Consider the following 56,132-nt stretch of genomic DNA (forward strand, 5'->3'; position numbering starts at 1 on the left):
GCGCCGCCAACGCGAGACGCCTCCAGCTGGCCGCCGCGCCGCCGCCGCACGCAGCCCCGCACCACGCCGCGCCGCACCACGCGGCCCCCCATCACGCCGCTCCGCCGCACGCCGTCGCGCACCACGCGGCACCGCACGCGGGCCCGTACACCGCGCACCCGGCCGGGCCGCCCGCCGTTCCGCCGACCCAGCCCTTCGGGGCCCCCGCGGGCCCCGGCGGTCCCGCGGGCCCGGTCTGGGGCGACCCCGTGCCGGCCCCCGCGGCGCCGCGCAAGCGCGGCAACGGCGGGCTGATCGCCGCGGTCCTGGTCGCCGCGCTGGTCGCCGGCGGTATCGGCGGCGGTATCGGCTTCTGGGCCGCCGACCGCAACGACGGCAGCGGGTCCACCACGATCTCCGCCGCGGGCAACCCCAAGGACCTCAGCCGGGCCGCCGACTCCGTCGCCGGCATCGCCAGGCAGTCCCTTCCCAGCGTCGTCACCATCGAGGCCAGCGGCAGCCAGGAGAGCGGCACCGGCACCGGCTTCGTGTACGACAAGGAAGGCCACATCCTCACCAACAACCACGTGGTCGCCCCCGCGGCGGACGGCGGCAAGCTCACCGCCACGTTCTCCAACGGCAAGAAGTACGAGGCCGAGGTCGTCGGCCGCGCCCAGGGCTACGACGTCGCCGTCATCAAGCTCAAGGGGGTCAGCCCCGACGAGCTCACCCCGCTCGCGGTCGGTGACTCCGACAAGGTCGCCGTCGGCGACTCCACCATCGCCATCGGCGCCCCCTTCGGCCTTTCCGGCACCGTCACCACCGGCATCGTCAGCGCGCTGCACCGCCCCATCGCCTCCAGCGACGGCGAGGGCTCCAACGCGTCCTACATGAGCGCCATACAGACCGATGCCTCGATCAACCCCGGCAACTCCGGCGGCCCCCTCCTCAACTCCGAGGGCGCCGTCATCGGCATCAACTCCGCGATCCAGTCGACCGGCAGCAACGACGGCACCTCCCAGTCCGGCAGCGTCGGCCTCGGCTTCGCGATCCCGATCGACCAGGCGCGCCGCGTCGCGCAGGACCTGATCAAGACCGGCCAGCCGATCTACCCGGTCATCGGCGTCAGCGTCGACTCCAGCTACAACGGCGAGGGCGCCAAGATCGCCACCGGCCCCAGCGCGGTCACCGCCGGCGGCCCCGCGGAGAAGGCCGGACTGCGCTCCGGCGACATCATCACCAAGTTCGACGACACCGTCGTCGACTCCTCGCCCACCCTCATCGGCGAGATCTGGCAGCACCAGCCGGGCGAGAAGGTCGACGTCACGTACACCCGTGACGGACAGACCCGCACCGCCACCCTGACCCTCGGCGAACGCAAGGGCGACAGCGCCAGCTGACCCGACCCGTTAGGCTGTCCCCGCGCCGCCGCCCCAGGTCCGGGGAGCGGCGCGGGGAGAGTTGCCCGAGCGGCCTAAGGGAACGGTCTTGAAAACCGTCGTGGCAGCGATGTCACCGTGGGTTCAAATCCCACACTCTCCGCAACAGGCCGGCGAAGGCGCTGGACAGAAGGGGTGCCCCAAGACACGGGGGCGCCCCTTCTTCGTGTCGCGAGGGTACCCAGGCTCCCCCACGGTTCCCCGTCAGATCGCGCACGCAAGGCGCACGGCGCCCTTGTGAGGTCAGCCGGCCCCGGTGGCCCGCCAAGCATCCGTGATGCAGCCTTCCTCCATGTCCCACCACTCCTGATCAACGCCGTGTTGAAGGAGCCGCTTGATCTTGGCGAGATTCGCCTCCGGCGGGATGTCGAGGGCGACCATGCGGAACTGCTCGATACCCTCGCCGCCGGCGCCCAGCTTGTGGAAGGCGTTGAGCACACTCTGTCGGGCCGCCGCTGAGCCGCTGTCGCGGAACACGATCAAGCGGATGGTGCAGTTGTCCGAGGGCTGGACCACCCTGCCTGCCCACCTGACTCCCTCGTCGTCCAGGGACGTCTCAACGACGTCGCCGATGGCGACACCCCGGATGAAGAAGGGTGTGTTGACCAGCTCGACCTTCCCGTTACCGCGGTCGATGGCCCAGAGGCTCTCCACCCCGGCCGGGGGCCAGTCGTCCTCGATATCAAGGCGAAAGTGCACCTTCACGTGCTCAGGACCAAGCGCAGTCATGCCGACAGCATGCACGGACGCGGTGACGTCCCAGCAGAGGGGTCCGCAGCTCCCCGTTGTTCCCCGCCCAATCTGGCACGGGTATGGCAGGGAACGCCTTCCATCGACCGGGGAATGGTGCGGGCTCCGCAGATGGGGAGCACGAGGGCGGCTCTGATCGTCTTCCAGAGCTCTGCCGGACGGCTGGTCGCCGACGGCATCCTGCCCTCGGGGTCTGTTGGCACCACTGATGGTGTCTGGCCGGGCTCTGACCCCAGGTCCTGCCGGTCCATGCGCTCCGGGCCGGGGCGCCCGCGGCGGGGGGCGGCTGACGTCAGTGTGCGGGTGCCGCCCCGTCGAAGCCGGACCGGTTCGCGCAGATCTCGTCGTGGTGGGTGCCAGCCCAGTCGATCAGTATGGTGACGGCGTCGAGCAGCGTGGTGCCCAGATCGGTCAGGGCGTACTCCACCCGCTGGGGCACCTCGGGGTAGGCGGTCCGGGTGACGAGACCGTCGCGGCGCAGCTGGCGCAAGGTGTGCGAGGCAGTCAGCGGACGCCAATTCCCTGGACGCACCCACACCTTTCGGAAGGACGATCATGCTCATGTGTGCTGCGACCGTCGGCCGCTTCGGCGGGCCCGACGCAGTGGAGATCACCGAACATCCGACGCCCGTGCCGGGTGCGGATCAAGGTGACGGCGCCCGCCTTGAATCCCGTCGACGCGGCCATGCGGTCCGGTGTCTCGGCGGCGGGGAGCGCATCGGTCTGGGCTTCGACGCCGTCGGCCCTGGCGCCCCCTGGTCGATCGGCGACCGCGTCATCGCCCTGGCCACGGGCCATCACAAGCCGCCCGGCGTGGTCCTGGACGCCGCCGTCCTCGCACCGGCCCCCACGACCCTCGACGACATCCACGCGGCGACGCTCCCCCTCAACGCGACGACCGCAGCCCAGGTGCTGCGCCTTCTCGCCCTGGCTCCGGGCAGAGCCTGCTGGTCACCGGAGCGGCAGGAGGCGTCGGCGTCCACGCCGTGGAACTCGCCCACCGCCAGGGGCTGAAGGTCACCGGGCTCGACGCCGCCGCCTCCGAGGGATTCCTCGTCTCCCGCGGTGCGGACCACTTCCTGGCCCGTGGACAGACCCCCACGGCGGGCGGCTTCGACGGCGTGCTCGACGCGGCACGGCTGGGCCCCGACGCGCTCGCCGCCGTCCGTGACGGCGACGCCTACGCCGGCCTGTGGCCCGGACAGGAACCCGGTCCCGAACGCGGTATCCGCGTCGACGCGTTGAGCGTGCGGGCCGACGGCGCCCTGCTCACCGAACTGTCCCGACTCGCCGACGAGGGAGTGCTGCTGGCCCGCGTCGCCCGGACGTATCCGCTGCACGCCGCGGCCGAAGCCCATGCCCTGCTGGCCGAAGGCGGCCTGCCCGGACGGATCGTGCTCGTGCCGTGAAACCGGGCGACCGGTCACCGCCGAGGGGAGGGCGGCGGCCCGGGACCGGCAGGACATCCCGGGGTGCTAGGTTCTCGAACGCTCTGGCGAAATCTGGTGGGGAGTCCGAATGGTGCGAGGAGCGGTGCGTGCCGTGCTCGGCGGCGCCGGTGCTTTGCTGCTGCTGGGCTGTCAGGCCCAGGCGTCGCCGGGTCCCGCAGCCCGGGCGGACCCCCTGGAGGTGGGGTGCGCGCCGGTCGCGGTGTTCACGTCGGGGGAGGGCGGTTACCACACCTTCCGGATACCGGCGCTGGTCAGGACGGCCGCACCGGGTTCCGGGAGGTCCGTGCTGATCGCCCTCGCGGAAGGCCGTCGCCACTCGGAGGCGGACTACGGCGACGTGGACGTCGTCGAGCGCCGGTCCACGGACGGCGGATGCACCTGGTCGCCGTTGGAGCGGGTCTCCGACGCGGGGACCGACACGGTGGGCAATCCCACGCCGATCGTCGACGGCCGCCGGGGCCGTGTGGTGCTGCTCACCACGCGCAACGCGGGCACGACAGCGGAGCGGCAGATCATGGCCGGCACGGCGGCCCCGCGGGACAGCCGGAGGGTGTACGTCCAGAGCAGCGCGGACGCCGGTGCCACCTGGTCGCGGCCGCGCGAGATCACGGACCAGGTGAAGCTTCCCGGCTGGCGGTGGTATGCCACCGGCCCGGGCCACGGCGTCGCGCTCACGAAGGGGCCGCACGAGGGCCGGCTGGTCGCCGGTGCGGACCACTCGGTCGCGCCCCCGGCCGGCAGCCGCGACACCGGCGTGGAGTGGCGCTACTGCGCCGGGAACTCCCTGCTCAGCGACGACGGCGGCGTCACGTGGCGGATCGGCTACGTCGATTCCGCAGGGGACGACCGGATCAACGTCAACGAGACCGCGGTCGCCCAGCTCCCGGACGGCCGGCTGTACTTCGGGGCCAGGGACCAGAACGGCAAGGCGCCCGGCAACCAGGCGCACGCCTGGAGCTCCGACGGCGGCGCGTCGGTCGAGGCGCCGTTCAGCGGGAGCGCGGGGGTCACCGCGCCCATGGTCGAGGCCTCCCTGCTGCAGACCGACGACGGCCGCGGAACGGGGCCGCTGCTGATGGCCGCGCCGTCGGACGCCCGGGATCGGGTGGGCATGGGAGTGCGGGTCAGCCGCGACGGGGGCGCCACCTGGTCCGCCGCCCGCCGGCTGTCCTCCGCCCCGGCGGCCTACTCCGACCTCGCGCAACTGGACCGGGACCGGGTCGGCCTGCTCTACGAGACCGGGGCCCACTCCCCCTACGAGAGCGTCGTCTTCACCCGGCTGTCCCTGCCGGTGCTCGGCGGCTGACGGTCCCGGTCACGAAGCGCGGCGGGCCGGGTCCGCACGTGGCGGGACCCGGCCCTCGGCGATGGTGAGCGATCACTGACCGGGGATCAGTGGTCGACGTAGACGGTGTCGAATCCGGACAGAGTGTCGAGGTAGGCACCGCTGGGCGTCCGGAACACGGCGCGCCAGGCGCCGTCCCACTGCGCGGTGAACCGCTTGCTGAAGTGCCCGCGGGAGTCGGTGTAGGCGTAGCCCATGGGGGCGAGCCTGCTGCTTCCGTACACCCGGAAGTAGATGCCGACCTTCTGGTTGGCGAAGGCGGCCCACTTGCTGCCGGACTGCCGCTGGAGGTTGCCGCTGACCGTGATCGGCCGGCCGGCGACCACCGGCTCCGGGGCCGCGTTGAACGTGGTGATGCGGGTGGCGGTGCGCACCAGGTGCTTCACCGGGCTGGTGGCTGCGGTGAAGATAGTGTCCCCCGCGTAGTGGACACGCCAGTAGCCGCGCGGGGTGGCGTGGACCTTGCGGTAGGTGAAGTTCCCGTTGATCGGGGCGTAGAAGGCGCCGGCGTTCGTCCAGGTCCGGTTGTCGGCGGAGTACTGGACCGCCAGCTTCGGCCCCTGGCCGCCACTCAGGGTCTTGGCGGTGCCCTTCAGGGTGAGGAGCCCGTCGGCTCCGATCGAGGCGCCGGTGAGGCCGATCGTCACCCTGTCGTGAACGTCGACGGTGTACCTGGCCGTGCTGCTGTTGAGGTACCACCCGATCGGGGCAGGGGCGTTGTAGCCGGCGACCTGCACCGATCCTCCGCGCACGTCGGTCGGAGGACTGACCTTGATCGAGAAGTGCCCCTTGGCGTCGGTGTGTGCGGTGAGCCGGGAATCGTGGACCGTGGTGTTCACGGGGACGTCGGCCAGCGGCTTCCAGGCCCGCTCGGTGAAGTCGAAGTAGTCGGCCCGTCCTGACACCGCCACGGACTTGCCCTGCACCTCCGAGAGTGCGCTCTCGTCCATCGTTATCCGGGTGTTGCTCACCACGGCGTCCGCGTTGTGCAGCTGCTCGCAGTCGGTGAAGCCCACCCCGTCCTCATAGATGCAGGGCTGGACGGTGGTGTACCACTGGCCGCTCGGGGGGATGGTGATGCGGTAGGTGCCGTCCTCGGCGACGATGGTCCCGGCGTCACCGATGGAGCCGGAATTCGTTCTGGCGAAGATGCGCTTCCCGGCGAGGGGCTCGACCAGGGTGCCGTCGGGATGGATCCGGGTCACCTTGCCGGACACGGTGACCGACTGGTGGCGCCAGTCGCGGGGGTTCGGTTCGATCACCTTGTCGTCGAACCAGACATGGTCGGTGTAGGGGAAGGCGGTGGTCTCCGTCGTGTGGTTGCCCTGGGCGTCGACTGCGTCCGTCCTGAAGAAGTACATCGGGGCGGAGGCCAGGCCGCTGGGCGTCCCCAGCCACAGGACATTGCCCCGCGCATCCGTGCCCACCTGGTGGAACGCCTCGGCCGGGATGGTTCCCACGGCTGTGCCGTCCTGCAGGGTGATGGTCGCGGTGAGCGACTGGACGGGCGTGGACGGGGCCACGGCCACCTCGAGGGCGATCGCGTCGTTCGCGTCGTGCGTGCTGGTGGTGTAGGCGATGGTCGGCCCGGCAGCCGGGCTCTGCGCGCTCGCGGCGGCGGGCACCATGCTCAGCATTGCCGCGGCGGTGGCGGTGGATGCTGCCAGCAGGGCACGCCTGCTTCTGGAAGATGCATTCACGTGGGGTGAGACACGCGGGGGTGTGGCTCCGTTGTGCTGGTGCATGCTGGCGGTTCGGTGGCGTGTACAGCACATCTCGGTGAACAGGCCCGCACGGCGCGCCGGTCCGGGGACGAGTCGGCCGTGGATGCCCGTACCGGGCACGTCGGCCCGCGGTGAGGGGCGCCGGCGCCTGCGGCGGTGCGGTCCCTGACGGGAGCGAACGGTTCCGTCCCGTCCTTTCGGCGGCGACGCCGCCTGGGCCGGATCCGGTCAGGACGGGCGGGACGGCAGGGGCTGCTCCGTCCAGATGGTCTTGCCCTCCGCGTCGTAGCGGGTGCCCCAGACCTGGGCCAGCTGCGCGGTGATGAACAGGCCGCGGCCGCCCTCGTCGACGGTGCGGGCGTGGCGGAGGCGCGGGGCGGCGGGGCCGGCGTCGCGGACCTCGCAGGTGAGGGTGCGGTCGTTGATGAGGCGCAGCGCGAGCGGCGGGGCGCCGTGGCGGATGGCGTTGGTGACGAGCTCGCTGACGATCAGTTCGGTACTGAAGACGGTGTCCCCCTCGATCCCCCAGGCCGCGAGCTGTTCGCCGGCGAGGTGGCGCGCGGCGGCGACCGCGGCGGGGTCGGCCTGGAGCTCCCAGGAGGCCACCCGGTCGGCGGGGAAGGGCCGGGTGCGGGCGAGGAGGAGGGCACCGGCCCGCCCGGCCAGGTCCACGGGGAGGGAGTAGAGGACGTCGTCGCAGAGGTCCGCGAGGGGCCGCTCGCCGTCCGCGCGGGGGCCGGCGGTCCCGGCGGGTCCGCAGATCAGCCCGGGGCATCCCGCGAGGTGGGCCGCGACGACGGGCGAGCTGGACAGGGCCAGGACGCTGCCCTCCTCCAGCGCCACGTCGCCCGCGGTGAACGGCGAGCCGCTGGTGACGCCCAGCGGCGGGCCGACCGGGATGTCGGGGATCTCCACGGTGCCGTCGGGCCGTGCGACGACCGGGGCGAGGTGACCGGCGCGGGCGACGGTGCACATCCGGGTCAGCGGGTCGTAGACGGCGTACACGCAGGCGGCGCTCAGCGCCTCGCGGTGCAGGGGGTCGCCGGACGGCAGGGACGCGCGCTCGGCGGCCAGCAGAGTGGCCGTGTCGTTGAGACGGGCGAGGAGTTCGTCGGGCGGCAGGTCGAAGGCGGCCAGCGACCTGATGACGGTGCGCAGTTGGCCCATCGTGGCGGTGGCGTGGATGCCGTGCCCGGCGACGTTGCCGATGACCAGGGCGGTGCGCGCGGCGGACAGCGAGATGGTGTCGTACCAGGAGCCCGCGCCGTTCGTGGCGGTCGGAACGTACGCCGTCTCCAGGGCGGTGTGCGTGGCGGGCCGGTGCGGCATCAGATGGCGCTGGACGGTGGAGGCGATGGTGTGCTCGCGGGTGAAGCGCCGCGCGTTGTCGATGCACAGGGCGGTGTGGTCGGCCAGTTGGAGGGCGAGTTCGATGTCGTCCTCGTCGTACGGCTCGACGTCCTGTTCGCGGTAGAGGCTGACGAGGCCGAGGACCCTGCCGTGCAGTGCCAGCGGGACGACCATGAGCGAGCACGCCCCGCCCGCGAGGACGGCTTCGGCACGGGCGGGGTCGGTGGTCAGCCACGGGGGCTCGGAGTCCAGGGTGATCACCCGGGGCCGCAGGTCGGCCAGGGCCCGGGTGAACGGCGTCGGCCCGGGCAGGGTGAGCACGGCGCCCACCGGATGCGCCTGCACCTGGTCGGGCCCGCGGCTGTTGCGGTAGGCGGCCCGCAGCAGGGGCACGCCCGTGGGGAACGGGGAGAGCGGGGGATCGTCGCCGCGGAGCACGGCGTCCACCAGCTCCACGACGGCCACCTCGGCGTACTCCGGGACGAGGGTGCCGACCAGCTCGTCGCAGGTCACCACGGAGTCCATGGTGCGGCCCACCCGTTCGCGCACCGCGTCCAGGACCCGCAGCCGTTCGATCGCCCGTTCCCGGCGGGTGACGTCGACGACCGACACGGCGAGTCCCAGCACCTGGCCGCCCGGGTTGGCCAGCCGGAACACCGACATCGCGTAGTACCCGGGCGACGCCGTGCCGCCCTTGCGGCGGGCCCGCACCAGGCGCTCGCGCAGCGGCGTGCCGGTCTCCAGCACCTCGCGGACCGCGGCCTCGTGCCGTTCCGCGTCGATGATGTCGTAGGAGTCGGCGAACCGGTGGCCGATCAGGGACGTGGGCGGCACGCCCCGCATGGCGGTGGTCGCCGTGTTGACCCGCACCACGCGCAGGTCGGTGTCGAGCAGGTGCAGCCCCACCGGCGACTGGGTGAAGAGGGCGTTGACCATCGCCTCCTCCGCCTCGCCCATCGGCGGGGCCGGGTCGCCGGGTGCCACGTGGTCGTCCTTCCCGCCGGAGCCGGGCACTACTTGCCCCGCGACTCGCCCCGGCTCCGGCCTGAGGGGCGGACGATGTCGAGGACGGCCATCATGCCCATGTCCTCATGGTTCAGGATGTGGCAGTGCAGGACGGTTCGCCCGGTGAAGTCCTGGAAGGCGATGCGTACCACGACGCTGCCGCGGGCGGGCACGTTGACCGTGTCGAACCAGCGGCGTGACGGCGGGTGGGGCCTGCCGTTGGTGCTCATCAGCTGGAACTGGTTGGTGTGGACGTGGAACGAGTGCTCCTCGTCGCTGTCGTTGCGGACCGTCCACTCCTCGACGGTGCCGAGCACGGAGGTGAAGTCGTTGCGCCTCGGGTCGTAGGTCCGCCCGTTGATGTAGAAGACGGTGCCCGCCGTGTTCTCGGTGAAGACCACGGTCTTGCGGGCTGCGATCGTGGTGTGGGACAGGTCCTCGTTCGGGGCGAAGGCGCTCGGGAGCGCGGCCGGCCTGACAGGGGTGCCGGCGGTGACGAGGGTGGCCAGATCGGCGCGCGGGAACCGGTTCCCGGCCTTGCCGGTGTCGTACGCCAGGGTCTCCAGGCGGGTGGTGCCGGGAGAACCGCCCCGGACCAGGACGTCGTAGCGCGCGCCGGCGGCGATGACCAGGGTGTCCGCGGCCCAGACCCGCCGGACGGGGTGGCCGTCCTGGGCGATCACGTGGAAGCGGTGCCCGGGCAGGTGCAGCTTGTAGTAGATGTTGGCGCCGATGTTGGCCAGGCGCCACAGGTGGGTCTCGCCGGGCCGGATGCCGATGACGGGGTTCTCCTGGCCGTTGACCGTGCGGTTGGTGACGGCTCCGATGCTCAGCGGGTGGGTCTTGATCGCGTCGCCCTCGACCTGGAAGTCCTTGAGCGCGATCGTGTGCTCGGTGATGCCGCGCAGGGACGGCGGCAGGTACTGCCGCAGGCCTTCGACGACGATGACGCCCGACTCGCCGCCGGCGACCTGGGCGGCGGACATCATGTCGGCGTGCGAGTGGTACCAGTAGGTGCCGGTGGGATGGTTCCGCGGCAGCCGGTACACGTAGTGGTACGAGCGGTTGTCCTTGATGGCGAGGAAGATGTCGTCCGACGGACTGCGCGGTGAGACGTGGAGCCCGTGGACGTGCAGGTTGGTGTCCTCGTCGATCCGGTTGATCATGGTGAGGTCGATGCGGTCGCCGGGCCGCACCCGCAGCGTCGGAGGCATGTACATGCCGTTGTATGTGGTCGCCCACAGCCGGCGGTCGCCGACCCGGACCTTGCGCCGCTCCACGATGACGGTGGCCCTGAGGAGTCCGTCGTGGCTCACCAGTTCGGGCGGGTCCTGCAGGCGCGGGCCCGCGACGGCCGGGGAGGCGGGACCACCCTGCGGGCCGGTTCCGGACAGGCCGTGGCCGCACCCGGCGAGCCAGGCGAGGGCGAGTGCCAGGCCGGTGGCGAGCCGGGCCGCGGCGGATCGGGACCGAGTCACATCTCTCCCTGGGGAAGCCGTGCGGCGCAGCGGGCCCACGCGCGGATCGTCAGACGGAGCCTAAGGAGGGCCGCCTGCGGCTCCCCGGCGCGCCACGCCCCCCGGCGCGCCATCCGCCCCAACGGCAGCACTCCCGGCCCTCGCGGAAGCCGCCGCCCCGGGGCCGGCCGCCGGGGCCGGCCGCAGGTTGGCCGAAAGTCGTGGATGAACGTTTCGTCACCTGCCGGGTCCGGGCAGTACGCCCTCTCATGGGGCCGATGCAGTGAATGAGGATGACCTTGGAGGTTTGTCGATAGATCGTCACGCTTGCGAGCGAAATGGACCGGAGGGCCTGGTTGGCGGCTCGGGCGCTGGGCAACTCTGGTTGCGGCGACGTCGCACAGCCGGCGGAGCGGTCGGCCAACCGCCCCGCACACCCCACATCCAGTCCTCTGGAGGGAAAAGACATGGCAAGCACCCGTACCGCCCGAGTCCTGGCCGCGATGGCCTCGCTGCCGCTGGCCGCGGCACTGTTCGCCGGGACGGCAGTGGCCGACAACGGCGCCCTGTCGGGCGGCGGTTCCAACGCGACCGTGGTGAGCAACAGCGGTGGCAGCGTGGGGCGTGACAACTTCGGGAGCGTGACCACGACGCAGCAGGCCGCCACCGGGGCGGGCGCGTCCAACCAGAACAACAACGCGAGCGTGGTCGGCTCGGCGTTCACCGAGATCCACCAGTCGAACGTGAACATCCACTTCGGTCCGCTGTGGTGACCGGGGCCCCTGGGGCTCGCTGACAAGGGGCGACTGCGCGACGGCAACCTCACTGCCGTCGCGCAGTCGCGTTCGGGTGTCCACAGGTTGTGGACAACGCGGCGGCCGCGAGACGCGCCGCGGCTCCGACGCCGGGGACACCGTACCGGCCGGAGCGGGGCCCGGAGCGGGGTGGACACCACGACAGGGCCTAGCGGTGAACCCTGGCGGCGGCCAGTCCGTCAGCTGCGCCCGCACGGTGTGCACGGCGACGCCGCACGACTGCGCGGACCGCGGGGCAGTCGTGGCGGCCAGCCCCTCGGTGCGGTGAATGTCCCGGTCAGGGCAGGTGCGAGGGAGCCGGCCGGGAGGATGCCGCCCGGTGCGGCGGACCGGTCGGGCGGCCCTGCGGCCGTCCCGGAGATCACGGCGCCCGCGTTGCTGCGTACGGCTGACTCCCGGGCGTGGCGCACCGTCCCGCGGGGTGCCGCGCCCTTTCACTCGACCCATGCACGAACACAAGCCGATCATCCGATATGTGACGATCGTGGGGCTGGTGCTCGCCTGTCTGCTGACCGGACCGGTCTCCGCGGAGGGCGCCGTCCCCCGGCTCGCCGCTTCCCGCCCCGCCTCGCTCACGCCCGCCGCGGCGTCGGCACTGGCACCGGGCGGCGACACGGATCCCGGCGACGCACTGAGCGGGTACGACCTCGGCCCGGATCTGTCCGGACTGCTCATGCCGTACGACGCCTACGGCGGCGAGGAGGCCGAGGGAGCCGCGCCCGAGCGGCGGAACTTCAAGGGCTACGGCTTCGACACCTGCCGCGCCCCCTCCCTGGCCACGATGCGTGCCTGGCTGAAGTCGAAGTACCGCGCCATCGGCGTGTACTTCGGCGGCCGCGCCCGCGCCTGCAGCCAGCGCAACCTCAACCGCAACTGGGTCCGTTCCGTGCACCGGATGGGCTGGCGCATCATGCCGATCTACGTCGGTTCGCAGTCGCCCTGCGTGCGGGGCAAGCACCTGCGCAACTACCGGATCGACCCGGACGACCCCGAGGGCCAGGGCGACAGCGAGGGCTGGGACGCCGTGCGCGCCGCCTCCGACCTCGGCTTCGAACCCGGCAGCGCGCTGTACCTCGACATGGAGGCGTACCGCGCGGGCAAGGCCCGCTGCGCCGACCAGACCCTGGACTTCATCCGGGCCTGGGACCGCCAGGTCAGCGACAACGGCTACCTGCCCGGCCTGTACAGCAGTTCGGAGTCCGGCATCCGGCACATCGAGCGGGCCCGCCGGCAGGGCGTCGACGACCTGCCCGAAGCCGTGTGGTTCGCCCGCTGGAAGGGCAAGCCGGCCCTCCGCAGCGAACCGGTGCTGCGCCCCGACGCCTGGGACGGCAACCGCATCCACCAGTACTCGGGAGCCGTCCGCGAGAAGCACGGCGGCAAGCGGCTGGCGATCGACCGCAACCGCCTGGACGGTCCCGTGGCCGTCGTCAGATGACGCGCCGCACGGGACGCCGCGGCTGACGTGCCGCGGAGGACGCGCCATGCCGCCCCTGCGGGGTGACCCCGTAGGGGCGGCGGCGCCGTTCTCCGTCCTCCGGAGGTGGGGCGGACCCCCCTCGTACGACTTCAGGGTGATCCCGCTCCGGCACCTGCGGCGGATCCGCGGGACCGGGCCGCGCTCCTAGCGTGGAGTCATGACCACGCCCGTGTGCACCAGCGCCTCGCAGGCACAGTTCACCCGCTACGTGCGGGCCAGGGGCCCGGCCCTGCTGCGGACCGCGCGCTCGCTCACCGCCAACCCGAGCGACGCCGAGGACCTGCTGCAGACCGCCCTGACCAAGACGTACCTGGCGTGGGACCGGATCGACGACCACCGCGCGGTCGACGGCTACGTCCGCCGCACCCTGGTCAACACCCGTACCTCGCAGTGGCGCAAGCGCCGCGTCGAGGAGTACGCCACCGACGACCTGCCCGAGCCGTACGGCCCGGCGGCGCTGCCCGGCCACGACGAGGCCGAGCAGCAGGCCCAGCGCGACGCCATGCTGCGCGCGATATCCCGCCTCCCGGCACGCCAGCGGGTCATGGTCGTGCTGCGGTACTACGAGGACATGAGCGAGGTCCAGACCGCCGAGGCACTCGGCGTCTCGGTCGGCACCGTCAAGAGCGCCGTCTCCCGCGCCCTGGGCAAATTGCGGCAGGACCCCGAATTGCTCCCGGGGTAGTGACATACCGCGCGGTATGACACCAGAATCGCAGCACCCACCTACCCTCGCGTAGCCGCTTCGATGAGGAGGCGCCCGGTGCTGAGCACAATGCAGGACGTGCCCTTGCTGGTCTCACGGATCCTGACCCACGGCACGACCGTGCACGGCAGGTCGCGGGTCACCACCTGGACCGGCGAAGGCGAGCCGCACCGCCGCTCGTTCGCCGAGATCGGGGCCCGCGCCGCCCGCCTGGCCGGGGCGCTGCGCGACGAGCTCGGGGTGGGCCGTGACGAGCGGGTCGCCACCCTCATGTGGAACAACGCCGAGCACGTCGAGGCCTACCTCGCCATCCCCTCCATGGGCGCGATCCTGCACACGCTCAACCTGCGGCTGCCCGCCGACCAGTTGGTCTTCATCGCCAACCACGCCGCCGACCGCGTCATCCTCGTCAACGGCACGCTGATCCCGCTGCTCGCCCCGCTGCTCCCGGCGATGGAGTCGGTCGAGCACGTCGTGGTGGTCGGTCCCGGCGACACCGCTCCGCTGGAGGGCTGCCGCCCCGCCCTGCACGCGTACGAGTCCCTCCTCGAGGGCCGTCCCGACACCTACGACTGGCCCGAGCTGGACGAGCGTTCGGCCGCGGCCATGTGCTACACCTCCGGGACCACCGGCGACCCCAAGGGCGTCCTGTTCTCGCACCGCTCGATCTACCTGCACTCCATGCAGGTCAACATGACCGAGTCGATGGGCCTGACCGACCGTGACACCACCCTGGTCGTCGTCCCGCAGTTCCACGTCAACGCCTGGGGCCTGCCGCACGCCACCTTCATGACCGGCATCAACATGCTGATGCCCGACCGCTTCCTGCAGCCCGGCCCGCTCGCCGAGATGATCGCCACCGAGCGCCCCACCCACGCCGCCGCCGTACCGACCATCTGGCAGGGCCTGCTGGCCGAACTCGCCGTCAACCCGCGGGACATCAGCAGCATGCGGCAGGTCACCATCGGCGGCTCCGCCTGCCCGCCCTCCCTGATGGAGGCGTACGACAAGCTGGGCGTCCGGCTCCGCCACGCCTGGGGCATGACCGAGACCTCGCCGCTGGGCACCATGGCCCACCCGCCGGCCGGCCTCACCGCAGAGGAGGAGTGGCCGTACCGCATCACCCAGGGCCGCTTCCCCGCCTCCGTCGAGGCCCGCCTGGTCGGCCCCGCCGGGGAGGTCCTGCCCTGGGACGGGGAGTCCGCGGGCGAGCTGGAGGTGCGCGGGCCGTGGGTCGCCGCGGCGTACTACGGCGGCGCCGGCGCCGAACCGCTGCGCCCCGAGGACAAGTTCAGCGAGGACGGGTGGCTGCGCACCGGCGACGTCGGCACGATCACGTACGACGGCTATCTGACCCTCACCGACCGCGCCAAGGACGTCATCAAGTCCGGCGGCGAGTGGATCTCCTCCGTCGAGCTGGAGAACGTGCTCATGGCGCACCCGGCCGTCGCGGAGGCGGCCGTCGTCGCGGTGCCCGACGACCGGTGGGGCGAGCGCCCGCTGGCCACCGTCGTGCTCAAGGACGGCTTCCAGATCGGCTACGAGGAACTGCGCGCGTTCCTCGGCGAGCACATCGCGCGCTGGCAGCTGCCGGAGCGGTGGGCGGTCATCTCGGCCGTGCCGAAGACCTCGGTCGGCAAGTTCGACAAGAAGGTGCTGCGCAAGCAGTACGCGGCCGGCGAGCTGGACGTCACCCGGCTCGGCTGACAGTCCGTATCCCAGGAGGCCCCCGGTCGCGTGCCGGGGGCCTTGCGGTGCGCGGACGCACGAGGCCCCCGGTCCCGCGTCAGGAACCGATCTTGCCGAGCAGGTCGACGATGCGGGACTGCACGTCCGTGCTCGTGGAGCGCTCCGCGAGGAAGAGCACCGTCTCGCCGGACGCCAGGCGCGGCAGCTCCGCCGGGTCGATGTCCACGGCGGTGTAGACGACCAGCGGGGTGCGCTCCATCCGGCCGTTGGCGTGCAGCCAGTCGACGATGCCCTGCCGCCGGCGGCGCACCAGCATGAGGTCCATGACCACCAGGTTCGGGTGGAACTGCGCCGCCACGTTCATCGCGTCGGCCTCCGAGGAGGCGTGCGCCACCTGCATCCCGCGCCGCTCCAGCGTGCCGGTGAAGGCCTGGGCGATCGGCAGGTGCTCCTCTATCAGCAGCACGCGTGGCGGGTGCTGGTCGCTGTCGCGCGGGGCGAGCGCTTTCAGCAGCACGGCGGGGTCCGCGCCGTACGCCGCCTCCCGGGTCGCCTGGCCCAGCCCCGCCGTGACCAGCACCGGCACCTCCGCCTGCGCGGCGGCCTGGCGCAGCGACTGGAGCGCGGTCCGGGTGATGGGCCCGGTGAGCGGGTCCACGAACAGTGCCGCGGGCGGCTCGGCGACCTGGGCGTCGACCTCCTCGCGGGAGCGCACGATGACCGGGCGGTAGCCGCGGTCGGTCAGCGCCTGCCGGGTGGAGACGTCGGGCTCCGGCCACACCAGCAGGCGGCGCGGCTCGTCGAAGGCGGCCTCCGGCTCGCGAGGCGACTCGTCGGTCACGTCGACCGCGCCGTTCGGGCCGTCGAGCGGCTCGGGGCCCTCGGTGTCCTCGGTCGGGGCGCCTATGGCGTACGCGCGGCCGGGGGTGTCGGCACCCCTCGGGGGGTTCTGGGGGGCGCTCTGGCCGTTCGGGGACGGCGCGGGTGCCGGGGCCGGGGCGGCGGGGGTGGCCGGGCGGGCCTCGGACTCACCGGGATTGGCCAGCTTCCGGCGGCGGCCGGTCGGCGTCACCGGGTGGGCGGTCTGCTCGCTGATCTGCTGGGCGAAGGGCACGCCCTGACCGAGGGTGCGCACGCTGATGGCGCGGCCCTGGGTCGTCGACGCCTGGGGGTGCGCCGGCGGCGGGGACGGCTGCACGGGGGCGGGGACGGGGGCCGGCGGTTCCGGCTGCGGGGCCGGGGGCTCGGGACTGCGCTGCGTCTGCTCCGGGATCACCGGCGCGGCGGGGGCGGGCGGCGGCTCCGGCGTGGGCAGCACGACCGGTGCGGGCGCCGGGGTGGGGGCGGGCAGCCGGCGCGGGTCGACGATCGCCGACGGGCGCGGAGTGCTCTCGATGACGCCGCGCGACCGGGGCGCGGAGCCCACGGCCTCCGGCCACTCGGGGGCGGCGGTTCCGTGCCCGGGGCCGCTGCCGTTCGGCCCCGGGGCGTTCCGGCCGTTCGGGGACGGCGCCGGCGGGAGGGCGGGCAGCAGATCCGCCTGCGGCTCCTGCGGGGCGGATGCCGCCGCGCGGCGGGCCCGGCGGCCCGTGGGCTGCTCGGCGCCCTGCTGCTGGACCTGCTGCGGTGGGGCCGGCGCGGGGGGCTGTGGCGCGGGTGCCGGGACGGGGATCTGCGGGGGCGGGGCCGGGACGGGGATCGCGACGGGGCGGACTTCCTGTGCCGGCAGTGCCGGTGGCCCAGGTTGCACCGGCTGTGCCGGTTGCTGTTGCGCCGCATCGGGACGCCGCAGCGCCCGGCGGCGGCCGGTCGGGGTCGCGGAGTCCGTGGTGGGCGCCGCGGGCAGCGCCAGCGCGGAACCGCCGGCGGGCAGTGCGGGCGCCGCGATGCCGTCGCCCGGCCGGGGCGGCGCCAGGGCCGGGGGAGCCGGCGCCGGGACCGCGGGGGCCGCGGGCGCCGTACCGCGCACCGGCTCGGACGGCACCGGCATCACAGTCGTCTCGGACTCCCGCCGGGGCTCCTTCGCCGCCGTCTTGCCGCCGGCCGTGCCCACCGGCACCTCGACCACGTACGCGCTGCCCTGCCCGGGCACGTCGTGCGTCTGGAGCACCCCGCCGTGGCGCTCGACGATGCCGCGCGCGATCGGCAGGTGCACCGGGTTGGCGCCGGCGTGCGGCCCGCGCACCTCGATGCGCACGGAGTCGCCGCGCTGCGCCGCCGCGACCACGATCGTCGAGTCGCCGCTGTTCGCCACGACCGGGACGTTGCCGGCCGCGTCCACGCCCGCCACGTCCGCGATCAGGTGGGACAGCGCCTGCGCCATGCGCTCGGGGTCCACCGTCGCCTCGATCGGCGGGGAGTGCACCGCGTACTGGGCCCGGCCGGGCCCGATCAGCTCGATGGCCGCCTCGACGCCGGACGCGACGACCTTGTCCATGGACGTGGTCTCGCGCTGCAGCTTCTCCTCGCCGCGGTCCAGCCGCTGGAAGGTCAGCACGCTGTCGATCAGCGTGGTGATCCGCGCGTAGCCCGCCGTGAGGTGGTGCAGGATCTGGTTGGCCTCCGGCCACAGCTGTCCGGCCGGGTCGTTGGCCAGCCCGGCGAGCTCGCCGCGCAGTTCGTCCAGCGGGCCGCGCAGCGTGTCGCCGAGCAGCGACCGCAGCTGCTCGTTGCGGGCCGCGACCGCGTCGAAGCGCGAGCGGTCGGTGAAGGTCATCACCGCGCCGACGAGCTGGTCGCCCTCCCGCACCGGCGCCGTGATCAGGTCCACCGGCACCGAGCGCCCGTCCTTGCGCCACAGCACCTGGCCGCGGGCGCGGTGCTTCAGCCCGGAGCGCAGAGTGCCGGCGAGCGGGGTCTCCTCGTACGGCAGCGGGGTGCCGTCCGGGCGGGAGTGGTGGACCAGCGGGTGCATCTCCTGGCCGCCGAGGTCGGTGGCACGGAACCCGAGGATCTGCGCGGCCGCGGGATTGACCAGGACGATCTTGCCGTCGGTGTCGACGCCGATGACGCCCTCGCTGGCCGCGCGCAGGATCATCTCGGTCTGGCGCTGCTGGCGGGCGAGTTCGGTCTCGGTGTCGAGGGTGCCGGTCAGGTCGCGGACGACCAGCATCAGCAGCTCGTCACCGGTGTAGCTGTAGGTCTCGGCGAACGGTGTGCGGGCGTCGTCGAGGTTGGCGCTCGTAACCTCCACCGGAATTTCACTGCCGTCGGTCCGCCGGGCGATCATGCGGGTGGGTTTCGTCCGGCCCACGTCGTCGTCGGGGCGGCGCATGGAGCCGGGGATGCGACGGGCGTCGAACGACGGCAGCAGGTCCAGCAGACCGCGGCCCACGAGCGCCGTTCCGGGGGACTCGAAGGTCTCCAGGGCGATGGAATTCGCGTTGACGACCGTGCCGTTGGCATTGACCAGCAGCAACGCGTCCGGGAGCGCGTCGAGTATTGCCGCGAGGCGAGCAGCGCCTCGGGATGGCCTGCTGCTCACGAGACGCGTCCTCCCTGGAAACCGCACTTGCCGCCGCGCCACCACCCACCAAGGGGCTTCTACCGGTGGCGGCCCATCTTGCCGCCGACCGGAGGGCATGTCACTAGAGCGAGTGTACGGGCAGCCGTTGGACGGGAGGCTCGGGATGCCCATGTCCCGTACGTGTGGGTATCGTTCACCGCCGGGCGGCGCGGATGTGGCATCGGTCACGCCCGCGGGTCGCGACGCGGAGGTTCGGTGAAGGCCCCGTCGGGGGCCGCGCCGGGCGTCGCGGGGAGCACCGGGGCCATCCGCCGCCACCGGTCGGCCTCGCAGCCGTTCGTGCGGTCGTAGCGGTCGTCCACCGGCCTGCCGTCCCAGGTGCCGCGCACCCGAGCACGCTGCGGGCCGCTGTAGATCATCGGGCACAGCGTGCCCTTCGGGGCCGGCCCCACCGGGCCGCCCAGCCGCCGCAGCCGGTCGCAGGCCTCCCGCGCGTCGGGGTGCGTCCCCCTTCCGCCGCCCGGGCCGCATCGGAGGTCGTACGAGGACAGGCCGCCGTTCCCGTCGTCCACGATCACCGTCAGCCGGTCCCCGGCCCGGTCCGGCGGGCAGGCGACGGCAGGTGCGGCGGCGGTCAGCGACAGGCCGAGCGCGAGCGCGGCGGTCAAGGGCATCCGAGCCATTCGCATGCCTCGTCCCTACCTCCCCGCACCCGCCGCGGCCCGGCAACTCACCCGATCGTGGGCGCGCCGCCGCGACGCCCGCCGCAACGCCTTTGCCCTGCCCATGGGCGGCCTAGTAATCTGGTCAGCGATTGGTCCCAGCCCAGTGGGCTGTGTCATCATCTGCGTGCACCCGCTCGCGCGGGACACCTGGAGGCGTCGCCTAGTCCGGTCTATGGCGCCGCACTGCTAATGCGGTTTGGGCTTTACCGTCCATCGAGGGTTCAAATCCCTCCGCCTCCGCTCTCCGGAAGCCCCGGCCACTCGGCCGGGGCTTCTGCCGTTCCGGGGCGGACTCATGACCCCTCCGCTGGCGCGTTTTCGCAGGTCACGCGGGGTGCGGCTAATGGATTTCACCTCACGGCGCAGGTCATGTAATGTTGTTCCCGCAACGCCGACCGGCAAGAAAACGCCGGGAAGCACAAGCACTCGTAGCTCAACGGATAGAGCATCTGACTACGGATCAGAAGGTTGCAGGTTCGAATCCTGCCGAGTGCACACAGCTCAGAAGGCCCCCGGGATCATCCCGGGGGCCTTCTGACATCAACGGCTGACATCAACGCGGTTCGACCGTCGTCTCAGCCGGCCGCGATACTCACCGCGTCGCCGTCGTCACCTTCCCCCTCGTCGTCCAGTCCGAGGGCATCGTCCATGCGGTCGGCCGCGGCCCGCAGGGTCGTCCGCATGACGTGCGCGTAGGTGTCGAGCGTCATGGTGATCGTGCTGTGCCCCAGCGTCTCCATGATGGTCCGGGCGTCGACCCCCTGAGTCAGCAGCAGCGACGCGCGCGTGTGCCGGAGGTCGTGCACCCGGACCCTGCGGATCTGTTCGGTGGCCGCACCCGACCGGGTGCGGTCTCGGTGGGGCGCAGGAACGTCCAGGCGACCGCCCCGGCCCATGGTCGGGGCGGTCGCGCGTCTCCGTCGCTCCGAATGTGATGAACTGTCACAATGCATCCTATTTTGTCATCCCGGTCGAGGGGATTGCTGTGACTGTCTGTCAAGCCGTGAGGGGGGTGGGCGCGCAGGAGATCCTCCCGTCGTCGGCGCCGCCTGATCCTCGAGTGCGTCGCTCGTGGTGGGGTGGGTTGCTGCGGGCGCTGGTGGCGGGTCTCGTGCTAGTGACCGGCCTGGCCATGCCCATGGCGGCCCCGCAGCCCGCCCAGGCCGTGCCGCCCGGCACCTACGCTTACGTCGCCAACTTCAACGCCAACACGGTGTCGGTGATCAACACCGCGACGAACACGGTGGCGGTCACGGTTCCCGTCGGCGCTGCGCCGTGGGGAGTGGCGGTGTCGCCGGACGGCACCCGCGCCTACGTCACCAACCGCGCCGATGGCACGGTGTCCGTGATCAACACCGCGACCGACACGGTCGTCGCCACCGTCCCCGTCGGCCTTGAGCCCCTAGGGGTGGCGGTGTCGCCGGACGGTACCCGTGCCTACGTCACCAACTTCAGCGCCGACACGGTGTCCGTGATCAAGACGAACACGAACACGGTCGTCGCCACCGTCCCCGTCGGCGATGCTCCCATCGGGGTGGCGGTGTCGCCGGACGGTACCCGCGCCTACGTCACCAACGCCAACGCCGACACGGTGTCCGTGATCAAAACGGCGACGAACACGGTCGTCGCCACCGTCCCCGTCGGCGCCTTCCCGTTCGGGGTGGCGGTGTCGCCGAACGGCACCCGCGCCTACATCACCAATTTGAACGACGACACGGCGTCCGTGATCAACACGAACACCAACACGATCGTGGCCACCGTCCCCGTCGGCGATGCGCCCCAGGGGGTGGCGGTGTCGCCGGACGGCGCCCGCGCCTACGTCATCAACGCCGACGCCGACACGGTGTCCGTGATCAAAACGGCGACGAACACGGTCGTGGCCACCATCCCCGTCGGCGATGCGCCTCGAGAGGTGGCGGTGTCGCCGGACGGCACCCGCGCCTACGTCACCAACGCCAACGCCGACACGGTGTCCGTGATCAACACCGCCACCAACACCGTCGTGGCCACCATCCCCGTCGACGACCTCCCGTTCGGGGTGGCGATCGGGGTTGTGACCTGCCCAGGCCCCGGCAAGCCGGGTCACGGGAAGCCAGACCACGGCAAGCCGGGTCACGGAAAGCCAGGCCACGACCGGCCAACCACGGCCACCGTCCCGGCCCCCTGTAACCGCACACCGGCATGACGAACGCCCCGGCGCCGACCGCCCACCCTCGGACCGCCGACGCCGGGGCACCCCGTGACCACGCAACCCCACACCCCACACCACGGCCCCCGCCCAAAGCCTCCGCCGACCCTTCGCACCCGACCGGACCACCGATCAGACCGCGCTACGTGACTCACTTGCCCTGTACGGCCGAACTCGCGCCGACCTGTGCCTGCACGTCTACGTCGCCAACTTCGCGGGCAGTACGGTGCCGGTGATCAACACCGCCACCAGCACCATCACCGCGACCGCCCCAGTCGGCGGCCAGCCGGTCGGTGTCGCGATCACCCCGGCCCGGCGAACCACACCGGGCACTTCGTGCAAGGACGGGACGGCCGCTACACCATCGCCGTGGGCAACGCCGCCGGGGCGGGCTCGACCGACGCCCACCAAGATCAAGCGCGACCAGCACGGCAAGCACTGTGACCACCACGGCCACTGGTGGGGCGCCCCCCTTGCGGAGCCGCAAGTCAGTGCCTGTTGCGTGACATCAGTAGCTGACATCAACGAGGCGTACAACCGCGCACGCCGGCAGGCCCGCAATCGGCGGACGAACCAACGGATCCCTGCGGGCGAACGGTTCGTGATGGTGCTGCACGCGCCTACGGATCAGAAGGTTGCAGGTACGAATCCTGCCGAGTGCACAGCAGGCCAAAGGCCCCCGGAGACGATCCGGGGGCCTTTCGCGTCGGGGCGTACGTCCCGCCGGGACGGCGCGCACCTCAGCAGCACCGCCGCGGTTCTCCAACCCCGCCCGCGCTGCGAGTGTTTGATCATGCGTGACTCCCCTCCACCCGGGCGTGCCTGGTGCGTGCCCGCGTCGCGGCGGCAGATTGCAGGGGTCCCGGGTTCACGCGGAGTTGCCGCTCGGCAGCTCCTGACGGGGATCGTGGGTGACGAATTCCATCCACACGGTTTTCCCTCGCCCGTTCGGTGAAGTGCCCCACGATCCTGAAATATTCTCGACGATGACCATCCCGCGTCCGTTCTCGGCCTTTGACCTGCCCTCTTCCGAAACGGAGAACGGAGAGGGAACCGGGGGCGCGGAATCCGAGTCCCGCACTTCGAGACGCACGCGGTCGGGGTATCGGTAGAGCCGCATGTCCACATCGCTCCCCGCATGGATCAATGCATTGGTCACCGCTTCCGAGACCGTGATCTCCACGTCGTCGGTGATGTCGTCCACGTGCCATCCGCGGAGACTGTCCCGGGCGAACCTGCGGGCGGTGGAGACGTTTCTCAGGTCTCGTGACTGAAGCTCCAGGCGCGCCATTTCACAACCGGTGCGGCCGTCTTTCGTGTCGGCTCTGACCAGCAGCAGTGCCGCGTCGTCGTATCGTCGGGACGGGTCGGGAACTCCGGAGATCAGCCGGTCCGCCACGTCCTCCACGTTGTCCTGCCCGTCGGCCGCGCACTTGGCGAAAAGGCGGAGCGCGAATTCCTCGGTGTCGCACTGACGGTTCTGGATCAATCCGTCCGAGTACAGGAGAATGAGACTGCCAGGGGACACGGAGAACGTGTAGGATTCCGGCGGCGGCAGCGACGAGGGAACGCCCAGTGGAATTCCCGGAGGCGTGTCCAGCTTGCAGACGCTCCCATCCCTGTCCCTGATCAAAGGTGCCGGATGGCCGGCTGATGCCACTTCCAGGAAGCCGCCCGCGACGTCGACGCACACGATGCAGCACGTGGCGATGAGGTCGGAACCGAAAGTCAGGAAGAGTTCACTGGTTCGCTCGATGATCGCCGAGGGGCCGTGACCCTCGGACGCGAAGGCGAATACTGCGCTCCGCACCTGTCCCATGACCGCCGCACTGTCGATTCCGTGGCCTTCGACGTCGCCGATGGCGAGTACCACCCGCCCGTTCGAAGCGGCGATCACGTCGTACCAGTCCCCACCCACCTCGGACGATGTGCAAGCGGGAGCGTAGCGGGCGGTGCTGACCATACCGGGGATATCGGGAAGCGACCGGGGAAGCATTTTTCTTTGGAGACTCGAAGCGATTTCGAACTTCCCCTCGGTCAGTTGTATGCGCTCCAGCGCAGATCCCAGGAGGCCGGCCATCATCATGAGCAGTGATTTCTCCTCGGGCGCGAACGTCCTTTCGTCGGAGAAGCCCAGATGGCAGACGCCGGCGATCCCGTTGCTGCCCGGAAGGGGCAGGAAGACCTGGGCGTCGCCGGAAGGCGCGGCGGAGTCGGGACGGGTTGCGTGGACAGGGGTTCCGTTCTCGAGGAAGAGAGGTTTCCCGCTCATGGCCTCGGCCAGCGGGCTCCGCGACTGGATGCTCGCACCGTGGAACAGTCTCACCGTTTCGTGCGAAGCGCCGGTGTGGCCCACCACCCAGGTCCGCCCCTCGACGAATCGTGACAGGACCACCGCACGGCAGCCGAACGGCAGGGAGATCCGGCGATGTGCGGCCGCCACGACGTCCTTCATTCCCGTGGCGGAGTTCAGCTCGCTGGAGAGGCGTCGAAGTTGGTACATGCACGTCATCCCCGTGGAGTCGGGGAGTTCGGGGATGCCCCAGCGTGACGGCGTCGGACCCCGGGTCTCCGCCGGGCCCCCCACCGGGACGATGACGGGGGCCGGCCCGGGGGAGCTCGTCTCCGGGTGTGCCGACAGCTCATCGGCCAGGCGGGCTCCGGCCTTCTTGAGCCACTCCTCTATCCGTGCCTTCGTCTCGCCGTCCGGAATCGGGTCGCGCAGTATCGTGACAGTTCCCAGCACGCGGTCATGGGACATCAGGGGAACGGAAGCCGCGGCATAGGGGAACATGGAGATGTGCTGGTGCTGCTGGTAGAGGTCGGACGAATCCTCGCTTTCGGCAAAAGATATGGATTTCGTACGGAACGTGCGAGCCGAAACGTAGGGCGAGTCGATCGGTATTCGTTCCGGAATGGCGAACACCGCTGGTTGCCGCCCTCCTATCATCGAAGCGCGCAAGTGGCTTCCACCTGCTTCGACCAGGTACACCGTCGCAGCCACCGCATCGAGTGACTTCACGGCATTGCGAACGGTGGCGAGGAGCAATGAAGTGAATTCGTCCACGGATCTGCCATTCGGTAATTCGGCGTTTTGCCGTATATCAGGATAACCCCGACTCCGCAACCCCACCACCGGTGGCTATTTACGCGATCCTGTCACCTCTCTTCGTGTCAATTCCCGCATCGTCCCGGGTGCCGGCGGAGGTGCCGCTGGTGCCGGAAGGACGATCCGTGCCTGTGTTCGAATTGGGGTCCAGATCTCGTTGCTCCTGGCGAGGCGTTGGGGCTAGGTTCCAAGTGGATAGAACGTTCTATCCATCGCCTGGAGCGCGTGACACCGCGCCCCTGGCGCCCTCTCGACCCGCCAGGAGACAAAAGGTGTTCAAGCACCGTCGTACCAAGAACCGCCGTGTGGGCATTGCCGTCGTGGGAGCGGCGGGCGTCGCCCTTGCAGCCGGCCTGGCCGCGACCGCCACGGCCGCCCCCGGGGACAAGGCCGGTACGGCCGAGCCGGCCGCCGCGAAGCCGACCGTCGTACTGGTCCACGGTGCCTGGGCCGACTCCTCCAGTTGGAGCGGCGTGATCAAGCGCCTCCAGGCCGACGGCTATCCGGTCGTCGCCCCCGCGAATCCCCTGCGCGGCCTGACCAGCGACTCCGCCTACCTGGCCGACTACCTGAAGACCGTCCACGGACCGGTCGTCCTGGTGGGCCACTCCTACGGCGGCAGCGTCATCACCAACGCCGCCACGGGCAACACCCACGTCAAGGCGCTCGTGTACATCGCCGCCTTCGCGCCCGACAAGGACGAGACCCTCGCGTCCATCACCGCCAAGTTCCCCGGCAGCCACCTCAGCGACGACCCCGCCGCGCCGGTGCCCACCGCTCTCAACGCCGTCCCGTTCGCCCAGCCCGACGGCGGCACCGGCATCGACCTGACCATCAAGCCCGACAAGTACCGCGACGTGTTCCTCAGCAACCGCCTCAGCCGCACCACCGCCGCGCAACTCGCGGTCAGCCAGCGCCCGATCGCCGCCCAGGCCTTCGGCGAGCCCTCGGGCCCCCCGGCCTGGAAGACCATTCCGTCCTGGTACCTCGTCGCCCACGACGACCACGCCATCCCGCCGGCCGCCGAGCGGTTCATGGCATCGCGTGCGCACGCCCACACCGTCGAGATCAACGCGCCGCACGCGGTCCCGCTGACCGACCCGGGCGCCGTGACGCGCCTCGTCGAGCGGGCCGCCACCGCCCGCTGACCGGTACGCGGCCGCCTCCGCCTCCGCGTCGGGACGGCGGAGGCCGCTCCGTGGAGCCCCCCACGTGCCCGGCAGTCGTCGCGCCGTCGCGGCAGGGCGACCATCGGGTCGGCAGAAGGCTCGGGGTCCGCGGCGTTCGGCTCCTGGAGCGGGTCCCGGACAACGTCGTGGAACCGGGCCCGGTGCATGAGAGCCGCCCCGGAAGAGCCCGCTCGCCGTGGCCAACAGGCGGTCCGTGCCTCGGATCGCTGAGCCGGTGCGGGCCGCCTTTCCGTTCCGAGTCCTCCCTGTACGGGACAGTTCTTTCTCCGTATCCGCTGGTGAGAGCTCAGGCACGGATGTACCCATGGCGGGGTGGCGACCCGGGGCGGCTAGGGTGTGTGCGCGACAGACCGACACATACATGGAGGGGTGGTCACGATGGCCGACATCGACGCGGCGAAGCGGGCGTTCACGCGGTACGACATCGACGGGGACGGTCTCATCACGGCCAGCGAGTACAAGAGCGTGATGGCCCAGCTGGGCGACTTCCACGTGACCGAGACGGTGGCCCAGTCCGTGATCAGCCGGGTCGACACCAACGGCGACGGCAAGATCTCCTGGGACGAGTTCTGGGCGGCGCAGCAGGCCTGAGCCTCAGGCCGTCTCGTCCAGGACGAGTTGGGGGACCTCGGTCGCGCCGCACAGGCGAAGGGTCCGGGCGTGCAGCCGCGGGCAGCGGACCGTGACGCGGTCGGCGGGGCCGAGGGACGCCGCGTGGCGGATCAGGACGCCGGCGCAGCGGGCGTCGATGAAGCCGAGCCCGGTGAGGTCGATGACGCACGGCGGGCCGGCCGGCGAGCCGAAGGCGTGGCGCAGGCCGACCTCGAAATCGGTGCGCGTGGCCAGGTCGGCGTCGCCGCTGAGGGCGAGCGTGCCGCCGAGCCGCTCGACGTGGAGGGCGCCGGACGGCGGCCGCAGGCACATCGGATGGGCGGCGCGCACCCGCGCCAGCAGCGAGGCGTGGAAGCGCCGCTGGTCGTACTCGCAGACGGCGGTGAGCCCGAGACCGGCCAGCACCTGCGTCATGGCGGCCTCGTGGCCGACGAGCCGGTCCCGGTCGAGGCCCGGCCGCAGCGCCCAGGACATGTCGCCCGCGGCGCGCAGCCCGCGGTAGCCGAGGCGGCGGGCGGTGTCGGTGAGGGCGGTCCAGGCGGACGCGGAGTCGTAGCCGGGGACGAGCGGGGTGATGACCAGTGCGCCGCGGCGCACCGCCTCGGAGGCGCGGACGCCGAGCGCGGTGAGCCGGGTGACGGCCTCCGCGGGGGGTGTGCCGCGTCCGCTGAAGAGCAGGACGCGTTCCCCCTGGCCGAGGCCGATGGCGGTGAAGGCGGCGCGGACCTCCCAGCGGGCCTCCTCGTCCTCGAAGCCGAGGCAGGCGTGGTCGCCGGACGCCATGCGGTCGACCGGGACGGTTCGGGGCACGGTGCCGCTGTCCATGGGCCGAACATACGCCCGGCCCCGGCGTCCGGCCGGGCGCTGACCGGCTTTGAGCGGAGGCTTCCGTTCCTGATGAGCGGCTGTCCCCAACTGCCTCTTCGGTGACGGGCTCAGAGCCCCAGAGCCACCGCGAGCCGCCGCCACTCCTCGCGTGGCAGACCGCTGCGGTCCTCGCCGGCGGTCAGCACCTGGACGGCGACGTGGTCGGCCCCCGCGTCGAGGAAGGCGTCGATGCGCTCGTGCACCCGCTGCTCGTCACCCCAGCCGATGAGCGCGTCCACCAGGCGGTCGCTGCCGCCGTTCGCCAGGTCGTCCTCGGTGAAGCCCAGGCGCAGCCAGGCGTTGGTGTAGTTGGGCAGCGTCAGGTAGAGGGAGAGCATGGAGCGGGCGGTCGCCCGGGCGCGCTCGGGGTCGGTGTCCAGGACGACCGTGAACTCCGGGGCGAGCAGCGGGCCGCGGCCGAGGATCTCGCGGGCCTGCGCGGTGTGCTCGGGGGTGACCAGGTACGGGTGGGCGCCCGCGGCGCGGTCGCGGGAGAGCTCCATCATCCTCGGGCCCAGCGCGGCCAGCACACGGCGGTCGGCCGGGACACCGGCCGCGTCCAGCGCGTCGAGGTAGCCGGTCATGGCGGCGTAGGGCCGCTCGTACTGCGCGGCGAGCTTCGCGTGGCTGACGCCGATCCCGAGCAGGAAGCGGCCGGGGTGCGAGGCCTCCAGGGCGGACCAGCGGGCGGCGACGTCCACGGCCTCGTACTGCCAGAGGCTGAGGATGCCGGTCGCGACGGTGATGGACGAGGTCGCCTCGATCAGCGGGGTCGCGTGCTCCACGCCGCTGCTGCCGCCGAGCCAGAGGGCGCCGTAGCCCAGCTCCTCCAACTCGGCCGCGGTCTCGGCGAGTTCCTTCGCCCGGGAGGGGTCGGGGTCGCGCAGGCCGCTGTTCCACAGCCCGTACCGGCCGATCGCCTGCGCCTGCGTGCTGCTGCCGCTGAAGCCCATGGGCCGTCTCCCACCACCAGGTCGACTGAAGTCCGATGTCCGTCGTACCAAACGCGGCCCGGCGATCCGCGCATTCCCCCGCCGGGCGGCGTGTTCGCGGCCGCACACCCCCGCGTCCCGTGCTCCCCGCGGCCCCTGGCGGGCCGTCATCCGGCCTGCGGGCGGTTCTCAGACAATTCAAAGGCACCGCCAAGGGTGCTCTCAGCGGCGGCTCACAGGATTCCCCCATGACCGCGTCTCCTTCCTCCGCCGCCGACCTCACACGTCCGGACGGCTCCCCCGTACGTGTCCTCGTCGTGGACGACGAGACCGCCCTGGCCGATCTGCTCTCCATGGCCCTGCGTTACGAGGGCTGGGACGTCCACACCGAGAGCACCGGCGCCGACGCCCTGCGCGCCGCCCGCGAACGGCGGCCGGACGCCGTGGTCCTGGACGTGCTGCTGCCCGACATGGACGGCCTGGAGGTCCTGGCCCGGCTGCGCCGCGACCTGACCGACGTACCCGTGCTGTTCCTCACCGCCAAGGACGCCGTCGAGGACCGCATCGCCGGGCTCACCGCGGGCGGCGACGACTACGTCACCAAGCCCTTCAGCCTGGAGGAGGTCGTCGCCCGGCTGCGCGGCCTGCTGCGCCGGGCCGGCGTCGCGGCCGCCCGCCAGGAGTCCCTGCTGGTCGTCGGGGACCTGGTACTCAACGAGGACAGCCACGAGGTCAGCCGCGACGGTGCCGGCATCCACCTCACCGCCACCGAGTTCGAGCTGCTGCGCTACCTGATGCGCAATCCGCGCCGGGTGCTGAGCAAGGCGCAGATCCTCGACCGCGTCTGGTCGTACGACTTCGGCGGCCAGGCCAACGTCGTCGAGCTGTACATCTCCTACCTGCGCAAGAAGATCGACGCGGGACGCGCGCCGATGATCCACACCCGGCGCGGCGCCGGATACCTGATCAAGCCGGGCGAGACGACGTCAGCCGCGGTGCGACCGTCGGCGACGCCGCCGGGCAGGCGCTCCTGACCGACGACGGCCGCCGCACCCGGATGGCCGCCTCGGTCGGCTCGCAGAACGCGGCGAGCCACCGACCGGCAAGGCCGTGACGGCCGTCGGCGGCTTCGTCGGCAGGGAGCAGTTCCCGGCCCAAAGCGGGGTTCCGGGCGTAGGTGGCACCGGGCCGGATCCACTGGTTCATCGCCTCGGGCGGCATGGGTGGCGGCGGCCGGGGCGGCAATGGCAAGGGCACCGCTGCGCGGATCGGCTCACGGGTCGAGGAGGACTCCGGTCCACGACCCCGGGCGGCGTGACCGTCCACGACCTGACCGACCCGAGCTGACCCGGGTCGTGGACGCGGGAAGGGCGGCGGCCCGGCGGCCGCCGCCCTTCCCCGTGGGCAGGTCAGTCCTCGGAGGGCGCCAACCGGGCCGGGAAGCCGCCCGTCGCCAGGGGCCCCCAGCGCTCGGGGGTCACCCGGACCAGCGACTTGCCCTGCTTGAGCATCGCGGCGCGGTACTCGTCCCAGTCCGGGTGCTCGCCGGCGATGTTGCGGTAGTACTCCACGAGCGGCTCGACCGACTCCGGCGGGTCGATCACCTCGGCGGTGCCGTCGATCTGGACCCAGGGCCCGTCCCACTCGTCGGAGAGCACGATCACGCTCGCTCGCGGGTCGCGGCGCGCGTTGCGGGTCTTGGCCCGCTCGGGGTACGTGGAGACCACAAGTCGCCCGGAGTCGTCGACGCCGCAGGTCACGGGGGAGCCCTGGGGGCGCCCGTCCGAGCGGGTGGTCAGCAGCAGCGCGCGGTGACGCGGTCGGACGAACTCCAGCAACTGATCGAGCTGCACGGCGGTGTTGGTCGCGATGTAGGCCATGGCAGCAGCCTATGTTGCCGCCGGCTACAGGGCAGGGAGGGCGGTGCCCTGCACGGCCTGGATGTCGAGCTCGACCTTCACGGTGGTGCCGACGGCGACGATGCCGGCCTGCACGACCTGGTTGTAGTGCATGGCGAAGTCCTCCCGCCGCAGTTGCGCCGTCGCGCGGAAGGCGGCGCGCACCCCTCCCCACGGGTCGGGGCCGGTGCCCAGGTAGGCCAGGTCCAGGTCCACCGGGCGGGTCACGCCGCGCATGGCCAGCTCGCCGTGGACGGTCCAGCGGTCCTGGGCGGCCTGCTCCAGGGAGGTGCTGCGGTAGGTGACGCTGGGGTGCGCCGCCACGTCCAGGAAGTCGGCGGAGCGCAGGTGCGCGTCGCGGGTGCCGTTGCCGGTGTCGATGGACGCCGCGTCGATCACGGCCTGCACGCCGGAGTGCAGCGGCTGCTCGGCGATCTCGATGCTCGCCGCGAAGCCCGTGAAGCGGCCGTGCACGCTGGACAGCCCGAGGTGCTGGGCGACGGCGCGGATCTCGGAGTGCGCGGGGTCGACGGTCCACACACCCGGCGGGGGCAGTTCGACACCGCCGGAGCGGGCGAGCGTCAGCGTGCCGACATCGGCCGATCCCGAGGCGGTGACCAGGGCCGTCGCCGCCGTCGGGCGGTAGCCGACGGCCGTCACGATGACCGTGTACGCGCCCGGGGCCAGTGCGGCGGTGCGCACCGCGCCCTCGGCGTCCGCGGCCTCGCGGGCGATCTGCTGACCCGCCATGTCGGTGACCGTCAGCACGGCGTGCGGCACCGCCCAGCCGTCCTTGGCCCGCACCCGCCCCCGCAGGCCCGTCTTGCCGGTCGTGGTCATGCTCATCGCTCGCCTTCCGTCGCGTGTGTGTTCCCCGGGGGAGCGGGGCCCGGGACGTGCCCGGGCCCCCGCGGGAGCCACCCGGTGTGGTCCGGTCCTGGCAGCGCGGCCGTCCCCTGCCTGCGCCCTCCGGACCGGACCCGGGTTCCCCCGGCCGGCCGGTCCGCGCGTCTCCGCAGGCGCACGACCCGGCCGTTCTCGAGCGGGCCCGCTCACCCCTCGGGGTGGCCGAGCTCCACGTCGACGTCCTTGGCGCTCTCGTCGCCGACCGTGATGGTGGTCGCCACCGGCGGGAAGCCACTGGCTATGAGCGAGTACTCGCCCGCGTCCAGGTCGCCGAAGGCGTACGCGCCGTCGCCGCCGGTCGTGGCGGTGGCCACGACGTTGCCGGCGGCGTCCACGAGGGTGACGCGGGCCTCGGGCAGCGGCAGCCGGGTCGCGCCGCCGAGGACGGTGCCCTGGACCCGGGCGCCGAGCCGCAGCGCGACGTCGACGTGGGTCGGGCCGGTGCCGGCGACCTCGACGGGCAGGGCGACCGGCCGGAAGCCGGTGGCGTTGACCGCGAGGGTGAAGTCGCCCGCCGGGAGCTCGTCGAAGCCGAAGCCGCCGTCCTGCCCGGTGCCGCCGCTGGCCAGCACCTCGCCGCGGATGTCGGTGACGACGACCACGGCGCCGTGGACCGGGATGCCGTCCGCCTCGGAGGTGACGGTGCCGGTGAGGCCGCTGGTGCCGGCCAGGACCACGTCGTGGGCGACCGGTTCCTCGCCGACCACGACCGTGGTGGCCTGCGGCTGGTGGCCGTCGGCCGCGGCGATCAGGACGTACGAGCCGGCGCCGGGCGCGGTGAGCGCGTAGCCGCCGTCGGGGCCGGTGGCGGCCCGGCCGAGCTGCTTGCCGGTGAGGGAGATCAGCGTGAGCGTGGCGTGCCCGACGCCGGTGCCCTCGGAGTTGCGGACCTGGCCGTGGATCATGGGTCCCTCTTGGACGGGTACGGGAGCCGGTGCGGGTTCGGGGGCAGGGACGGGGGCGGCCTGCGGGACGCCGGCCGGGGCAACGGCCACGGGCTCCAGCGCGGCGGGCACGACGGCCGCCGGCTCCGGCCGTCCGGACACGCCGGCCGCCTGCTGCAGACCGCTCGACGTCCGCAGCGGCACCTCCTTGATGAAGAGCACCAGCAGCAGCGCGAGGAACGCGACCGGGGCCGCCACCAGGAAGACGTCGCCCGCGCCGTGGCCGTACGCGGTCTCGATGACGTGGCGGATCGGCGCCGGCAGCGACCCGAGGTCCGGGATGGCGCCGTCGGAGGAGCCGGTGGAGTCCACGCCCAGTGCGGACAGCCCGTCCGTGGTGTAGCGGGTGACCCGGTTGGCGAGCACCGCGCCCAGCGCGGAGACGCCGACCGCGCCGCCCAGGGTGCGGAAGAAGGTGACCATGGAGCTCGCCGCGCCGAGGTCGGCGGCGCCCACCTGGTTCTGCACGGCGAGGACGAGGTTCTGCATCACCATGCCGAGGCCCAGGCCCAGCAGCGCCATGAAGATCGCCATGTGCCAGTACACGGTGTCGTACCGCAGCGTGCCCAGCAGGCCCAGGCCCGCGGTGAGCAGCACGCTGCCGGAGACCAGGATCGCCTTCCAGCGGCCGGTCCTGGTGATGACCTGGCCGGAGACGGTGGAGGAGACGAACAGGCCGGCGATCAGCGGAATGGTCAGGACGCCGGACATGGTCGGCGACTTGCCGCGCGCCAGCTGGAAGTACTGGCTCAGGAAGACGGTTCCGCTGTACATCGCCAGGCCGACGAAGAGCGAGGCGGTCGAGGTCAGGCTGATCGTCTTGTTGCGGAACAGCCGCAGCGGCATGATCGGCTCGCGCGCGCGGGACTCGACCAGTACGAAGACCAGGCCGAGCAGCACCGCGCCGCCGGTCATGACCCAGGTCTGCCAGGAGATCCACTCGTACTTGTCGCCGGCGAAGGTGACCCAGACCAGCAGCAGGCTGACGGCGGCGGTGACGAACGTGGCGCCGGCCCAGTCGACCTTGGCCTGGCGCTTGACGACCGGCAGGTGCAGGGTCTTCTGCAGGACGACCAGCGCGAGGACCGCGAAGGGCACGCCGACGTAGAAGCACCAGCGCCAGCCGAGCCAGTCGGTGTCCACGATGACGCCGCCGAGCAGCGGGCCGCCGACGGTGCCGACCGCGAAGGCCGCGCCGAGGTAGCCGCTGTACCGGCCGCGCTCCCGCGGCGAGATCATCGCGGCCATGATGACCTGGGTCAGCGCGATCAGGCCGCCGACGCCGACACCCTGGATGATCCGGCAGGCGATCAGCATGCCCGCGTTCTGGGACACGCCCGCGATCAGCGAGCCGACCACGTAGATCACCAGCGCCAGCTGGACCAGCAGCTTCTTGCTGAACAGGTCGGACAGCTTGCCCCACACCGGGGTGGTGGCCGTGGTGGTGAGCAGCGCGGCGGTGATGACCCACGTGTACGCGCTCTGACCACCGTGCAGATCGGAGATGATCTTCGGCAGCGCGTTGGAGACGATCGTGGAGGACAGGATCGCCACGAACAGGCCGAGGATCAGCCCGGTCAGGGCCTCCATGATCTGCCGGTGCGACATGGGGGCCGCGTGTCCGCTCTGGGCGTCGGTCCCCCGCACACCGGCAGGTGATGCGGTTGTTGCCATCGTCATCCTCTTCACATCGTGATCGTTTGCGTACGGGGGCGGCAGTCGGCGGTGAAGGCCGTGCGCAGCCGTTCCAGCAGCCGGCAGAGCTCCATGACGTCCTGGTCGGACCAGTCCCGCAGGTGGTCGGCGAGCGAGGCGGTGACTCCGTCCAGTGCGGCGCGGAGCATGTCCGTGCCGCCGGGGGTCAGTCGCAGCAGCCGGGACCGCCGGTCGTGCGGGTCGGGCAGCCGGTCGATCCAGCCGCGCTCCGCGAGGTGCGCGACATGGCGGCTGGTGACCGACATGTCGATGTCCAGCAGCTCCGCCAGCCGGCTCATCCGCAGTTCGCCGTGGCGGCTCACGACCGCGAGCACGCCCAGCGAGGCGGGCGGGCAGTTCGCCGGGCACGAGCGGCTGAGCTCGCGGGCCACGGCGGGAATGGCGCGCAGTTGGCCTGCGAGCTCCCCGTACAGCTCCTGCGATGCCATGGGGACCGCCGCCTTCTCTCCGGACTATTGGTTGCCTTGAGCAACCGTAATATTGATTGGTTGCTGCAGGCAAATTCTTATGGGTAAAAAGCTCCAAAAGGAACGGCCCGCCTCCGGTCAAGGAAGCGGGCCGTGCGACGAAAGGCGCAGGTCAGGCGGATGCCTCGGTGAGCAGCTCCAGCTCCTGGGCGGTCAGCTCCAGCTCCGCCGAGGCCAGCAGCGCCGGCAGCTGCTCCGGCGTCCGGGCGCTGGCGATCGGGGCCACGACCGTGGGACGGGACCGCAGCCAGGCCAGCGCCACGCTCGCCGGCTCCGCGCCGTGCGCCGCCGCCACCTCGTCCAGCGCCGCCAGCACACGCGGGCCGCGCGGGGACTCCAGATAGGCGCCGGCCGCGCCCGCGCGGGGGCTGTCCACCGCGACGCCGGGCCGGTACTTGCCGGTGAGGAAGCCGCGCGCCAGGCCGAAGTACGGGACCGAGGCCAGCCCGTGCGCCCGCACGACCTCGCGCAGCGGGCCCTCGTAGTCCCGCTCCACCAGGTTGTAGTGCTGCTGGAGCGCCACGTACTTCGCCAGGCCCTCCCGGTCGGAGAACTCCAGCGACGCGGTCAGCCGCTCCGGGCTGATGTTGGACGCAGCGACGTACCGCACCTTGCCCTCGCGGACCAGGGCGTCCATCGCGCCGATGATCTCCTCGACCGGCGTCTCCACGTCGTCGAAGTGGGTGTAGTACAGGTCGATGTGGTCCGTGCCGAGCCGGCGCAGCGACTCCTCCGCCGCGGCCTTGATCGTCGCGGCCTTCAGGCCCTTGAAGTCCGGGTGGGAGCCGACCTTCGTGGCGACGACGATGTCGTCGCGCCGCCTGCGTTTGCCGAGCCAGCTGCCGATCAGCAGCTCGGACTCGCCGCCCCTGTGGCCGGGGACCCAGGACGAGTACGCGTCCGCGGTGTCGACGAAGTTGCCGCCGGCCGCCGTGTACGCGTCCAGTACGGCGAAGGAGGTCTCCTCGTCCGCCGTCCAGCCGAAGACGTTGCCACCGAGGGAGAGGGGGAAGACGTCGAGTTCAGTGGTGCCGATGAGTGCCATGCAACGTGCGACACCGTTTCGACGGGCGGTATTCCCGTACCCGTTCCCCGGTTGTCCGGGCCCCAGGGGTGACCGGTGCGACAGGACTTCGCTAGGGTCCTGCACCATGACTACCCCTGACAACAATTACGACCCGGCCGGCAACACCCAGATGTTCCGTGCCTTCGTCGATGAGGAGCCCGCGCAGGTCCAGACCTCGGGCGGCAGCCGGACGGGACTGATCGTCGGCATCATCGCGGCCGTCGTGGTCGTGGCTGCCGTCGCCTGGTTCGCCCTGTCCTGACCCACCACCGGTGCCCGGGGCCCCCGGTCACCTGAACAGTGCCGCCAGTTCGACGCGGGAGCGCACGCCCAGCCTGCTGAAGATGTTCCGCAGGTGGTACTCGACGGTGCGCGTGCTGAGCACCAGCCGGTCGGCGATCTCCTGATTGGTGGCCCCCTGGGCCACCAGCTCGGAGATGCGGGTCTGCTGCGCGGTCAGCTCCCGTGCCCCGCCGGGTGCCCGGTCCACCGGTCCGACGCGGTCGCCCGCCGCCCGTAGTTCGGCGGTGGCCCGCTCGGCCCACGGGCGCGCGTCGAACTGCCGGAAGACCGCCAGCGCCTCGCGCAGCAGACCCCGCGCCTCGCCGGGGCGGCGCGTGCGGCGCAGCCGGGAGGCGTAGAACAGCTCGGTCTTGGCCAGTTCCAGGACGGTGTCGTCGTCCTGGTGCAGCCGCAGCGCCTCGCGGAAGTGCCCGACGGCCGCGGCGTCGTCCTCGGCCAGCAGGCCGTGGCAGCGATGGGCCTGCGCCAGTCGCAGCGTGCTGCGGTTGCCCGCCGCCCAGTCCTCGTAGCCGCGCAGCGCGCCCTCGGCCTTCGTGCGCTGCCCGCAGCGCACCGCCGCCTCGACGAAGTGCGGTGTGGCCAGCCCCCGGATCGCCAGGTTGACCTGCCCCGCCCCGGCGCGCATCCGCCCGAAGCGGGAGAGCGCGTCGGCCGGGCGGCCCGCGGCGAGGTCGGCGCAGGCCGACGCCCAGGAGTTGAACGCCTCGGGCCGGCCGAGACCGCGGGACGCAACCGCGTGCCCGGCGGCCCCCATCCGCGCCGCGGCCGTGGCGCTGTCGCCCTGCAGCGCCGCCAGCAGCGCCAGTACGGACAGATGGTCCACGGCCAGATTGCGCTGCCCGGTCTCCTGCGCGAGCCGTACGCCCTCCTCGGCGGCCTCCCCCGCCGCCGCGTAGCGGTCCAGCGCGAGCGCGCACAGCGCCTCGTACACCAGCGCCGCGGGCACCAGGGCGGTCGCGCCCTGGCGCCGCGCCCGGTGCGCGGCGGCCGAGGCGAGCGCCAGCGCCCGCCGCGCGTCCCCCAGGGTGTACGCCGCCTGGCTGGCCCAGATCGCCGATTCCGGGTCGCCGGCCGCCTCGGCCAGCCGGACCACCCGGCGCAGCGCCCAGTGGGCCTCCCGGTGCCGGCCGGCGAAGGTCGCGGCGAGGCCCGTGAAGTGGTCGAGGACCAGCCGCTGGGCGGGGGTCTCGTCGTCGCGGCGCATCGACCGCGCCCGCTCGGCGAGAGCGAAGTAGGCGGTGAAGTCGCCGGCCAGACAGCATGCTTCACCGGCCAGCATGAGCGCCCGCAGGGCGAGGGCGCGCTGGGCCTCGGGGAAGCGGCCGACGGCGCCGGTCAGTTCGCGGCAGGCCGCGGCGGGCACGCCGTCCCGCAGCTGGATCTCGCCCTGGACGAGCGCCCGCAGTGCCTCCGACAGAGCGGGGCCGCCGCCCGGTCCCGCGCGGCGCAGCAGTTCCCGTGCCCACCGGGTGTCCCCCGAGGTCCGCGCGTCGGCGGCGGCCGCGAGCAGCCAGCGGTCGCGGGTGGCGGGATGCGCGGTGGTACCGGCGCCGTGTTCCAGGGCTTCGGCCGCCGCGGCGTGGCCGCGGTCGCGGCGGGCGGCGGTGGCGGCCTCCTCCAGTTGCCGTTCGGCCGCCGGTGAGGGCCCGGTGGCGAGCGCGAGGCGGTGCAGGGCCCGGTAGAGCCGGGCGGAGCAGGGGTCCAGGACGGCGGCCAGCGTGGCGTGCGCCGCCGTGCGGTCGGCGGGGGAGAGCACCGCGGCCAGCGAGGCCCGCAGCAGCCGGCCCGGTACGGCCGTCGTGCCGTCCCGGGTGACCAGGAGCCCCGCGGCGTGGGCGCTGTCCAGGGCCCCGGCGTCCAGGCGCAGCCGGCGGGCGGCGGCCCGCAGCAGCGCGGCGGGCAGCGGGCCGCCGGCCACGACCAGCGACACCAGGGCGCGGGCGGCCGGGCTCAGCGCCTGGAAGCGGTCGCGGTGCCGCTTCCGCAAACTGCTGCCGGCCGGGAGCGCGGGCGGGTCCGGCAGCGGACCGGCGGCCGCGGCGTCGGCGAGGTCGGTCAGGGCGAGCGGATTGCCCCCAGCCAGGGTCAGCACGGTGGCGGCCACCGGGTCGGGCAGCGCTGTCGCGGACGGACGCCCCGCGAGCAGGCGACGCGCGGCGGCCGGGCCGAGCGGCCGCAGGCGCAGGTGGTCGACGCCCTCCAGGCCTGCGGCGGCCGGGTCCCCGTCGCCGTACGCGTCGGCAGCGAGCAGCAGCGCGCAGGACGTGCCGGTGAGCCGGCGCGCGGCCATGCCGAGCGCCCGCAGCGTCGGGGTGTCCAGCAGATGGGCGTCGTCCACGCACCACAGCAGCGGCGCCGGGGCGCACAGCGTGGCGGCCAGCCGGAACAGCGCCGTGCCCAGGGCGAGTTCGCCGTCCGGCGGGGGACGGCCGGCGAGCACCGCGGTGAGCACCGCCGCGTGCGCCGCGGCCAGCTCGGGGAGCCGCCCGGCGACCGGCAGCAGCATCCGCTGCAGCCCGGCGAGCGGGACGGCCGTCTCCGCGGGGGTGCCGGCGGTGCCCAGTACCGTGAACTCCGCGGCGGCCGCCGTCGCGGCGGCCGCGCCGAGCAGGGCGCTGCGCCCGGAACCGGGTTCCCCGGACAGCAGCAGGGCGCGGCCGCGGCCGGTCCGGGCCGCGTCCAGCAGGGCGGTCAGGGCGGCTCGTTCGCGTTCCCTGCCGTACAGCCCGGACGGCCACGCAGCGTCCGCACTCCGCTCGGCCTCCATGTCGCCAGTGTCGACTGGCCGGGTCGGGAGAGGGAAGAGATGTGCGCGATGTTCCGAACATGACAGAAATCGCGCGGCGGGACGGCCGGGAACGCCACTGGTGATTCCACCGGTCCGCCACGCGCCCGTCGCTCCGAGACTCCTGCCGACCCCCACACGACAAGGAGTTGTGATGCGACGCATCTGGGCCATCCTCCTCACCCTGGCCGCCGCGCTCGGCCTCGGCACCGTCGCCCTGCCGGGCACCGCGAACGCCGCCACCCACACCCCCGTGGTCTTCGTGCACGGCTACACCGGGAGCGCGAGCAACTGGGACTACGCGGAGTCGGTGTTCGTGAGCGCCGGCTACAGCCGCGGCGAGCTGTTCGCGTACGAGTACAACTGGAGCCAGTCCAACAAGACCAGCGCCGCCGGGCTGGCGAGCTACGTGCGCCAGGTGCTCTCCCGCACCGGCGCGACCAAGGTCGACATCGTCAACCACTCCATGGGCGGCCTGGTCACCCAGTGGTACCTCACCCAGCTCGGCGGCACCTCGTCGGTCCGCCGGGTCGCCTCCATCGCGGGCGCCAACCACGGCACCACGTACGCCTCGGCCTGCGTGATCTACACCTCGTGCGTGGAGATGCTCCCCGGCTCCGCCTTCGTCCGCACCATCAGCAGCGGTGACGAGACGCCGGGGGCCACGGTCTACGCGACCTGGTACTCGCCGTGCGACGGCATCATCATCCCCTACACCAGCACCCCGCTCAGCGGCGCCACCAACCACCTGGTCGCCTGCACGACGCACATCGGGTTCCTCTCCGACCTGAGCACGATCAGCGACATCCGCTCCTACCTCGCCGCCTGACAGGCGGTACCCCGGTGCGGTGGGACGGGCCCCGCGGGACCCGTCCCACCGCGGCGCCGCGTGCTGACGGGACCCGGACGGTGACGTCGCGGGTCCCGATCGTGGCCGACTCCAGGCCGAGCAGGCCGCCGACCTGGGTGCCGAGGACCGGCGTGCCCGTCGCGGCCGGACCGCGGGCCGGGAGGACCGGGCCCGCTCCCGCGCTGTCCCAGTGCGGCCCAGGGCGGCGAAGGCGCCGAGACGGACGACGGCCGCCGAGGGTGCGGCGAGCGCGCCCCGGCGGCCGGTCGGTATGTGCACTGTCATGTCGGTGCGGTGACGAACCGTCAGTACGTGAGGAGCCGAACCGGCCAGGTCGTGGCGGCCGGTTCGGCAACTGCCTAGTGCTCCGCGGTGAGTCCCTCGCGCAGCTGCGCCAACGTGCGGGTCAGCAACCGGGAGACGTGCATCTGGGAGATGCCGACCTCCTCGCCGATCTGCGACTGGGTCATGTTGGCGAAGAAGCGGAGCATGATGATCCGCCGTTCCCTCGGGGGGAGTTGGGCGAGCAGCGGCTTGAGCGACTCGCGGTACTCCACGCCCTCCAGGGCGGCGTCCTCGTAGCCGAGCCGGTCGGCGAGCGAACCCTCGCCGCCGTCGTCCTCGGGCGGCGGGGAGTCCAGCGAGCTGGCGGTGTAGGCGTTGCCGACCGCGAGGCCGTCGACCACGTCCTCCTCCGACACGCCCAGCGCGACGGCGAGTTCGGCGACCGTGGGCGAGCGGTCCAGCTTCTGCGCGAGCTCGTCGCTGGTCTTGGTCAGCGCCAGCCGCAGTTCCTGCAGCCGGCGCGGCACCCGCACCGACCACGAGGTGTCGCGGAAGAAGCGCTTGACCTCGCCGACGATGGTGGGCATCGCGAAGGTCGGGAACTCCACACCGCGGTTGCAGTCGAAGCGGTCGATGGCCTTGATGAGACCGATCGTGCCGACCTGGACGATGTCCTCCATCGGCTCGTTGCGGCTGCGGAAGCGAGCCGCCGCGTACCGCACCAGCGGGAGGTTGAGTTCGATGAGCGTGTCCCGTACGTAGGCCCGCTCGGGGCTGTCGTCCGTCAGCTCGGAGAGCCGCAGGAACAGCGAGCGGGACAGCGTTCGGGTGTCGACGACGGCGGGTTCGGCGATGTCGAGGCTGTCGTCAGGAGCATCGTGCGGCGCTTCGGTGTTCAGCACCTTCGGACTGCCCACTTCTACGGACATGCCACCCCCTTGAGGTCGCGGACGGGTGTCGCGGGCGACGGTTCGTTCCTCCACTGGAATACCGGAGGCCGGACCGCGACAAACGCTGTTCCCGCAGAATGTCACATGTCGGCAACACGCTGTAGCGCCATGTCGACTTATTTCCGCAGGGAGGGTCGCTCGCAAAGGTTACGATTCGAGCTGATTTGCGGATCGCAGCCGAGCGAAGCTCCGGGACAGCAAACGCGACACATGCATCTGCGAAACCCCCAGTTCCGCACTGATCTGGGACTGGGTCAGGTTCCCGAAGTAGCGCAGCAGGAGAATCCGCCGCTCGCGCTCGGGCAGCTGCACCAGCAGGTGCCGCACGAGGTCGCGGTGCTCGACCCCGGTCAGCGCCGGGTCCTCGTAGCCGAGCCGGTCCAGCAGGCCCGGCGAGCCCTCCCCGCCCTCCTGGGCCGCCTCCAGCGAGGTCGCGTGGTACGCCCGCCCCGCCTCCAGGCAGGCCAGCACCTCGTCCTCGGACAGCTTCAGCCGCTCGGCGATCTCGGCGGTGGTCGGGGTGCGCCCGTGGGCCACCGTCAGATCCTCGATGGCGCCGCTGACCTGCACCCACAGCTCGTGCAGACGGCGCGGGACGTGCACGGTGCGGACGTTGTCCCTGAAGTAACGTTTGATCTCACCGACCACGGTCGGCATCGCGAAGGTCGGGAACTGCACGCCGCGTTCCGGGTCGAACCGGTCGATCGCGTTGATCAGCCCGATGGTGCCGACCTGGACGACGTCCTCCATCGGCTCGTTCCGGCTGCGGAAGCGCGCCGCCGCGTAGCGCACCAGCGGCAGGTTGACCTCGATGAGGGCGGCCCGCACCCGTGCGTGGTCCGGGGTCCCCGGCTCCAGCCCGGTCAGTTCCTCGAACAGCACCTGGGTCAGTGCCCGGGCCTCGATCGCGTTGGTGTTGGTGGTCCCGGAGCGGGTCCCGCCCGGCCGGCCGACCTGCCGGGCCTGGCCGTCCTGGGGCTCCGGGGCGTCCTGGGGGGCGTGACCGTCAGGGCCTTCCCCGGCCCCGGGGCCCTCGTGGGCGTCCGGGCCGACGGTGCCGTCGGCGCCGGGAGCGGCGTTGCCGGGGGCCCGCCCCTCGTGGCCGTCCGCGGCCTCGCGGGCGCTGTGGATCCTGCCGTCCCGGCCGCCGCCTCCCTCACCCCGGGTGTCCTCGGTTGTACCGGTCCCGCTGTCGTCGCCGGGAATTGCTGGTGACGCCGTACGGGCCGACACGGGCATGCCACTCCTCATCGGTCCACTCATCCGGCAAAAGCGGTCATAGCATCACAATTCATGTGCACTGTGTGCAAGCGAGGCGCGGTGCTAGACGAAAAAGCCCTCCGCCCGGCGGGCGAAGGGCTGTTCGGGACCGGGGCCGGCGGGGGCCGTCACTCGAACACGTAGTCCGCGACCACCCACGTGGCGAATTCGTGCCACAGGGCCACTCCTGCCTGGTGGGCGGGGTGCCAGAGGTAGGCGCCGAGGTCGCTCTCGTTGGCGACCGAGGCGTTGAGGGCGAAGTCGTAGGCGATGGGGCGCGACGAGATGTTCCAGCCGAGTTCCCAGGAGACGAGTTCCGGGACCAGGTCGCCGAGCTCCTCGAAGGCGCGCACGCCGGCCACCACTCGTGGGTCGTCCCGCTCGACGCCCTCGTTGAGCTTGAAAAGGACCAGGTGGCGAATCACGGCGCTGACTCCTCGGGGTCGCGGCCGATCAGTTGATCAGCGCGGTCATGAACTCACCGACGCCCTTGGCGGCGTCCGATATGCCCTGGAAGCCTACCTGTACAAGATCAGCAGCACGCCCGGGCGACGTGATGATCGTATAGAGCACGAAGACCACGAGGACGTACATGGTGACTTTCTTCGCCTGCGCCATGGCTGGAGTGTATCCACCGAATGGGCTAATCAGGCGGTCTCATCTGCCCTCGCTCCCGGCTCTTGCCCGCCGCTCGCGGAACGCGGCCGCGGCACCTCGCGGACGGTGGGAAACGGCCTTCCCGAGGCCTTTCCGCGCCCTGCCGGGACGGCCGTGCGCGGGGCCCGCGCTTCCCCGGCGCACCCGCTACCGACGGGCTGTCAGATTCCGCCGCGGGGGGCGGGTCGGTGCGTGGTCACCCGGATGCGGACGCCCGGTGGCCCGGACCTTCCCCCGCTCATACGGTGCGTAATTGACTGATCACCACACAGAAGTGCGCCTCGTCCCCCCACGACCGCGCTCCCCAGCGGAGGTTTCCTTGACCGTGCGTCACATATCCCGGCGCTTGTCCCTCCCCCGCGTCGCGGCCGCCGTCGTCGCCCCGGCGCTGCTCGCGCTCGGGCTCCCCGCCGTCCTGCCGGCCGCGGCCGCCGGAGCCGGCGCCCCCGTCCTTCCGCTGACGCTGCAGAGGACCGTGACGACGGCCGGTGACGGCTTCGCCCACGCCGGCGGCGGCAGTGGCACCGGCTCGCGGCTCGCGGCGGCACCTCCGGAGGGCAGCACGCTCGACGCGGGCGTCGTCTTCTTCTCCTCCGACAGCCCTCCCGTCGACCCGGCCGGCGACGCCAGCCCCTACCGCTTCGGCGACGGACAGACGTCCGTGACCCTCCCCGACGCCGACGTCACCACCACGACCGTGGGCCGCCGCACCATCGCCGTGGCCCAGTTGCCGGCCGTCTTCGCCGGCCGCGCCGCCGACACCACGTTCACCGGAACGATCGACGGCGGCTCCGCGACCCGCTGGCGGCTCGCCGCCACGTACACCGGGGGCGCCGCCCAGGGCGCGGTGCCGAAGCGGGTGGTGCTCGTCGCCGGTCCCAGCGCCCTGGTGGACGGCGGTGACACCCCGCGCGCCGCGTCGCCCCAGATCGCGGCGGGCGCGGCCAGGACCGTACGGGTCGGCGGGCTGCTCGACGATGCCGTCGGCACCGGGGCCGCCCCGGTCGGGGTCCGGGTCGACAGCGGCGCGACCAGGGGGTCGCCGGTGGCCATCGGCGCAGGTGAGTTCGCCGCCGTCGGCGACAGCGCCTGGCAGCCGGGGGCGACCGCCGTGGACGGCCGGTTCACCGGCGGCAAGGGTGCCGCGGGGATCGCCCTCGGCTACGGCTTCAGCTACCCGCAGGCCGCCCAGCCGGAGTTCAGGACGTCGAGCATCACCGACGTCGACGGCGGCGACCTGGCCCCCGGCGACGCGGTCGCGGTCTCGCGCTCCGTGGTGAACACCGGCGGAGCCCCGGCGACGGGCGTCGTCCTCACCGACACCCTCACCGACCTCACCGGCGTGACGGACGTCCGGGTCGACGGCGCCCCGCCGGCGCCGGACACGGTCACCGTCACGGCGTCCTCGGTCACCGCGCGGCTCGGCACCGGAGCAGGCGCCGCCTCCGGTGGCACCCTCGCCGCCGGGGAGACCGTGACCCTGTCCTACACGGCGCGGGTGGCCGCGGCCCCGTCCGGTCCGACCGCCACCTCCTCGGTCACGGTGGCCTTCGGCAACGGGGCGGCCGGACCCAGCGACCTGAGCCTGGGCATCGCCACGCCCGCCCTCACCCTGAGCCCGGCGAGCCTGGACTTCGGCAGCCGGCCGGTGAACACCACCAGCGCGGCCCGGACGTTCACGCTCACCAACCACGGCGGCACGGCCCGGACCGTGAACGGAGTGTCCCTGTCCGGAGCGGACGCGGCGGACTTCGCGCTCGGCGCCGGCACCTGCACGGGCAGCCTCCCGCCGCGGGCCCGCTGCACGGTCCGTGTGACCTTCCGGCCCACGGCGACCGGCGCGCGCACCGCCGCGCTGGACGTGGACACCTCCGCGGGCCCGCGCAGCGCGGCCCTGGCCGGCGTCGGTGTCGCCGGCACGAGCAGCGCCGACGTGCAGATCACCCTCAGCGCGCCGGAGGCCGTCGCGCCGCGCGGCCCCCTCACGTACACGGTGCGGGTGGTCAACAACGGCCCGGACACCGCCGCCGGCGTGGCCGCCACGCTGGAGCTCCTCGGCCCCGGACCGCGCTTCGAGGACGACCCGCGGCCCGGTCCCGGCTCGATCCCGGACATCACCTGGTGGGGGGCGAGCACCCGCGCGCCCGGCGGTGTGCGGTTCCTCAGCGGTGGCGGGCCGCACCCGTCCATCCAGCGGGTCGTGTGGACCATCGGTGATCTCGCCCCCGGCCGGACGGCGACCTTCGAGGTCGACCTGACCGCGCCGTCCGGTCTCGGCCGGATCACCTCGACGGCCCGGGCCGTCACCACCACCCTCGACCCCGAGCCCGACAACAACGTCGCCACCGTCGCCCCCCGGGTGACGCGGGACGACGAGGACTGACGATGACTGACGAGGACTGACGGGGACCGACGACGACCGACGACGACCGATCCGTCCGGGGAGCGGATACGACGAGGGGCCCGGCAGCCGAAGCTGCCGGGCCCCTCGTTCTCCTGCTCAGAGCGGTAGCGGTGGGATTTGAACCCACGGAGGAGTTGCCCCCTCACACGCTTTCGAGGCGTGCTCCTTAGGCCGCTCGGACACGCTACCGAGGGAGAGCTTAGCGGACGTCCGGGTGTGCTCCGAAATCGTTTGTGCGAAAGAAGCGGGTGAGCAGGTCACCGCACTCCTCCGCGAGCACCCCGGAGATCACTTCAGGGCGGTGGTTCAGGCGCCGGTCGCGGACCAGGTCCCACAGCGAACCGGCCGCGCCCGCCTTCTCGTCGAGGGCGCCGTAGACGACTCGGTCCAGCCGGGACAGGACCACGGCGCCCGCGCACATGGTGCAGGGCTCCAGGGTCACCACCAGCGTGCAGCCGCCGAGCCGCCAGGAACCGGCCGTCCTGGCGGCCTCACGGATCGCGATGACCTCCGCGTGGGCGGTCGGGTCGCCGACCGCCTCCCGCTCGTTGCGGCCCCGGCCGATGACCGTGCCGTCCGCGGAGAGCACGACCGCGCCCACCGGCACGTCGCCGGTGCGCGGGGCGAGGGTCGCTTCGTGCAGAGCGAGCCGCATGGGCCCGGCCCAGGGGTCGCGGATCGGGTCGGTCAGCGGACCGCCTCCAGTACGTCCGCACAGCCCAGGGAGTCGGCGATCTCGCCGAGGGCCTCGCCCGTCAGCGCGCCGTCGCCGCTGAGCGCCAGCAGCTCCTTGTCGCTCATCCCCAGGTCCACGAGCAGCTCGGCGTCGCCGAGCGGGCCCACGGGCACGTGCACCTCCGTCGGCCCCGGCACGACGTCGTCGTCGAGTTCCTCGCTGTCACCCTCCTCGGTGCCGTCGAGGTCGACGATCTCGTCCAGGTCCTCCGGGTCGCGGCCGAGCAGCTCGTCGGTGAGCAGGATCTCTCCGTAGGAGCTGCGGGCCGCCGCGGCGGCGTCGGACACGTAGATCCGGGGGTCCTCCTCACCGTCGACGCGGACGACGCCGAACCAGGCGTCCTCCTGCTCGATGAAGACCAGGACCGTATCTTCCTCGGTCGAGGCGGAGCGGGCCACCTCGGTCAGGTCGCCGAGGGTTTCCACATCGTCGAGATCGGTCTCGCGCGCTTCCCAACCGTCCTCGGTGCGCGCGAGCAGTGCGGCGAAATACACCGTGACTCTCCCACAGGTCTCAGGCCGTCCGGACTTTCGGGCGGGAGCCGGATGATCAGCTCGGGGGTCCCCGCCCACACTCGGCATCGTGGCAGAAACCTCGGCTTTGCGAAGGGTCTTCCGCGCGTGCCGCGTGCCAGGGCTTCCGGCTTTTTCCCTGCGGCGGCCTGCGGGGACCCGCGGGAACCCTTCCGGCGCGGGCGGTTCGCCCGTCCCGGTGGCCTACCAGCGGAAGGTGCGCATCCGCATCTGCTGGCGCGCCCGCGCCGCGCGCGCCCTGCGCGGCTGCACCCGGTCGCGGAGCTCCTTGGCCTCGTTCAGTTCGCGCAGGAACATCGCCCGCCGCCTTCTGCGCTCGGCATCGCGCTCCTGCTGCGTACGGGCGTCGCTCGCGTCGGCGCCACCACTGTCGTGCTCCGCCATGGGGCACCACCTCAAGTGATCCGCGGGGCCCGGTCGGGACAGTCCGGGCGTAGGGGCTCGCCTTCCCCTTCCAGTGTGGTTTCAAAGCCGCCCCTTGCACAGCGGCTCCGGGCGCCCGTTTCTGCCCCGCGGCGGCGGCGACGTTAAAGTCGGGGGCATGCGGATCCATGTCGTCGACCACCCCCTGGTGGCGCACAAACTCACCACGCTGCGCGACGAGCGCACCGACTCGCCGACCTTCCGGCGGCTGGCCGACGAGCTGGTCACCCTGCTCGCCTACGAGGCCACCCGTGACGTGCGCACCGAGCAGGTCGACATCACCACGCCGGTGGCGGGGACCACGGGCGTACGGCTCTCCCACCCGCGGCCGCTGGTCGTGCCGATCCTGCGAGCCGGCCTCGGCATGCTGGAGGGCCTGGTGCGCCTGCTGCCGACGGCCGAGGTCGGCTTCCTCGGCATGATCCGCGACGAGGAGACGCTGGAGGCCAAGACCTACGCCACCCGCATGCCGGAGGACCTGTCCGGGCGGCAGGTGTACGTGCTGGACCCGATGCTGGCCACCGGCGGCACCCTGATCGCCGCCATCGACCTGCTGATCGAGCGCGGCGCGGACGACGTGACGGCCGTGGTGCTGCTCGCCTCCCCGGAGGGCGTCGAGGCCATGGAGCGGGCGCTGGCGGGCAAGCCGGTCACCGTCGTCACCGCCGCCGTCGACAGCCACCTCAACGAGAGCGGCTACATCGTCCCCGGTCTCGGCGACGCGGGCGACCGCCTCTACGGCACCGCGGGCTAGCGGGCTCCTTCACCGATACGTCAGGGCGGTACCGGACCCCCGCGGGAGTCCGGTACCGCCCTGACGTCCGTGCCGGGCCTACGGGAGCGTCAGCAGCCGGCGGGCCGGGGGGCCGCGCTCGGCTTGGCCAGGACGACGAGGTTCCGCTCGACGACCCGGTCGGCGGCCAGGGTGGTGAAGCCCTTGCCGAGCATGAGGTCGACGGTGTTGGCCGCGTGCTTGCTCTTGGGGGCCGCGGGCTTGTAGGTGGTGGTGCCCTTGAACTGGGCGCCGACCAGCTTCATGGCCGCCTCCGCCTTCGTGCCGGAGCCGCCGAGGAGCAGGGCGGCCGCGGTGACCTTGCGGTCGTACTCGGGGTCGGCGTTGCCGAAGGTGCCGATCTTGAAGCCCCGGGCGGCGAGCTGGTCGGCGGTCTTCTTGGCGAGGCCGCTCTTGGCGGTCGCGTTGTAGACGTTGACCGTGAGCTGCCCGGGTTCGGGGAACACGATGGGTTTGGTGCCGGAGGTACCGGGCGCCGGGGCGACCGCCTTGCAGGCCCGCTCCTTGGAGGCGTTGGCCGCTTGCGCGGGCTTCCCCTTCGCCGCGGCGTCGCCGTCGAAGACGTCGACCAGCTGGAGCGTGCCCCAGCCGGCGAGGCCGAGCACGGCGACGGTCGTGACCAGTACCGTCACGATCCGGAACTTGCTCCGTGGACGGCGCATTCGTGGGTACTGGTTCCCGGTGACACGGTACTTCCCGCCCATGCCAGGGGGCGTCAGCATGCTCATGTGCGCAGCGTAGTGCGGGATTCCGACTTGGCCTACTAAACGATCAACCAATCGCGGCCAATCGGGACGACTTGAACCCGAAAGGGTCAACAATCGGCTGAACGGATGTCAGGACCGGCTCGCCGGGACCCGTTGGCCCATCCGGGGCGCCCGGGACCGGTCCGGGCTCAGTCCATCTCCAGCACGCGCGCGTGCAGCACCTGCCGCTGCTGGAGCGCCGCGCGCACGGCGCGGTGGAGCCCGTCCTCGAGGTACAGGTCGCCCTGCCACTTCACGACGTGCGCGAACAGGTCCCCGTAGAACGTCGAGTCCTCGGCGAGCAGGGTCTCCAGGTCGAGTTGCCCCTTCGTGGTGACCAACTGGTCGAGGCGTACCGGACGTGGGGCGACGTCCGCCCATTCACGGGTGCTTTTCCGGCCGTGGTCGGGATACGGCCGCCCGTTTCCGATGCGCTTGAAGATCACACGGAAAGCCTACCGGGCAAGGGCGTACGGGCGCAGCAATGGCGCAGGAGTGCGATGGTGGGCAAATACGGTGATAGCGGGAGCAGCGGAGCAGCCCATGACCACGCCGACGACGCCCGACGCCGCGCGGGCCATCGCCCAGGGGTACGCCTTCACCGGACCGGCGCTCGATCTGGGGGCGCTGCTGTGGGACGGGCGGTGCCTGCCGGACGCCTCCGTCCGCGTCCCGCTCGGCATGCTCAGCCGGCACGGGCTCGTCGCCGGCGCGACCGGCACCGGGAAGACCAAGACGCTCCAGCTGATCGCGGAGCAGCTGTCCGCCCAGGGCGTACCCGTCTTCCTCGCCGACGTGAAGGGCGACCTCTCCGGCGTCTCGGCGCCCGGGGCGGCGGGCGACCGCGTGGCGCGGCGCGCCGCCGAGGTCGGGCAGGACTGGTCGCCGCAGGGCTGCCCCGCCGAGTTCTACGCCCTCGGCGGCATCGGCCCCGGCATCCCGGTGCGGGCCACGGTGACGAGCTTCGGCCCGGTGCTCTTCTCCAAGGTGCTCGGGCTCAACACGACGCAGGAGCAGTCGCTCGGCCTGATCTTCCACTACGCGGACGGCAAGGGCCTGGAGCTGGTGGACCTCAAGGACCTGCGGGCCGTCGTGGCCTTCCTCACCTCGGAGGAGGGCAAGGGCGAGCTGAAGGGGATCGGCGGGATCTCCCCGGCGACCGCCGGGGTCATCCTGCGCTCGCTGACGGCGTTCGAGGCGGAGGGCGCGGGCCCCTTCTTCGGGGAACCGGAGTTCGACACGGCGGAACTGCTGCGGACGACGGAGGGGGGCGGGCGCGGGACCGTGTCCGTGCTGGAACTGGCCGCCGTGCAGGACCGCCCGCGGCTCTTCTCGACCTTCCTGATGTGGCTGCTGGCCGACCTCTTCGAGGACCTGCCCGAGGTCGGCGACCTGGACCGGCCGAAGCTGGTCTTCTTCCTCGACGAGGCGCACCTGCTGTTCACCGGGGCGAGCAGGGCCTTCCTGGAGGCGATCACGCAGACCGTGCGGCTGATCCGCTCCAAGGGGGTGGGGATCTTCTTTGTGACGCAGACGCCGAAGGACGTGCCCGCCGAGGTGCTGGGCCAGCTCGGCAACCGGGTGCAGCACGCGCTGCGCGCCTTCACCCCGGAGGACGCCAAAGCGCTCAAGGCGACGGTGCGGACCTTCCCGACCTCCCCGTACGACCTGGAGGAACTGCTCACCGGTCTCGGCACCGGCGAGGCGGTGGTCACCGTGCTCAGCGAGAACGGCGCCCCCACCCCGGTCGCCGCCACCCGGCTGCGTGCTCCGCGTTCGCTGATGGGACCGGTCGCCCCGGAAGCGCTGGACGCGGCGGTCAAGGGGTCCGCGCGGTACGCGCGCTATGCACAGGCTGTGGACCGGGAGTCGGCGTACGAGCGGCTGAGCGAGCGGCCCACGCCCACGCCCACGCCCATGCCTGCTCCCGCCCCCGCGACGCGGAAGCGTGAGGAGCGGCCCGGGGAGGAACCGGGGGTGGTGGAGCAGGTGATGGGCAGCGGTGTCTTCCAGTCGCTGGCCCGCTCGGTGGGCACCCAGATCGGGCGCGAGATCAGCCGGTCCCTCTTCGGCACGTCCAAGCGGCGGCGGCGCCGGTAGGCCTACGCCTTCCCGGCCTTCTTCGCGGCGGCCTTGGCGGGCTTCGCCGGCCGGGCCGCCTTCGCCGCGCGCTTGGCCTCCTGCTTGAAGGCCCGCACCTTGTCCAGGGACTCCGGGCCGGTGATGTCGGCGACGGAGCGGAACGAGCCCTGCTCGCCGTAGGGGCCGGCGGCCTCGCGCCAGCCGTCGGGGGTGACGCCGAGCTGCTTGCCGAGCAGGGCCAGGAAGATCTGCGCCTTCTGCTTGCCGTAGCCGGGCAGGTCGCCCAGCCGGGTCAGCAGTTCCCTGCCGTCGCCGACCCCGCGCCAGACCGCCTCGGCGTCGCCGTCGTAGTGCTCGACGAGGTACTGGCACAGCTGCTGGACGCGCTTGGCCATGGAACCCGGGTACCGGTGCACGGCCGGCTTCTCGGAGAACAGCGCGACGAAGGCCTCCGGGTCGTAGGCCGCGATCTCGTGGGCGTCCAGGTCGTCGCGGCCCATGCGGGTGGCGATGGTGTGCGGGCCGGTGAAGGCCCACTCCATCGGGATCTGCTGGTCGAGGAGCATGCCGGTGAGTGCGGCGAGCGGGCTGCGGCCGAGCAGCGCGTCGGCCTCGGGCTGCTGGGACAGCCGGAGTGTGGTTGCCATGGACCGATGATCCCGCGTGCGGCGGGGCGCCGCTCCCGCGTCACCCGAACGGCCCAGTGCCGATGGCCGACCGGGCGGTGCGGGCGGACCGTGTGAGGTGTCCACCACCGACGCGATGGGAGCCTTGTGATGAGCCAGCAGACGCAGTCGGTCAAGCCGCATCACCATTCGGGCTGGGCGACGGGCGGCACCGTGTTCGCGGGAATCCTGATGATGGTCTCGGGTGTCTGGGCCATCCTCGAGGGCATCTCCGCCATCGCCAAGGACGACGTCTGGGTCCGGCTGGGCCACTACATCTTCAAGTGGAACCTGACGGCCTGGGGCTGGATCCACCTCGTGCTGGGAGTCCTCGTCCTCATCGTCGGCACGGCCCTGCTCTCCAGCGCGCCCAGGTGGGCGCGGGTCGCGGGTGTGGCGCTGATCGCGTTCAACATCCTGGTGAACTTCGCCTGGCTGCCGTACACGCCGTTCTGGGCCTTCCTGATGATCGCGATCGACATCTTCATCATCTGGGCCCTGTGCCGCGGCTGGGGCGACCACCCCGACCATCACGACCACCTGGGCGGGGACGGTCACCACGGCAGGGACGACAAGCTCGGCCACCCGGTCTGACGGCCCCGTACGCAGCGCGCCGCGGTCCCGGAGGCGTCCCCACGCCGCCGGGGCCGCGGCGTCATGGGCGGGATGTCACCCCTTCGTGTGGCATGACCGGTACGCCGGATAGCGTCCACCCGCGCGGGTAGCGCTGAACGAGTGACGCAGCCATTTGAACTGCCCGACTTCTACATGCCGTACCCCGCGCGCCTCAATCCCCATCTGGAGGAGGCGCGGGAGCACTCCCGCACCTGGGCGCGGGACATGGGGATGCTGGAGGGTTCGGGCATCTGGGACACCGCCGACCTCGACGCGCACGACTACGCGCTGCTGTGCGCCTACACCCATCCCGACTGCCCGGCACCGGAACTTTCCCTGGTGACGGACTGGTACGTGTGGGTGTTCTTCTTCGACGACCACTTCCTGGAGACGTTCAAGCGGTCCCAGGACCGCCGCGGCGGCAAGGCCTACCTGGACCGGCTGCCCGCCTTCATGCCGATGGACCTGGCGCAGGGCATGCCCGAGGCCGCGAACCCGGTCGAGGCGGGGCTCGCCGATCTGTGGCGGCGCACCGTCCCGGCCATGTCGCTGGACTGGCGCCGGCGGTTCGCCGAGAGCACCGAGCACCTGCTCAACGAGTCGCTGTGGGAGCTGTCCAACATCAACGCGGGCCGGGTGCCCAACCCCGTGGAGTACATCGAGATGCGCCGCAAGGTCGGCGGCGCGCCCTGGTCCGCGGGTCTGGTGGAGTACGCGGCCGGAGCCGAGGTGCCGGCCGCGATCGCCGGGTCGCGTCCGGTGCTCGTGCTGCGGGACGCCTTCTCCGACGCGGTGCACCTGCGCAACGACCTGTTCTCGTACCAGCGCGAGACGGAGGAGGAGGGCGAGCTCAGCAACGGCGTGCTGGTCCTGGAGAGCTTTCTGGGGTGCACGACCCAGGAGGCGGCGGAGTCCGTCAACGACCTGCTCACCTCGCGCCTGCAGCAGTTCGAGAACACCGCGGTCACCGAACTGCCGCCGCTCGTCGCCGAGCACGGGCTCGACCCGGCGCAGTGCGCGGCCGTGCTGGGGTACGTCAAGGGCCTGCAGGACTGGCAGTCCGGCGGCCACGAGTGGCACATGCGCTCCAGCCGCTACATGAACGGTGGCGGCGCGGGGGCGCCCGCCCGCACCGGCTGGTCGCCGTTCGCGCTGCCCGGCGGGATCGGCCTGTCGGCCGGCACGGTGCGGACCACCGGGCGGGCCGAGGCCGCCCGCGTCCGGGCCTTCACCCACGCGCCGCGGCGCACCGGGCCGGTCCCGCCGCCCGACTTCCTGATGCCCTTCCAGGTCACGCTCAGCCCGCACCTGGACGCCGCCCGGCGCACCATCGTCGACTGGGCGCACCGGATGGGCCTGCTGGAACCGCAGCCCGGCGTCCCCTTCTCCTTCGTGTGGGACGAGCGCAAGCTGATCGCGTTCGACCTGCCGCTGTGCGCCGCGGGCATCCACCCGGACGCGTCCCCCGAGGAGCTGGACATCACCTCCGGGTGGCTCACCTGGGGCACCTACGCCGACGACTGGTTCCCGGCCGTCTTCGGCCGCACCCGCGACCTGGCCGGCGCGCGCGCCGCCAACGACCGCCTGTCGGCCTTCATGCCGGTCGACGGCACGCCCGCGCCCTGCCCGGTCAACGCCCTGGAGCGCGGACTGGCCGATCTGTGGGCGCGCACGGCCGGGCCGATGCGGTCCGAGGCCCGCCGCCGCTTCCGCGCCGCGATCGAGAGCATGACCGCGAGCTGGCTGTGGGAGCTGGCCAACCAGGCGCAGCACCGCATCCCCGACCCCGTCGACTACCTGGAGATGCGCCGCCGCACCTTCGGTTCCGACCTGACGATGAGCCTGTGCCGGCTCGGGCACGGCCAGGTGGTGCCGGACGAGGTCTACCGCAGCGGGCCGATGCGGTCGCTGGAGAACTCCGCCGCCGACTACGCCTGCCTGATGAACGACGTCTTCTCGTACCAGAAGGAGATCGAGTACGAGGGCGAGATCCACAACGCCCTGCTGGTGGTGCAGAACTTCTTCGGCTGCGACGAGCCGGCCTCGCTCGCCGTGGTCCACGACCTGATGACCGGGCGCATGAAGGAGTTCCAGCACGTCGCGGCGAACGAACTGCCCGTGCTGTACGACGACTTCGCCCTCGGTGCGGAGGCCCGGGCGGTCCTGGACGGCTATGTGCGCGAACTGGAGAACTGGCTCGCGGGCATCCTGGCCTGGCACAGCGGCTGCCACCGCTACGAGGAGGAGGAACTGCGCCGGCCGCCCGGTTCGTCCCGGATGCCCTCCGGCGCGCACGGACTCGGCACGTCGGCGGCCCGGTTGGTCACGCTGCTCGGGGCGCGGTAGCGCGGCGGCGGGGGGGAAGGGGGGGCGGCCCGTGCGGGGGCCGCCCCCGGAGGCACGGACGAGTGCCCGTGCGACACACGTCGGTTGCCGCGCGGGGGGCCGGACGGTGGCGGGCTGCGGAACGGAGGGCCTCGGCCGGGCCGGTGGGGGAACGCGCGGTTCGCCGGAGGGGGCGATGGTGGCGCGGGTCCCCGGGCGCCTACGGTGGACCCGCAACTGTGGCCCGGCGGTGAGGAGTTCCATCCATGAACGCGCCCAGTACCCAACGCGTCGCGCTGCGGGACCGGTTGCTCGACCGGTTCCTGCTGCACGGCACCGTCGTGTCCGTGGAGCGGGTGGCCGCCCGCATGCGGCGGCTGCGGATCGAGGGCCCGGGGCTGGGCGGGACGGCCTGCCGGCCGGGGCAGCAGGTGCGGGTGCACGTGGACGGGCTGACCCGGCGGACGTACTCGGTCTGGCACCACGACCCGGCGGGCGCGATCGAGCTGTGCGTGATGGAGCACCCGGAACCGGGACCCGGCGCGCGCTGGGGCGCGGCGGCGGAGGTCGGGACGCGGGTCCGGCTGGGCCGGCCGGAAGGGTCGTTCGTGCTGCGGCCGGAGGCCCGGCACCACGTCTTCGTGGGCGAGGAGACGGCCATGCCGGCGCTGGGCGCCATGCTCGCCGCGCTGCCCGGGGACGCGTCCGTGCACGGCTGCGTGGAGACGGCGACCGCCGAGGACCGGCTGCCGCTGGCGCACGCGGACCGGCTCGCCTGGCGGCTGCGCGGCGGCACCTCCGCCGCGGCCTCCGAGGGACTTGCCGAGGCCGTCCGGGCGCTGGACCTGCCGGAGGACCCGGCGGGCGGTGCCGCCTACGTCGCGGGGGAGGCCCGCACCGTGCAGCTGGTGCGCGGCGTGCTGGTCCGCGAACGCGGCTGGGACCGCCGGGCGGTGCTGACCAAGCCGTTCTGGAGCCCGGGCAAGCGCGGCATGGAGTGAGCGGCGGGGCGGCCCGTCAGTCCGCGTCGCGGATCCACGCCTCGTAGGACATCACGTCGCCGGCCCGTACCCGGTACGCCGCCACGTCCTTGGTGAAGGTGGTCTCGATGCCCAGGACCCCGCCGGTGCGCGGGTCGAGGATCACCATGATGCGGGTGACGCCGGTGTCGAGGACGTACGCCTGTCCCGGACGGCCGAGGCGGTCGCTGATCGCGCCGACCGGGCGCAGGTCCTTCGCGGCGGCCAGCAGGGCGTCGATCGCCGCGATGTCCCGGGCGCCGGGCGTCCAGTCGCCCAGCAGTGAGGGCAGCACGTCCAGCAGCTCCTGCGTGCGGGTGCAGGCGCAGCCGTAGACGTCGCGCAGGTAGCCGCGCCACTCGCCGGCGTCGTGCGGCGGCTCGGAACCGGACAGCCCGTACGGCGGCAGCGTGCCGGGCGGGTACGACGCGCGGTGCAGCACCTTGCCGTCCGCGACGGTGCGGGGAGCGCCGCCGGGGTCGGTGATGACGGGCGCGCCCGGGTGCAGGGGGTCGGTGGCGACGACCAGTTCGGTACCGCTGCCGTCGGCGTTCCACCGGGTCAGGCGCTCCTCCGGGACGGTGACGGGCGGCCGTGCGCCGGGACCCTCCTCCATGCTCATGCTCCACGACATCACGTGCGTGCCGCCCCGTGTCCCCGGCGCCGTGTCCCCGCCCGCGGCGGCGTCCCGGGCCGCCCGCGCGATGTCGGCCAGCGGCACCGCCGGGGAACCGGCCTCGGGCCGCAGCGCGACGGGCGCCGCGACCGCGTGCGTGCTGCCCGCGTCCGACAGGGTGAAGGCCAGGACGGCGGTGACGGCGACGGCCGCCGCCACGCCGGCCGGCACCAGGCGCGGCACGCGCCGGCGCCGCCGCGCCGGCGCCGGCCGCATCAGCCGGCGCAGCGCGTGCTCGGCGCGCGCGTCCAGGGGGCGGTCGGCCCACCGCGGATCGCCCGCCGGTACGGGGTCGGCCTGCCTCAGCAGCTCCAGGTCCCGCTCTTCCGTCATCGCCGTGACTCCCCTTCGCCCGTGTTCCGCGTGGCCGGTGCGGCCTGTACGCCGTGGGGCGCCGCGCCCGCCGCCACCGACATCCCCATGCGGTCGATCTGCTCGCGCAGCCTGCGCCGCGCGCGGTGCAGCCGCATGGCGGCCGCGCTCCGGCCGCAGCCGAGGGCGACCGCCAGCTCGCCGACGTCGAGTTCCTCCCAGGCGGTCAGCCGCAGCGCCTCCCGGTCGGTGTCCGGCAGCCGTTCCAGCGCCTCGTGCACCCACGCCCCGGGGCGCTCGGTGTCGGGGCTCGGCACGAGGTGCGTGCCGTGCGCCGTCTCGTGGTTCCCTACCCGGTCCAGCAGCCTGCGGCGGCGGCTCCGGCCGCGCACGGTGTTGGCGAGGCAGTTGCGGGCCACGCCGTACAGCCAGGGCAG

The 56,132-nt window shown here is 72.7% G+C and carries 50 protein-coding genes and 4 tRNA genes (1 of these 54 running past the window's edge); 24 read left to right on the top strand and 30 right to left on the bottom strand.

Annotation, left to right across the window (positions count from 1 at the left end):
* Positions 1-26: 26 nt before the first annotated feature.
* Both PV364_RS30910 and PV364_RS30915 read left to right on the top strand, forming a co-directional pair.
* Positions 27-1,379, top strand: a complete 1,353-nt coding sequence (locus PV364_RS30910; protein WP_319663879.1) for a S1C family serine protease — start codon at positions 27-29, stop codon at positions 1,377-1,379.
* Between the two features lie 55 nt (positions 1,380-1,434).
* A tRNA-Ser gene (locus tag PV364_RS30915) sits at positions 1,435-1,521 on the top strand.
* Positions 1,522-1,661: 140 nt separating this feature from the next.
* On the opposite strand, the gene PV364_RS30920 is transcribed toward PV364_RS30915, so the two are convergent.
* Both PV364_RS30920 and PV364_RS30925 read right to left on the bottom strand, forming a co-directional pair.
* Positions 1,662-2,147 (bottom strand): DUF4265 domain-containing protein, encoded by a 486-nt coding sequence (locus PV364_RS30920; RefSeq protein WP_319663764.1) that lies wholly within the window; start codon positions 2,145-2,147, stop codon positions 1,662-1,664.
* Between the two features lie 313 nt (positions 2,148-2,460).
* Complete coding sequence (locus PV364_RS30925; protein ID WP_319663765.1) at positions 2,461-2,700, bottom strand: helix-turn-helix domain-containing protein; 240 nt, start codon at positions 2,698-2,700, stop codon at positions 2,461-2,463.
* A gap of 29 nt (positions 2,701-2,729) precedes the next feature.
* Between PV364_RS30925 and PV364_RS30930 the strand changes: the two genes are divergently transcribed.
* From PV364_RS30930 to PV364_RS30940, 3 genes are all read left to right on the top strand, one after another.
* Entirely contained in the window at positions 2,730-3,182 is a 453-nt protein-coding gene (locus PV364_RS30930; protein WP_319663766.1) for a hypothetical protein, read from the top strand.
* Complete coding sequence (locus PV364_RS30935) at positions 3,155-3,577, top strand: zinc-binding dehydrogenase (RefSeq protein ID WP_319663767.1); 423 nt, start codon at positions 3,155-3,157, stop codon at positions 3,575-3,577. Before PV364_RS30930 ends, PV364_RS30935 begins: the two co-directional genes overlap by 28 nt.
* Positions 3,578-3,686: 109 nt before the next feature.
* The gene (locus PV364_RS30940; protein ID WP_319663768.1) at positions 3,687-4,925 is read left to right on the top strand and encodes a sialidase family protein; all 1,239 of its coding nucleotides are present in this window, start codon (positions 3,687-3,689) and stop codon (positions 4,923-4,925) included.
* Positions 4,926-5,011: 86 nt separating this feature from the next.
* Here PV364_RS30940 and PV364_RS30945 read toward each other — a convergent pair whose 3' ends face one another.
* From PV364_RS30945 to PV364_RS30955, 3 genes are all read right to left on the bottom strand, one after another.
* Positions 5,012-6,601: a hypothetical protein gene (locus tag PV364_RS30945; protein WP_319663769.1), complete on the bottom strand. Its 1,590-nt coding sequence runs from the start codon at positions 6,599-6,601 to the stop codon at positions 5,012-5,014.
* A gap of 315 nt (positions 6,602-6,916) precedes the next feature.
* Entirely contained in the window at positions 6,917-9,022 is a 2,106-nt protein-coding gene (locus PV364_RS30950; protein ID WP_319663770.1) for a SpoIIE family protein phosphatase, read from the bottom strand.
* Between the two features lie 29 nt (positions 9,023-9,051).
* Positions 9,052-10,521: a multicopper oxidase family protein gene (locus PV364_RS30955; RefSeq protein ID WP_319663771.1), complete on the bottom strand. Its 1,470-nt coding sequence runs from the start codon at positions 10,519-10,521 to the stop codon at positions 9,052-9,054.
* A gap of 446 nt (positions 10,522-10,967) precedes the next feature.
* On the opposite strand from PV364_RS30955, the gene PV364_RS30960 reads away from it, so the two are divergent.
* From PV364_RS30960 to PV364_RS30975, 4 genes are all read left to right on the top strand, one after another.
* Positions 10,968-11,273 (top strand): hypothetical protein, encoded by a 306-nt coding sequence (locus PV364_RS30960; RefSeq protein WP_319663772.1) that lies wholly within the window; start codon positions 10,968-10,970, stop codon positions 11,271-11,273.
* A gap of 487 nt (positions 11,274-11,760) precedes the next feature.
* Entirely contained in the window at positions 11,761-12,753 is a 993-nt protein-coding gene (locus PV364_RS30965; RefSeq protein WP_319663773.1) for a DUF1906 domain-containing protein, read from the top strand.
* Positions 12,754-12,952: 199 nt separating this feature from the next.
* On the top strand, positions 12,953-13,480 hold the full coding sequence (locus tag PV364_RS30970) for a SigE family RNA polymerase sigma factor (protein WP_319663774.1): 528 nt from the start codon (positions 12,953-12,955) through the stop codon (positions 13,478-13,480).
* Between the two features lie 78 nt (positions 13,481-13,558).
* Positions 13,559-15,208, top strand: coding sequence for a long-chain fatty acid--CoA ligase (locus PV364_RS30975; RefSeq protein WP_319663775.1), 1,650 nt, complete (start codon positions 13,559-13,561; stop codon positions 15,206-15,208).
* Positions 15,209-15,287: 79 nt separating this feature from the next.
* Here the strand turns inward: PV364_RS30975 and PV364_RS30980 are convergent, their stop codons facing one another.
* Positions 15,288-18,674, bottom strand: a complete 3,387-nt coding sequence (locus PV364_RS30980; protein ID WP_319663776.1) for a PAS domain-containing protein — start codon at positions 18,672-18,674, stop codon at positions 15,288-15,290.
* A gap of 206 nt (positions 18,675-18,880) precedes the next feature.
* Complete coding sequence (locus tag PV364_RS30985; protein WP_319663777.1) at positions 18,881-19,345, bottom strand: SSI family serine proteinase inhibitor; 465 nt, start codon at positions 19,343-19,345, stop codon at positions 18,881-18,883.
* 185 nt (positions 19,346-19,530) lie between these two features.
* Between PV364_RS30985 and PV364_RS30990 the strand changes: the two genes are divergently transcribed.
* Positions 19,531-19,621, top strand: a tRNA-Ser gene (locus tag PV364_RS30990).
* Between the two features lie 182 nt (positions 19,622-19,803).
* Positions 19,804-19,876, top strand: a tRNA-Arg gene (locus PV364_RS30995).
* 80 nt (positions 19,877-19,956) lie between these two features.
* Here PV364_RS30995 and PV364_RS31000 read toward each other — a convergent pair.
* Entirely contained in the window at positions 19,957-20,334 is a 378-nt protein-coding gene (locus tag PV364_RS31000) for a tyrosine-type recombinase/integrase (protein WP_319663779.1), read from the bottom strand.
* Positions 20,335-20,465: 131 nt separating this feature from the next.
* On the opposite strand from PV364_RS31000, the gene PV364_RS31005 reads away from it, so the two are divergent.
* Together PV364_RS31005 and PV364_RS41375 are read left to right on the top strand one after the other, a co-directional pair.
* Complete coding sequence (locus PV364_RS31005) at positions 20,466-21,566, top strand: beta-propeller fold lactonase family protein (RefSeq protein ID WP_319663780.1); 1,101 nt, start codon at positions 20,466-20,468, stop codon at positions 21,564-21,566.
* 193 nt (positions 21,567-21,759) lie between these two features.
* A complete protein-coding gene (locus tag PV364_RS41375; RefSeq protein WP_415924625.1) occupies positions 21,760-22,524 on the top strand; it encodes a hypothetical protein in 765 nt (254 codons plus the stop codon).
* On the opposite strand, the gene PV364_RS31010 is transcribed toward PV364_RS41375, so the two are convergent.
* Positions 22,438-24,636 (bottom strand): SpoIIE family protein phosphatase, encoded by a 2,199-nt coding sequence (locus tag PV364_RS31010; RefSeq protein ID WP_319663781.1) that lies wholly within the window; start codon positions 24,634-24,636, stop codon positions 22,438-22,440. The genes PV364_RS41375 and PV364_RS31010 overlap by 87 nt on opposite strands.
* Before the next feature lie 314 nt (positions 24,637-24,950).
* Here PV364_RS31010 and PV364_RS31015 point away from each other — a divergent pair, with 314 nt between their 5' ends.
* Together PV364_RS31015 and PV364_RS31020 are read left to right on the top strand one after the other, a co-directional pair.
* Positions 24,951-25,826 (top strand): alpha/beta hydrolase, encoded by an 876-nt coding sequence (locus PV364_RS31015; RefSeq protein WP_319663782.1) that lies wholly within the window; start codon positions 24,951-24,953, stop codon positions 25,824-25,826.
* Positions 25,827-26,246: 420 nt separating this feature from the next.
* Positions 26,247-26,459, top strand: a complete 213-nt coding sequence (locus PV364_RS31020) for an EF-hand domain-containing protein (RefSeq protein ID WP_319663783.1) — start codon at positions 26,247-26,249, stop codon at positions 26,457-26,459.
* A 3-nt stretch (positions 26,460-26,462) separates the two neighbouring features.
* On the opposite strand, the gene PV364_RS31025 is transcribed toward PV364_RS31020, so the two are convergent.
* Together PV364_RS31025 and PV364_RS31030 are read right to left on the bottom strand one after the other, a co-directional pair.
* Entirely contained in the window at positions 26,463-27,305 is an 843-nt protein-coding gene (locus tag PV364_RS31025) for an MEDS domain-containing protein (RefSeq protein ID WP_319663785.1), read from the bottom strand.
* Between the two features lie 110 nt (positions 27,306-27,415).
* Positions 27,416-28,300 (bottom strand): LLM class F420-dependent oxidoreductase, encoded by an 885-nt coding sequence (locus tag PV364_RS31030; RefSeq protein ID WP_319663787.1) that lies wholly within the window; start codon positions 28,298-28,300, stop codon positions 27,416-27,418.
* Between the two features lie 227 nt (positions 28,301-28,527).
* On the opposite strand from PV364_RS31030, the gene PV364_RS31035 reads away from it, so the two are divergent.
* A complete protein-coding gene (locus tag PV364_RS31035) occupies positions 28,528-29,313 on the top strand; it encodes a response regulator transcription factor (protein ID WP_319663788.1) in 786 nt (261 codons plus the stop codon).
* 375 nt (positions 29,314-29,688) lie between these two features.
* Here PV364_RS31035 and PV364_RS31040 read toward each other — a convergent pair whose 3' ends face one another.
* The 5 genes from PV364_RS31040 to PV364_RS31060 all read right to left on the bottom strand — a co-directional run bounded on the left by PV364_RS31040 (position 29,689) and on the right by PV364_RS31060 (position 35,255).
* A complete protein-coding gene (locus tag PV364_RS31040) occupies positions 29,689-30,159 on the bottom strand; it encodes a PPOX class F420-dependent oxidoreductase (RefSeq protein WP_319663789.1) in 471 nt (156 codons plus the stop codon).
* A gap of 24 nt (positions 30,160-30,183) precedes the next feature.
* Positions 30,184-31,017 (bottom strand): YceI family protein, encoded by an 834-nt coding sequence (locus PV364_RS31045; RefSeq protein ID WP_319663880.1) that lies wholly within the window; start codon positions 31,015-31,017, stop codon positions 30,184-30,186.
* 212 nt (positions 31,018-31,229) lie between these two features.
* On the bottom strand, positions 31,230-33,701 hold the full coding sequence (locus PV364_RS31050; protein WP_319663790.1) for an MFS transporter: 2,472 nt from the start codon (positions 33,699-33,701) through the stop codon (positions 31,230-31,232).
* 11 nt (positions 33,702-33,712) lie between these two features.
* On the bottom strand, positions 33,713-34,171 hold the full coding sequence (locus tag PV364_RS31055) for a MarR family winged helix-turn-helix transcriptional regulator (RefSeq protein WP_319663792.1): 459 nt from the start codon (positions 34,169-34,171) through the stop codon (positions 33,713-33,715).
* 151 nt (positions 34,172-34,322) lie between these two features.
* A complete protein-coding gene (locus PV364_RS31060) occupies positions 34,323-35,255 on the bottom strand; it encodes an aldo/keto reductase (protein WP_319663793.1) in 933 nt (310 codons plus the stop codon).
* Between the two features lie 106 nt (positions 35,256-35,361).
* Here PV364_RS31060 and PV364_RS31065 point away from each other — a divergent pair, with 106 nt between their 5' ends.
* A complete protein-coding gene (locus tag PV364_RS31065) occupies positions 35,362-35,538 on the top strand; it encodes a hypothetical protein (RefSeq protein WP_319663794.1) in 177 nt (58 codons plus the stop codon).
* 27 nt (positions 35,539-35,565) lie between these two features.
* On the opposite strand, the gene PV364_RS31070 is transcribed toward PV364_RS31065, so the two are convergent.
* Complete coding sequence (locus tag PV364_RS31070) at positions 35,566-38,346, bottom strand: helix-turn-helix transcriptional regulator (RefSeq protein WP_319663796.1); 2,781 nt, start codon at positions 38,344-38,346, stop codon at positions 35,566-35,568.
* A 172-nt stretch (positions 38,347-38,518) separates the two neighbouring features.
* Here PV364_RS31070 and PV364_RS31075 point away from each other — a divergent pair, with 172 nt between their 5' ends.
* On the top strand, positions 38,519-39,193 hold the full coding sequence (locus tag PV364_RS31075; protein WP_319663798.1) for an esterase/lipase family protein: 675 nt from the start codon (positions 38,519-38,521) through the stop codon (positions 39,191-39,193).
* 380 nt (positions 39,194-39,573) lie between these two features.
* Here PV364_RS31075 and PV364_RS31080 read toward each other — a convergent pair whose 3' ends face one another.
* The 4 genes from PV364_RS31080 to PV364_RS31095 form a co-directional block, all read right to left on the bottom strand.
* Positions 39,574-40,428 (bottom strand): RNA polymerase sigma factor SigF, encoded by an 855-nt coding sequence (locus PV364_RS31080; protein WP_319663801.1) that lies wholly within the window; start codon positions 40,426-40,428, stop codon positions 39,574-39,576.
* Positions 40,429-40,596: 168 nt separating this feature from the next.
* On the bottom strand, positions 40,597-41,688 hold the full coding sequence (locus tag PV364_RS31085) for a SigB/SigF/SigG family RNA polymerase sigma factor (protein ID WP_319663802.1): 1,092 nt from the start codon (positions 41,686-41,688) through the stop codon (positions 40,597-40,599).
* A 149-nt stretch (positions 41,689-41,837) separates the two neighbouring features.
* The gene (locus tag PV364_RS31090; RefSeq protein WP_319663803.1) at positions 41,838-42,134 is read right to left on the bottom strand and encodes a Dabb family protein; all 297 of its coding nucleotides are present in this window, start codon (positions 42,132-42,134) and stop codon (positions 41,838-41,840) included.
* 28 nt (positions 42,135-42,162) lie between these two features.
* A complete protein-coding gene (locus tag PV364_RS31095; RefSeq protein ID WP_319663804.1) occupies positions 42,163-42,327 on the bottom strand; it encodes a hypothetical protein in 165 nt (54 codons plus the stop codon).
* A gap of 385 nt (positions 42,328-42,712) precedes the next feature.
* On the opposite strand from PV364_RS31095, the gene PV364_RS31100 reads away from it, so the two are divergent.
* Positions 42,713-44,749, top strand: coding sequence for a choice-of-anchor D domain-containing protein (locus PV364_RS31100; RefSeq protein WP_319663805.1), 2,037 nt, complete (start codon positions 42,713-42,715; stop codon positions 44,747-44,749).
* Between the two features lie 123 nt (positions 44,750-44,872).
* Here the strand turns inward: PV364_RS31100 and PV364_RS31105 are convergent.
* From PV364_RS31105 to PV364_RS31120, 4 genes are all read right to left on the bottom strand, one after another.
* Positions 44,873-44,959, bottom strand: a tRNA-Ser gene (locus PV364_RS31105).
* A 10-nt stretch (positions 44,960-44,969) separates the two neighbouring features.
* A complete protein-coding gene (tadA, locus tag PV364_RS31110) occupies positions 44,970-45,425 on the bottom strand; it encodes a tRNA adenosine(34) deaminase TadA (RefSeq protein ID WP_319663807.1) in 456 nt (151 codons plus the stop codon).
* Between the two features lie 32 nt (positions 45,426-45,457).
* Entirely contained in the window at positions 45,458-46,000 is a 543-nt protein-coding gene (locus PV364_RS31115) for a tRNA adenosine deaminase-associated protein (RefSeq protein WP_319663808.1), read from the bottom strand.
* A gap of 222 nt (positions 46,001-46,222) precedes the next feature.
* Entirely contained in the window at positions 46,223-46,423 is a 201-nt protein-coding gene (locus PV364_RS31120; protein ID WP_319663809.1) for a hypothetical protein, read from the bottom strand.
* A gap of 157 nt (positions 46,424-46,580) precedes the next feature.
* Between PV364_RS31120 and upp the strand changes: the two genes are divergently transcribed.
* A complete protein-coding gene (gene upp, locus PV364_RS31125; protein WP_319663810.1) occupies positions 46,581-47,216 on the top strand; it encodes a uracil phosphoribosyltransferase in 636 nt (211 codons plus the stop codon).
* A gap of 89 nt (positions 47,217-47,305) precedes the next feature.
* Here the strand turns inward: upp and PV364_RS31130 are convergent, their stop codons facing one another.
* Positions 47,306-47,983 (bottom strand): LytR C-terminal domain-containing protein, encoded by a 678-nt coding sequence (locus PV364_RS31130; RefSeq protein ID WP_319663812.1) that lies wholly within the window; start codon positions 47,981-47,983, stop codon positions 47,306-47,308.
* Positions 47,984-48,150: 167 nt separating this feature from the next.
* Positions 48,151-48,447, bottom strand: coding sequence for a type II toxin-antitoxin system VapB family antitoxin (locus PV364_RS31135; RefSeq protein WP_319134963.1), 297 nt, complete (start codon positions 48,445-48,447; stop codon positions 48,151-48,153).
* Between the two features lie 97 nt (positions 48,448-48,544).
* Between PV364_RS31135 and PV364_RS31140 the strand changes: the two genes are divergently transcribed.
* A complete protein-coding gene (locus PV364_RS31140; protein WP_319663814.1) occupies positions 48,545-50,101 on the top strand; it encodes a helicase HerA-like domain-containing protein in 1,557 nt (518 codons plus the stop codon).
* Between the two features lie 2 nt (positions 50,102-50,103).
* Here PV364_RS31140 and PV364_RS31145 read toward each other — a convergent pair whose 3' ends face one another.
* A complete protein-coding gene (locus PV364_RS31145) occupies positions 50,104-50,730 on the bottom strand; it encodes an HhH-GPD-type base excision DNA repair protein (protein WP_319663816.1) in 627 nt (208 codons plus the stop codon).
* A gap of 129 nt (positions 50,731-50,859) precedes the next feature.
* Here PV364_RS31145 and PV364_RS31150 point away from each other — a divergent pair, with 129 nt between their 5' ends.
* From PV364_RS31150 to PV364_RS31160, 3 genes are all read left to right on the top strand, one after another.
* Positions 50,860-51,342, top strand: coding sequence for a hypothetical protein (locus tag PV364_RS31150; RefSeq protein WP_319663817.1), 483 nt, complete (start codon positions 50,860-50,862; stop codon positions 51,340-51,342).
* 141 nt (positions 51,343-51,483) lie between these two features.
* Entirely contained in the window at positions 51,484-53,709 is a 2,226-nt protein-coding gene (locus tag PV364_RS31155; protein ID WP_319663819.1) for a family 2 encapsulin nanocompartment cargo protein terpene cyclase, read from the top strand.
* Positions 53,710-53,954: 245 nt separating this feature from the next.
* Positions 53,955-54,689 carry a siderophore-interacting protein gene (locus tag PV364_RS31160; RefSeq protein WP_319663820.1) on the top strand — a complete coding sequence of 245 codons (735 nt, stop codon included), beginning with the start codon at positions 53,955-53,957 and terminating at the stop codon, positions 54,687-54,689.
* 16 nt (positions 54,690-54,705) lie between these two features.
* Here PV364_RS31160 and PV364_RS31165 read toward each other — a convergent pair whose 3' ends face one another.
* Positions 54,706-55,716 (bottom strand): CU044_5270 family protein, encoded by a 1,011-nt coding sequence (locus PV364_RS31165; RefSeq protein WP_319663821.1) that lies wholly within the window; start codon positions 55,714-55,716, stop codon positions 54,706-54,708.
* Positions 55,713-56,132: the 3' portion of a sigma-70 family RNA polymerase sigma factor gene (locus PV364_RS31170; protein ID WP_319663823.1), read on the bottom strand. 180 nt of this gene lie beyond the right edge of the window; the window shows 420 of its 600 coding nt (coding positions 181-600); its start codon lies beyond the right edge, outside the window — the gene reads right to left on this strand; it ends in the stop codon at positions 55,713-55,715. The genes PV364_RS31165 and PV364_RS31170 overlap by 4 nt, the downstream gene beginning before the upstream one ends.

The organism is Streptomyces sp. MI02-7b, from assembly GCF_033793585.1.
In the GTDB taxonomy this organism is placed as follows: domain Bacteria; phylum Actinomycetota; class Actinomycetes; order Streptomycetales; family Streptomycetaceae; genus Actinacidiphila.

Excerpts from the sequence above, each read along its gene's own strand:
- tadA (WP_319663807.1), bottom strand. The coding sequence starts at position 45,425 with ATGCGGCTCGCTCTGCACGAAGCGACCCTCGCCCCGCGCACCGGCGAC.
- PV364_RS30960 (WP_319663772.1), top strand. The coding sequence starts at position 10,968 with ATGGCAAGCACCCGTACCGCCCGAGTCCTGGCCGCGATGGCCTCGCTG.
- PV364_RS31165 (WP_319663821.1), bottom strand. The coding sequence starts at position 55,716 with ATGACGGAAGAGCGGGACCTGGAGCTGCTGAGGCAGGCCGACCCCGTA.
- PV364_RS30940 (WP_319663768.1), top strand. The coding sequence starts at position 3,687 with ATGGTGCGAGGAGCGGTGCGTGCCGTGCTCGGCGGCGCCGGTGCTTTG.
- PV364_RS31150 (WP_319663817.1), top strand. The coding sequence starts at position 50,860 with ATGAGCCAGCAGACGCAGTCGGTCAAGCCGCATCACCATTCGGGCTGG.
- PV364_RS31055 (WP_319663792.1), bottom strand. The coding sequence starts at position 34,171 with ATGGCATCGCAGGAGCTGTACGGGGAGCTCGCAGGCCAACTGCGCGCC.
- PV364_RS31145 (WP_319663816.1), bottom strand. The coding sequence starts at position 50,730 with ATGGCAACCACACTCCGGCTGTCCCAGCAGCCCGAGGCCGACGCGCTG.
- PV364_RS31035 (WP_319663788.1), top strand. The coding sequence starts at position 28,528 with ATGACCGCGTCTCCTTCCTCCGCCGCCGACCTCACACGTCCGGACGGC.
- PV364_RS31130 (WP_319663812.1), bottom strand. The coding sequence starts at position 47,983 with ATGAGCATGCTGACGCCCCCTGGCATGGGCGGGAAGTACCGTGTCACC.
- PV364_RS31025 (WP_319663785.1), bottom strand. The coding sequence starts at position 27,305 with ATGGACAGCGGCACCGTGCCCCGAACCGTCCCGGTCGACCGCATGGCG.
- PV364_RS31040 (WP_319663789.1), bottom strand. The coding sequence starts at position 30,159 with ATGGCCTACATCGCGACCAACACCGCCGTGCAGCTCGATCAGTTGCTG.
- upp (WP_319663810.1), top strand. The coding sequence starts at position 46,581 with ATGCGGATCCATGTCGTCGACCACCCCCTGGTGGCGCACAAACTCACC.
- PV364_RS31140 (WP_319663814.1), top strand. The coding sequence starts at position 48,545 with ATGACCACGCCGACGACGCCCGACGCCGCGCGGGCCATCGCCCAGGGG.
- PV364_RS31060 (WP_319663793.1), bottom strand. The coding sequence starts at position 35,255 with ATGGCACTCATCGGCACCACTGAACTCGACGTCTTCCCCCTCTCCCTC.
- PV364_RS31030 (WP_319663787.1), bottom strand. The coding sequence starts at position 28,300 with ATGGGCTTCAGCGGCAGCAGCACGCAGGCGCAGGCGATCGGCCGGTAC.
- PV364_RS30970 (WP_319663774.1), top strand. The coding sequence starts at position 12,953 with ATGACCACGCCCGTGTGCACCAGCGCCTCGCAGGCACAGTTCACCCGC.
- PV364_RS30945 (WP_319663769.1), bottom strand. The coding sequence starts at position 6,601 with ATGCTGAGCATGGTGCCCGCCGCCGCGAGCGCGCAGAGCCCGGCTGCC.
- PV364_RS31065 (WP_319663794.1), top strand. The coding sequence starts at position 35,362 with ATGACTACCCCTGACAACAATTACGACCCGGCCGGCAACACCCAGATG.
- PV364_RS31095 (WP_319663804.1), bottom strand. The coding sequence starts at position 42,327 with ATGGCGCAGGCGAAGAAAGTCACCATGTACGTCCTCGTGGTCTTCGTG.
- PV364_RS30985 (WP_319663777.1), bottom strand. The coding sequence starts at position 19,345 with ATGCGAATGGCTCGGATGCCCTTGACCGCCGCGCTCGCGCTCGGCCTG.
- PV364_RS31160 (WP_319663820.1), top strand. The coding sequence starts at position 53,955 with ATGAACGCGCCCAGTACCCAACGCGTCGCGCTGCGGGACCGGTTGCTC.
- PV364_RS30930 (WP_319663766.1), top strand. The coding sequence starts at position 2,730 with ATGTGTGCTGCGACCGTCGGCCGCTTCGGCGGGCCCGACGCAGTGGAG.
- PV364_RS31075 (WP_319663798.1), top strand. The coding sequence starts at position 38,519 with ATGCGACGCATCTGGGCCATCCTCCTCACCCTGGCCGCCGCGCTCGGC.
- PV364_RS31000 (WP_319663779.1), bottom strand. The coding sequence starts at position 20,334 with ATGCATTGTGACAGTTCATCACATTCGGAGCGACGGAGACGCGCGACC.
- PV364_RS31050 (WP_319663790.1), bottom strand. The coding sequence starts at position 33,701 with ATGGCAACAACCGCATCACCTGCCGGTGTGCGGGGGACCGACGCCCAG.
- PV364_RS31080 (WP_319663801.1), bottom strand. The coding sequence starts at position 40,428 with ATGTCCGTAGAAGTGGGCAGTCCGAAGGTGCTGAACACCGAAGCGCCG.
- PV364_RS31085 (WP_319663802.1), bottom strand. The coding sequence starts at position 41,688 with ATGCCCGTGTCGGCCCGTACGGCGTCACCAGCAATTCCCGGCGACGAC.
- PV364_RS31070 (WP_319663796.1), bottom strand. The coding sequence starts at position 38,346 with ATGGAGGCCGAGCGGAGTGCGGACGCTGCGTGGCCGTCCGGGCTGTAC.
- PV364_RS31045 (WP_319663880.1), bottom strand. The coding sequence starts at position 31,017 with ATGACCACGACCGGCAAGACGGGCCTGCGGGGGCGGGTGCGGGCCAAG.
- PV364_RS31020 (WP_319663783.1), top strand. The coding sequence starts at position 26,247 with ATGGCCGACATCGACGCGGCGAAGCGGGCGTTCACGCGGTACGACATC.
- PV364_RS31120 (WP_319663809.1), bottom strand. The coding sequence starts at position 46,423 with ATGGCGGAGCACGACAGTGGTGGCGCCGACGCGAGCGACGCCCGTACG.
- PV364_RS30920 (WP_319663764.1), bottom strand. The coding sequence starts at position 2,147 with ATGACTGCGCTTGGTCCTGAGCACGTGAAGGTGCACTTTCGCCTTGAT.
- PV364_RS30965 (WP_319663773.1), top strand. The coding sequence starts at position 11,761 with ATGCACGAACACAAGCCGATCATCCGATATGTGACGATCGTGGGGCTG.